The organism is Thiobacillus thiophilus, assembly GCF_055378705.1.
In genome coordinates, this window is sequence record NZ_AP042404.1 from 2,262,506 (window position 1) to 2,316,468 (window position 53,963).

General features: G+C 63.3%; 58 protein-coding genes and 1 tRNA gene (2 of these 59 running past the window's edge). 22 read left to right on the forward strand and 37 right to left on the reverse strand.

Annotated elements, in window-relative coordinates; genetic code table 11:
* The 3 genes from xth to ACZ41T_RS11105 form a co-directional block, all read right to left on the reverse strand.
* Positions 1-555, reverse strand: the 5' portion of a protein-coding gene (gene xth / locus ACZ41T_RS11095) for an exodeoxyribonuclease III (RefSeq protein WP_464921455.1). 222 nt of this gene lie to the left of the window's left edge; only the first 555 of its 777 coding nucleotides appear in the window; its start codon is at positions 553-555; its stop codon lies off the left edge, out of view.
* Between the two features lie 99 nt (positions 556-654).
* Complete coding sequence (locus tag ACZ41T_RS11100; protein WP_464921456.1) at positions 655-1,179, reverse strand: glutaredoxin family protein; 525 nt, start codon at positions 1,177-1,179, stop codon at positions 655-657.
* A gap of 219 nt (positions 1,180-1,398) precedes the next feature.
* The gene (locus ACZ41T_RS11105) at positions 1,399-3,456 is read right to left on the reverse strand and encodes a M3 family metallopeptidase (protein ID WP_464921457.1); all 2,058 of its coding nucleotides are present in this window, start codon (positions 3,454-3,456) and stop codon (positions 1,399-1,401) included.
* 105 nt (positions 3,457-3,561) lie between these two features.
* On the opposite strand from ACZ41T_RS11105, the gene ACZ41T_RS11110 reads away from it, so the two are divergent.
* From ACZ41T_RS11110 to ACZ41T_RS11130, 5 genes are read left to right on the forward strand one after another with little or no spacing between them, the layout of a single operon-like run.
* Positions 3,562-4,098 carry a gamma carbonic anhydrase family protein gene (locus tag ACZ41T_RS11110; protein ID WP_464921458.1) on the forward strand — a complete coding sequence of 179 codons (537 nt, stop codon included), beginning with the start codon at positions 3,562-3,564 and terminating at the stop codon, positions 4,096-4,098.
* A 28-nt stretch (positions 4,099-4,126) separates the two neighbouring features.
* Entirely contained in the window at positions 4,127-4,621 is a 495-nt protein-coding gene (locus ACZ41T_RS11115) for a peroxiredoxin family protein (RefSeq protein ID WP_464921459.1), read from the forward strand.
* Complete coding sequence (locus ACZ41T_RS11120) at positions 4,618-4,848, forward strand: hypothetical protein (protein WP_464921460.1); 231 nt, start codon at positions 4,618-4,620, stop codon at positions 4,846-4,848. The genes ACZ41T_RS11115 and ACZ41T_RS11120 overlap by 4 nt, the downstream gene beginning before the upstream one ends.
* A 22-nt stretch (positions 4,849-4,870) precedes the next feature.
* Positions 4,871-6,535, forward strand: coding sequence for an energy-dependent translational throttle protein EttA (ettA, locus tag ACZ41T_RS11125; RefSeq protein WP_464921461.1), 1,665 nt, complete (start codon positions 4,871-4,873; stop codon positions 6,533-6,535).
* Between the two features lie 16 nt (positions 6,536-6,551).
* Entirely contained in the window at positions 6,552-6,998 is a 447-nt protein-coding gene (locus tag ACZ41T_RS11130) for a NanQ anomerase/TabA/YiaL family protein (RefSeq protein WP_464921462.1), read from the forward strand.
* 4 nt (positions 6,999-7,002) lie between these two features.
* Here ACZ41T_RS11130 and ACZ41T_RS11135 read toward each other — a convergent pair whose 3' ends face one another.
* Together ACZ41T_RS11135 and ACZ41T_RS11140 are read right to left on the reverse strand one after the other, a co-directional pair.
* Positions 7,003-7,206 (reverse strand): SlyX family protein, encoded by a 204-nt coding sequence (locus ACZ41T_RS11135; protein ID WP_464921463.1) that lies wholly within the window; start codon positions 7,204-7,206, stop codon positions 7,003-7,005.
* Complete coding sequence (locus ACZ41T_RS11140) at positions 7,203-7,733, reverse strand: TlpA family protein disulfide reductase (RefSeq protein WP_464921464.1); 531 nt, start codon at positions 7,731-7,733, stop codon at positions 7,203-7,205. Before ACZ41T_RS11140 ends, ACZ41T_RS11135 begins: the two co-directional genes overlap by 4 nt.
* Here ACZ41T_RS11140 and ACZ41T_RS11145 point away from each other — a divergent pair.
* On the forward strand, positions 7,732-8,145 hold the full coding sequence (locus ACZ41T_RS11145) for a CopD family protein (RefSeq protein ID WP_464921465.1): 414 nt from the start codon (positions 7,732-7,734) through the stop codon (positions 8,143-8,145). The two genes, ACZ41T_RS11140 and ACZ41T_RS11145, sit on opposite strands and share 2 nt — an antisense overlap.
* Before the next feature lie 118 nt (positions 8,146-8,263).
* A complete protein-coding gene (locus ACZ41T_RS11150) occupies positions 8,264-9,493 on the forward strand; it encodes a THUMP domain-containing class I SAM-dependent RNA methyltransferase (protein ID WP_464921466.1) in 1,230 nt (409 codons plus the stop codon).
* A gap of 62 nt (positions 9,494-9,555) precedes the next feature.
* On the opposite strand, the gene ACZ41T_RS11155 is transcribed toward ACZ41T_RS11150, so the two are convergent.
* Positions 9,556-10,683 carry a PilT/PilU family type 4a pilus ATPase gene (locus ACZ41T_RS11155; RefSeq protein ID WP_464921467.1) on the reverse strand — a complete coding sequence of 376 codons (1,128 nt, stop codon included), beginning with the start codon at positions 10,681-10,683 and terminating at the stop codon, positions 9,556-9,558.
* Between the two features lie 10 nt (positions 10,684-10,693).
* Entirely contained in the window at positions 10,694-11,737 is a 1,044-nt protein-coding gene (locus ACZ41T_RS11160) for a type IV pilus twitching motility protein PilT (RefSeq protein ID WP_464921468.1), read from the reverse strand.
* A gap of 192 nt (positions 11,738-11,929) precedes the next feature.
* Here ACZ41T_RS11160 and ACZ41T_RS11165 point away from each other — a divergent pair, with 192 nt between their 5' ends.
* From ACZ41T_RS11165 to ACZ41T_RS11185, 5 genes are read left to right on the forward strand one after another with little or no spacing between them, the layout of a single operon-like run.
* A complete protein-coding gene (locus ACZ41T_RS11165) occupies positions 11,930-12,661 on the forward strand; it encodes a YggS family pyridoxal phosphate-dependent enzyme (protein WP_464923963.1) in 732 nt (243 codons plus the stop codon).
* 8 nt (positions 12,662-12,669) lie between these two features.
* Positions 12,670-13,485: a pyrroline-5-carboxylate reductase gene (proC, locus tag ACZ41T_RS11170; protein ID WP_464921469.1), complete on the forward strand. Its 816-nt coding sequence runs from the start codon at positions 12,670-12,672 to the stop codon at positions 13,483-13,485.
* Positions 13,482-14,057: a YggT family protein gene (locus ACZ41T_RS11175; RefSeq protein ID WP_464921470.1), complete on the forward strand. Its 576-nt coding sequence runs from the start codon at positions 13,482-13,484 to the stop codon at positions 14,055-14,057. Before proC ends, ACZ41T_RS11175 begins: the two co-directional genes overlap by 4 nt.
* Positions 14,058-14,059: 2 nt before the next feature.
* Positions 14,060-14,368, forward strand: coding sequence for a DUF167 domain-containing protein (locus ACZ41T_RS11180; RefSeq protein ID WP_464921471.1), 309 nt, complete (start codon positions 14,060-14,062; stop codon positions 14,366-14,368).
* Positions 14,365-16,269, forward strand: coding sequence for a dynamin family protein (locus ACZ41T_RS11185; protein ID WP_464921472.1), 1,905 nt, complete (start codon positions 14,365-14,367; stop codon positions 16,267-16,269). The genes ACZ41T_RS11180 and ACZ41T_RS11185 overlap by 4 nt, the downstream gene beginning before the upstream one ends.
* On the opposite strand, the gene ptsP is transcribed toward ACZ41T_RS11185, so the two are convergent.
* From ptsP to gshA, 6 genes are all read right to left on the reverse strand, one after another.
* Positions 16,266-17,990, reverse strand: a complete 1,725-nt coding sequence (ptsP, locus tag ACZ41T_RS11190; RefSeq protein WP_464921473.1) for a phosphoenolpyruvate--protein phosphotransferase — start codon at positions 17,988-17,990, stop codon at positions 16,266-16,268. The genes ACZ41T_RS11185 and ptsP overlap by 4 nt on opposite strands.
* 229 nt (positions 17,991-18,219) lie before the next feature.
* Positions 18,220-18,492, reverse strand: a complete 273-nt coding sequence (locus ACZ41T_RS11195; RefSeq protein ID WP_464921474.1) for an HPr family phosphocarrier protein — start codon at positions 18,490-18,492, stop codon at positions 18,220-18,222.
* On the reverse strand, positions 18,473-18,889 hold the full coding sequence (locus tag ACZ41T_RS11200; RefSeq protein WP_464921475.1) for a PTS sugar transporter subunit IIA: 417 nt from the start codon (positions 18,887-18,889) through the stop codon (positions 18,473-18,475). Before ACZ41T_RS11200 ends, ACZ41T_RS11195 begins: the two co-directional genes overlap by 20 nt.
* A gap of 114 nt (positions 18,890-19,003) precedes the next feature.
* Complete coding sequence (locus tag ACZ41T_RS11205) at positions 19,004-20,002, reverse strand: FAD:protein FMN transferase (RefSeq protein WP_464921476.1); 999 nt, start codon at positions 20,000-20,002, stop codon at positions 19,004-19,006.
* Positions 19,999-20,952 carry a glutathione synthase gene (gshB, locus tag ACZ41T_RS11210; protein ID WP_464921477.1) on the reverse strand — a complete coding sequence of 318 codons (954 nt, stop codon included), beginning with the start codon at positions 20,950-20,952 and terminating at the stop codon, positions 19,999-20,001. Before gshB ends, ACZ41T_RS11205 begins: the two co-directional genes overlap by 4 nt.
* Positions 20,949-22,244 (reverse strand): glutamate--cysteine ligase, encoded by a 1,296-nt coding sequence (gene gshA, locus ACZ41T_RS11215; RefSeq protein ID WP_464921478.1) that lies wholly within the window; start codon positions 22,242-22,244, stop codon positions 20,949-20,951. Before gshA ends, gshB begins: the two co-directional genes overlap by 4 nt.
* A 45-nt stretch (positions 22,245-22,289) precedes the next feature.
* Between gshA and ACZ41T_RS11220 the strand changes: the two genes are divergently transcribed.
* Entirely contained in the window at positions 22,290-22,754 is a 465-nt protein-coding gene (locus tag ACZ41T_RS11220) for a tRNA (cytidine(34)-2'-O)-methyltransferase (RefSeq protein WP_464921479.1), read from the forward strand.
* Between the two features lie 174 nt (positions 22,755-22,928).
* Here ACZ41T_RS11220 and ACZ41T_RS11225 read toward each other — a convergent pair whose 3' ends face one another.
* The 14 genes from ACZ41T_RS11225 to ACZ41T_RS11290 all read right to left on the reverse strand — a co-directional run bounded on the left by ACZ41T_RS11225 (position 22,929) and on the right by ACZ41T_RS11290 (position 36,740).
* Positions 22,929-23,579 (reverse strand): DsbA family protein, encoded by a 651-nt coding sequence (locus ACZ41T_RS11225; RefSeq protein ID WP_464921480.1) that lies wholly within the window; start codon positions 23,577-23,579, stop codon positions 22,929-22,931.
* Positions 23,576-24,013: a disulfide bond formation protein B gene (locus ACZ41T_RS11230; RefSeq protein WP_464921481.1), complete on the reverse strand. Its 438-nt coding sequence runs from the start codon at positions 24,011-24,013 to the stop codon at positions 23,576-23,578. Before ACZ41T_RS11230 ends, ACZ41T_RS11225 begins: the two co-directional genes overlap by 4 nt.
* 82 nt (positions 24,014-24,095) lie before the next feature.
* Positions 24,096-26,396: a glucosylglycerol-phosphate synthase gene (gene ggpS / locus ACZ41T_RS11235; RefSeq protein ID WP_464921482.1), complete on the reverse strand. Its 2,301-nt coding sequence runs from the start codon at positions 26,394-26,396 to the stop codon at positions 24,096-24,098.
* A 565-nt stretch (positions 26,397-26,961) separates the two neighbouring features.
* Positions 26,962-27,948, reverse strand: coding sequence for an NAD(P)H-dependent glycerol-3-phosphate dehydrogenase (locus ACZ41T_RS11240; RefSeq protein WP_464921483.1), 987 nt, complete (start codon positions 27,946-27,948; stop codon positions 26,962-26,964).
* Positions 27,945-28,385, reverse strand: coding sequence for an SH3 domain-containing protein (locus ACZ41T_RS11245; RefSeq protein WP_464921484.1), 441 nt, complete (start codon positions 28,383-28,385; stop codon positions 27,945-27,947). The genes ACZ41T_RS11240 and ACZ41T_RS11245 overlap by 4 nt, the downstream gene beginning before the upstream one ends.
* Positions 28,386-28,426: 41 nt before the next feature.
* Complete coding sequence (gene secB / locus ACZ41T_RS11250) at positions 28,427-28,885, reverse strand: protein-export chaperone SecB (protein WP_464921485.1); 459 nt, start codon at positions 28,883-28,885, stop codon at positions 28,427-28,429.
* Between the two features lie 65 nt (positions 28,886-28,950).
* Complete coding sequence (trxC, locus tag ACZ41T_RS11255; RefSeq protein WP_464921486.1) at positions 28,951-29,379, reverse strand: thioredoxin TrxC; 429 nt, start codon at positions 29,377-29,379, stop codon at positions 28,951-28,953.
* A gap of 57 nt (positions 29,380-29,436) precedes the next feature.
* Positions 29,437-29,700 (reverse strand): glutaredoxin 3, encoded by a 264-nt coding sequence (grxC, locus tag ACZ41T_RS11260; protein ID WP_464921487.1) that lies wholly within the window; start codon positions 29,698-29,700, stop codon positions 29,437-29,439.
* An 11-nt stretch (positions 29,701-29,711) separates the two neighbouring features.
* A complete protein-coding gene (locus tag ACZ41T_RS11265) occupies positions 29,712-30,128 on the reverse strand; it encodes a rhodanese-like domain-containing protein (RefSeq protein ID WP_464921488.1) in 417 nt (138 codons plus the stop codon).
* Between the two features lie 12 nt (positions 30,129-30,140).
* Entirely contained in the window at positions 30,141-30,359 is a 219-nt protein-coding gene (locus tag ACZ41T_RS11270; RefSeq protein ID WP_464921489.1) for a YgaP family membrane protein, read from the reverse strand.
* A gap of 50 nt (positions 30,360-30,409) precedes the next feature.
* Complete coding sequence (locus ACZ41T_RS11275) at positions 30,410-33,694, reverse strand: efflux RND transporter permease subunit (RefSeq protein ID WP_464921490.1); 3,285 nt, start codon at positions 33,692-33,694, stop codon at positions 30,410-30,412.
* The gene (locus tag ACZ41T_RS11280; RefSeq protein ID WP_464921491.1) at positions 33,687-34,781 is read right to left on the reverse strand and encodes an efflux RND transporter periplasmic adaptor subunit; all 1,095 of its coding nucleotides are present in this window, start codon (positions 34,779-34,781) and stop codon (positions 33,687-33,689) included. The genes ACZ41T_RS11275 and ACZ41T_RS11280 overlap by 8 nt, the downstream gene beginning before the upstream one ends.
* Positions 34,782-34,800: 19 nt before the next feature.
* Positions 34,801-36,195 carry a TolC family protein gene (locus ACZ41T_RS11285; RefSeq protein ID WP_464921492.1) on the reverse strand — a complete coding sequence of 465 codons (1,395 nt, stop codon included), beginning with the start codon at positions 36,193-36,195 and terminating at the stop codon, positions 34,801-34,803.
* 221 nt (positions 36,196-36,416) lie between these two features.
* Positions 36,417-36,740 carry an ArsR/SmtB family transcription factor gene (locus ACZ41T_RS11290; protein WP_464921493.1) on the reverse strand — a complete coding sequence of 108 codons (324 nt, stop codon included), beginning with the start codon at positions 36,738-36,740 and terminating at the stop codon, positions 36,417-36,419.
* Between the two features lie 171 nt (positions 36,741-36,911).
* Between ACZ41T_RS11290 and gpmI the strand changes: the two genes are divergently transcribed.
* From gpmI to ACZ41T_RS11315, 5 genes are all read left to right on the forward strand, one after another.
* On the forward strand, positions 36,912-38,453 hold the full coding sequence (gene gpmI / locus ACZ41T_RS11295) for a 2,3-bisphosphoglycerate-independent phosphoglycerate mutase (RefSeq protein WP_464921494.1): 1,542 nt from the start codon (positions 36,912-36,914) through the stop codon (positions 38,451-38,453).
* A gap of 31 nt (positions 38,454-38,484) precedes the next feature.
* Complete coding sequence (locus ACZ41T_RS11300; protein ID WP_464921495.1) at positions 38,485-39,723, forward strand: murein hydrolase activator EnvC family protein; 1,239 nt, start codon at positions 38,485-38,487, stop codon at positions 39,721-39,723.
* A gap of 1 nt (position 39,724) precedes the next feature.
* Positions 39,725-41,140 carry a S41 family peptidase gene (locus tag ACZ41T_RS11305; protein WP_464921496.1) on the forward strand — a complete coding sequence of 472 codons (1,416 nt, stop codon included), beginning with the start codon at positions 39,725-39,727 and terminating at the stop codon, positions 41,138-41,140.
* Positions 41,141-41,229: 89 nt separating this feature from the next.
* Positions 41,230-41,625, forward strand: a complete 396-nt coding sequence (locus tag ACZ41T_RS11310; RefSeq protein ID WP_464921497.1) for a hypothetical protein — start codon at positions 41,230-41,232, stop codon at positions 41,623-41,625.
* Between the two features lie 207 nt (positions 41,626-41,832).
* Positions 41,833-42,603, forward strand: coding sequence for a HesA/MoeB/ThiF family protein (locus ACZ41T_RS11315; protein WP_464921498.1), 771 nt, complete (start codon positions 41,833-41,835; stop codon positions 42,601-42,603).
* Here the strand turns inward: ACZ41T_RS11315 and slmA are convergent.
* From slmA to rpsU, 6 genes are all read right to left on the reverse strand, one after another.
* Positions 42,591-43,175: a nucleoid occlusion factor SlmA gene (gene slmA / locus ACZ41T_RS11320; RefSeq protein ID WP_464921499.1), complete on the reverse strand. Its 585-nt coding sequence runs from the start codon at positions 43,173-43,175 to the stop codon at positions 42,591-42,593. The genes ACZ41T_RS11315 and slmA overlap by 13 nt on opposite strands.
* 52 nt (positions 43,176-43,227) lie before the next feature.
* Positions 43,228-43,304, reverse strand: a tRNA-Ile gene (locus ACZ41T_RS11325).
* Positions 43,305-43,342: 38 nt separating this feature from the next.
* Positions 43,343-45,238, reverse strand: a complete 1,896-nt coding sequence (rpoD, locus tag ACZ41T_RS11330; protein WP_464923964.1) for an RNA polymerase sigma factor RpoD — start codon at positions 45,236-45,238, stop codon at positions 43,343-43,345.
* Positions 45,239-45,402: 164 nt separating this feature from the next.
* Positions 45,403-47,100: a DNA primase gene (dnaG, locus tag ACZ41T_RS11335; protein WP_464921500.1), complete on the reverse strand. Its 1,698-nt coding sequence runs from the start codon at positions 47,098-47,100 to the stop codon at positions 45,403-45,405.
* Between the two features lie 39 nt (positions 47,101-47,139).
* Complete coding sequence (locus tag ACZ41T_RS11340) at positions 47,140-47,586, reverse strand: GatB/YqeY domain-containing protein (protein ID WP_464921501.1); 447 nt, start codon at positions 47,584-47,586, stop codon at positions 47,140-47,142.
* 30 nt (positions 47,587-47,616) lie between these two features.
* The gene (gene rpsU, locus ACZ41T_RS11345) at positions 47,617-47,829 is read right to left on the reverse strand and encodes a 30S ribosomal protein S21 (RefSeq protein ID WP_059752194.1); all 213 of its coding nucleotides are present in this window, start codon (positions 47,827-47,829) and stop codon (positions 47,617-47,619) included.
* A 79-nt stretch (positions 47,830-47,908) separates the two neighbouring features.
* On the opposite strand from rpsU, the gene tsaD reads away from it, so the two are divergent.
* The gene (gene tsaD / locus ACZ41T_RS11350) at positions 47,909-48,931 is read left to right on the forward strand and encodes a tRNA (adenosine(37)-N6)-threonylcarbamoyltransferase complex transferase subunit TsaD (protein WP_464921502.1); all 1,023 of its coding nucleotides are present in this window, start codon (positions 47,909-47,911) and stop codon (positions 48,929-48,931) included.
* 22 nt (positions 48,932-48,953) lie between these two features.
* On the opposite strand, the gene ACZ41T_RS11355 is transcribed toward tsaD, so the two are convergent.
* Positions 48,954-49,754, reverse strand: a complete 801-nt coding sequence (locus ACZ41T_RS11355; RefSeq protein WP_464921503.1) for a hypothetical protein — start codon at positions 49,752-49,754, stop codon at positions 48,954-48,956.
* Between the two features lie 15 nt (positions 49,755-49,769).
* Complete coding sequence (plsY, locus tag ACZ41T_RS11360) at positions 49,770-50,372, reverse strand: glycerol-3-phosphate 1-O-acyltransferase PlsY (RefSeq protein WP_464921504.1); 603 nt, start codon at positions 50,370-50,372, stop codon at positions 49,770-49,772.
* A gap of 65 nt (positions 50,373-50,437) precedes the next feature.
* Here plsY and ACZ41T_RS11365 point away from each other — a divergent pair, with 65 nt between their 5' ends.
* From ACZ41T_RS11365 to ACZ41T_RS11375, 3 genes are read left to right on the forward strand one after another with little or no spacing between them, the layout of a single operon-like run.
* Positions 50,438-50,800 carry a dihydroneopterin aldolase gene (locus ACZ41T_RS11365; protein WP_464921505.1) on the forward strand — a complete coding sequence of 121 codons (363 nt, stop codon included), beginning with the start codon at positions 50,438-50,440 and terminating at the stop codon, positions 50,798-50,800.
* A complete protein-coding gene (locus tag ACZ41T_RS11370; RefSeq protein WP_464921506.1) occupies positions 50,797-51,534 on the forward strand; it encodes a sulfite exporter TauE/SafE family protein in 738 nt (245 codons plus the stop codon). The genes ACZ41T_RS11365 and ACZ41T_RS11370 overlap by 4 nt, the downstream gene beginning before the upstream one ends.
* Entirely contained in the window at positions 51,531-52,487 is a 957-nt protein-coding gene (locus ACZ41T_RS11375) for a M14 family metallopeptidase (protein ID WP_464921507.1), read from the forward strand. Before ACZ41T_RS11370 ends, ACZ41T_RS11375 begins: the two co-directional genes overlap by 4 nt.
* A 181-nt stretch (positions 52,488-52,668) precedes the next feature.
* Here the strand turns inward: ACZ41T_RS11375 and xerD are convergent, their stop codons facing one another.
* Together xerD and ACZ41T_RS11385 are read right to left on the reverse strand one after the other, a co-directional pair.
* Positions 52,669-53,559 carry a site-specific tyrosine recombinase XerD gene (gene xerD / locus ACZ41T_RS11380; RefSeq protein ID WP_464921508.1) on the reverse strand — a complete coding sequence of 297 codons (891 nt, stop codon included), beginning with the start codon at positions 53,557-53,559 and terminating at the stop codon, positions 52,669-52,671.
* On the reverse strand, positions 53,540-53,963 hold the 3' portion of the coding sequence (locus ACZ41T_RS11385) for a methylated-DNA--[protein]-cysteine S-methyltransferase (protein WP_464921509.1). Its footprint extends 47 nt past the window's final position; 424 of the gene's 471 nt are visible here — the last part of the coding sequence; its start codon lies off the right edge, out of view — the gene reads right to left on this strand; the stop codon is at positions 53,540-53,542. The genes xerD and ACZ41T_RS11385 overlap by 20 nt, the downstream gene beginning before the upstream one ends.

Below are 53,963 nucleotides of genomic sequence, written 5' to 3' on the forward strand. Positions count from 1 at the left end.
GTCTTTCAGGCCCAGCGCCAACACGTTGCGGAAGCGCTCGCGTTCGGGTTCCGACACCAGCACGCTGCCCTTCCACGCCTCGGGATCGTGCACGTCGCGGTCTTCCGGGGCGACGTTGTAGTCGCCGAGCACGGCGAGCTTGGGGTGGCGTGCCAGTTCGTCCTTCAGCCAGGCGGCGAGGGCGTCGAACCAGGCGAGCTTGTAGGGGTACTTGTCGGAATCGAGGCTCTGGCCGTTGGGGCAATACACGCACACCAGCCGCACGCCGTCGACGGTGGCGGCGATGACCCGCTTTTGCTCGTCCTCCAGCCCCGGGATGCCGACCTGCACGTCGAGCAGTTCGCTGCGGCTGACGATGGCGACGCCGTTATAGGTTTTCTGGCCGGCGAAGGCGACGCGGTAGCCGGCCGCTTCCAGCTCGGCGACCGGGAAGTTTTCATCGGTAAGTTTGGTTTCCTGCAGGCACACCGCGTCGGGCTGGCGGGTGGCGAGAAAATCCAGCAGCTGGGGCAGGCGGACCTTGAGGGAGTTGACGTTCCAGGCGGCGATTTTCATGCTGCCGAGTGTAGCGCATACGATTCCACATGGGCTTTAGCCCATAGTGGATCGGAGTTCTTTAGAGCAATAGGGCAGCGGCGTTGGGCGGCGCGATCTTCAGGGGGCGGCTGGCGCCGGGGCCACGGCGGTTTGCGGCGCCGGCTTGCGGCCGGGCGGGGCGGATTTGGGATAACCGGCGCGATCCAGCATGGCTTGCCACTGGCCGGTTTCAAAGCCGTCGATCTTGTCGCTGCCGACCACCAGCACCGGTACGCTCGAACGCCCGGTGAGCTTTTGCAGTTCGGCCTGGGCGCTGGGATTGGCTTGCGGGTCCTTGTTGCTGAAGGGCACGCCGCGCTCGGTGAGAAGTTGCCGCGCCTGGTCGCAGGGCGCGCCGCACGCGCTGGCGTAGAGGGTGATGGGGAATTTCTCGCGTGCGGTTTTGAGTGCGTAGGAATCGCCGATCTCGATGACGTTGCCCTTGAACGATTTTTGCTGGGCGTTGTGGATGCTGGGCGGCGGCGGCTGGTCGCTGTATACCGTGCGGCCCTGCGCATCCTTCCACTGGTACAGCTGGGCGGCGGCAAGCGACGCGCTTGCTATCGTCAGGCAGACTGCCATCAAGAGGGTTCCTGCTTTCATGCCATGCTCCCGAAAAACGTGATCCCTCTTTTAACGGCCACCGTGGGGTGAAGCTTTACCCGCAAGGGACAGGCCGTGGTTGTACCCGCAAGGGGTAGGCCGAAGTTGTAAAGACGACAGGTCGTCAACAACTTCGCACTAAAGCCGCTGAAGCCCCAAAGGACTCCGATCCACTATGGGCTGAAGCCCATGTGGAATCGTATGCGGCAACAACCACGCTCATGCCATGCCGTTGTGTCGCAACAGGGCGTCGATGGTCGGTTCGCGGCCGCGGAAGGCCTTGAACGATTCGAGTGCCGGGCGCGCGCCGCCCTGGGCGAGGATTTCGCTCCAGAAGTGGCGGCCGACTTCGGGGTTGAGCACGCCGCCGTAGCCTTCGGCCTCGTCCTCGAACAGCGCGTAGGCGTCGGCGGACAGCACTTCCGCCCACTTGTAGCTGTAGTAGCCAGCCGCGTAGCCGCCGGCGAAGATGTGCGAGAAGTTGTTGGGGAAGCGGCTCCAGGCCGGCGGAATGATGACCGCGACTTTCTTCCGGATGTCGTCGATCAGGTCCTGCGCGGTGCGGGGGCCGTTGGGGTCGAAGTCATCGTGCAGGTGCATGTCGAAGCTGGCGAACTCGATCTGGCGCAGCGTCTGCAGGCCGGCCTGGAAGTTCTTCGCCGCCAGCATCTTGTCGAACAGCGCGCGCGGCAGCGGCTCGCCGGTGTCGACGTGCGCGGTCATGTGCTTCAGCACGTCCCATTCCCAGCAGAAGTTTTCCATGAACTGGCTCGGCAGTTCGACCGCGTCCCACTCGACGCCGTTGATGCCGGAGACACCGAGCTCCTCGATTTGGGTGAGCAGGTGGTGCAGGCCGTGGCCGGCCTCGTGAAACAGGGTGATGACCTCGTCGTGGGTGAAGAGGGCAGGCTTGCCGCCCACCGGCCCGGAGAAGTTGCAGTTGAGATAGGCCACCGGCGTCTGGATGCCGTCGCTCGTTTTGCGGCGGGTGATGACGTCGTCCATCCAGGCGCCGCCGCGCTTGGAGGCGCGCGCGTAGAGGTCGAGGTAGAACTGGCCGATGCGCTGGCCGGTGTGGTCGGAAAGCGTGTAGAACCTGACGTCGGAGTGCCACACCGGCGCGCTGTCCTCGCGCACGTGCAGGCCGTAGAGCGTCTCGATCAGTTTGAACAGGCCCGCCAGCACGCGCGGCTCGGGGAAGTACTGCTTCACTTCCTGATCGGAAAAGCTGTAGCGGGCGATGCTGAGCTTTTCCGCCGCGTAGGGGGTGTCCCACGCCTGCAGGTCGCTCAACCCGATCTCGTCGCGGGCGAAGGCCTTCAGCTCGGCATAGTCCTTTTCGGCGTAGGGGCGCGCGCGGGCGCCGAGTTCGTCGAGGAACTTCAGCACCTCGGCCGGGGTGTCGGCCATCTTGGCTGCCAGCGAAACCTCGGCGTAGCTTTTGAAATCGAGCAGCTCGGCCGCCTCGCGCCGCAGTTTGAGAATGCTGCCGATCAGCGGCGTGTTGTCGAGCTCGGGCTTGCCGAATTCGGAAGCGCGGGTGACGTAGGCGCGGTAGGCCGTTTCGCGCAGTTCGCGGTTGTCGGCGTACTGCATCACCGGCAGGTAGGACGGCATGTGCAGGGTGATCTTGAAGCCGGTCTTGCCGTCGGCCTCGGCGGCGGCTTGCATCATCGCCCGCACGTCGTCCGGCACGCCGGCCAGCTCGCCCGCATCGTCTATATAGAGTGCGAAGTCGTTGGTGGCGTCGAGGATGTTCTCCTCGAACTTGGCGGAGAGCTGCGCCAGCGCTTCCTGCACCTGCATGAAGCGCGCCTTCTTGTCGGCCGGCAGTTCGGCGCCGCCGAGGCGGAAGTCGCGCAGCTCGTTCTCCACGATCTTCTTGCGCGGCGCGGACAGCGCGGCGTAGCCAGGGCTCGCCTTCAAGGCCTTGAACTTGGCGAACAGTGCCTCGTTCTGCCCCAGTTCGGCGTAGTAGACAGTGATTTTCGGCAGGTTTTCATTGTAGACCTCGCGCAGCTCGGGCGAATCCATCACCGAATGCAGGTGCGACACCTGGCCCCAGGCGCGGCCCAGCTTTTCGTTGGCATCTTCGAGCGGGGCGACGAAGGCGTCCCACTCGGCCGGGGTGTCGGCGGCTTCGGCGCGTGTCACGGCAGCGCGGGCGTCGGCCAGCAGCTGGTCGATGGCGGGGGTGACGTATTCGGGCTTGAATTCGGCGAAACGCGGCAGACCGGAAAAGTCGAGCAGGGGATTGATTCCCATCGGGGTATTCATGGCAAATCTTTCAAAAGAGGACGCGGAAAATGCGGAGGAAAAGCGACAACGCTCAACGATTATAATTTGAGCCCGGCTTTGCTGCGTTTCAACCACAAGATAACCATGGCTATAGACCCCATCGCCCCCTACCGGGGTGTCCATCCGCAACTTGCCGCCGGCGCCTGGGTGCATCCGCGTGCCACGGTCATCGGCGAGGTCAGCTTCGGTCGCGACGCCTCGGTGTGGCCGGGCGCGGTGATCCGCGGCGACGTCAACGCGGTTGCCATCGGCGAAGCGAGCAACATCCAGGACAACAGCGTGCTGCACGTGTCGCACAAGACGCCGGCCAACCCAAAGGGCGGGCCGCTCGTCATCGGCGCGCGCGTCACCGTCGGCCATAGCGTCATCCTGCATGCCTGCACCATCGAGGACGAATGCCTGATCGGAATGGGCTCGATCATTCTCGACCGTGCGGTGATCCAAAAACATGTCTTGCTGGGCGCCGGCTCGTTGGTGCCGGAAGGCAGGACCCTCGAATCCGGCCATCTGTATCTGGGCCGTCCCGCCAAGCTGGTGCGTGCGTTGACCGAGGAAGAAATCGCCTACTTCAATTATTCTGCCGAGCATTATGTCGCGCTGGCGCGGTCGTACGCATCGTAGACACAAGATCCAAGGTGCGAGGAAAACCGTGAAAATCACTAAATCGCTGCTCATTGCCGTGGCCATACTCGCCCTTGTGGGCGCGCTGGCCTACGCTCTGACGGACAAGCCCGGTGCGCCGGCGGCCACCTTCACCACGCTGGAAGGCAAGCCCATCGCCCTCGATGAACTGCGCGGCAACGTGGTGCTGGTCAATTTCTGGGCGACCTCCTGCCCCGGTTGCATCAAGGAAATGCCGGGCATGGTGGAAACCTACAACCAATACAAGGACCGTGGCTTTGAGATCGTTGCGGTGGCGATGCACTACGATCCACCCAATTACGTGGCCAATTTCGTGCGGACGCGACAGCTGCCGTTTCCGGTTGCGCTCGATGTCGACGGCGAACACGCGCGCGCCTTCGGCAACGTGCAGCTCACCCCCACCAGCTTCATCATCGGCAAGGACGGCCGCATCCTCGAACAAAAGCTGGGCGAGCTCGATTTCGTCAAACTGAAGGCGCTGCTGGACAAGGAATTGTCTTGATCAAGGTTTTTTCCGTGGCCGCCTTGCTGCTGGTGCTGGGCGCCTGTGGCACGTCCCTGCCTGTCGCCGGTAAGCTCGCGCCGGCCGGACCGCCCCCGCCACCGATGTCCGGCGATACCATCGTCTGTCCGGCCGACGTCAAACAGTGTCCCGACGGCAGCTACGTCAGCCGCAATCCGGGCAACGGCTGCATATTCGACCCGTGCCCCGGCGCACGTATTCAATAAACTTTTTTCTGGGTTTTTATTCATGGCGCAATACGTTTACTCCCTCAACCGTGTCGGCAAGATCGTGCCGCCCAAGCGGCAGATCCTGAAGGACATTTCGCTCAGCTTTTTCCCCGGCGCCAAGATCGGTCTTCTGGGTCAGAACGGCTCCGGCAAGTCCTCGCTGATCCGCATCATGGCGGGGGTGGACCGTGACTTCGAGGGTGAGGCGATCCCGATGTCGGGTATCCGCATCGGGTATCTGGAACAGGAGCCGCAGCTCGACCCGGCGCACACGGTACGGCAGGCGGTCGAAGCGGGGCTGGGCGAGATCGTCGGGGCCAAGGCCCGGCTCGATGAAATCTACGCCGCCTACGCCGAGCCCGATGCCGACTTCGACGCCCTGGCCGAGGAGCAGGCCAAGTGCGAGGCGATCCTCGCCACCGCCGGCGCCGACCTCGACACGCAGATGGAAATCGCCGCCGATGCGCTGCGCCTGCCGCCGTGGGATGCGGTGGTCGGCAACCTGTCGGGCGGCGAGAAGCGTCGCGTCGCGCTGTGCCAGCTCTTGCTGTCCAACCCCGACATGCTGTTACTGGACGAGCCGACCAACCACCTCGACGCCGAGTCGGTCGACTGGCTGGAGCAGTTCCTGGTGCGCTACCCCGGCACCGTGGTGGCGGTGACGCACGACCGCTACTTCCTCGACAACGCCGCCGAGTGGATTCTCGAACTCGACCGCGGCCACGGCATCCCGTGGAAGGGCAACTACACCAGCTGGCTGGAACAGAAGGAAGCGCGGCTGGAGACCGAATCCAAGCAGGAGCTTGGCCGCATCAAGACGATGAAGCAGGAGCTCGAATGGGTGCGGCAGAACCCCAAGGCGCGCCAGGCCAAATCGAAGGCGCGCCTGGCGCGCTTCGAGGAACTCAACTCGGTCGAATACCAGAAGCGCAACGAGACACAGGAGATCTTCATCCCGGTCGGCGAGCGGCTGGGCGACAAGGTGATCGACTTCCATCACGTGACGAAATCCTTTGGCGACCGCCTGCTGATCGATGACCTGAGTTTTTCGGTGCCGCCCGGCGCCATCGTTGGCATCATCGGCCCCAACGGCGCCGGCAAGTCGACCTTCTTCAAGATGATCACCGGCCAGGAAAAACCGGACAGCGGCGAAGTCGAGATCGGCCAGACAGTGAAGCTTGCCTACGTCGACCAGAGCCGCGATGCGCTGTCAGCCGACAAGACCGTATTCGACGAAGTCGCCGAAGGCCGCGACATTCTCACCGTCGGCCGCTACGAAACGCCGTCGCGCGCCTACCTCGGCCGCTTCAACTTCAAGGGCGGCGACCAGCAGAAGCGCGTCGGCAACCTCTCCGGCGGCGAGCGCGGGCGACTGCACATGGCGAAGACCTTGCTCGCCGGTGGCAACGTGCTGTTGCTCGACGAGCCGTCGAACGACCTCGACGTGGAAACCCTGCGTGCGCTGGAAGACGCGCTGCTGGAATTCGCCGGCTGCGTGCTGGTGATCTCGCACGACCGCTGGTTCCTCGACCGCATCGCTACCCACATCCTCGCCTTCGAGGGTGACTCGCAGGTGGTGTTCTTCCCCGGCAACTATCAGGAATACGAGGCCGACAAGAAAAAGCGTCTCGGCGAGGAAGGCGCCAAGCCGAAGCGCATCCGCTACAAGCCGATCAGCCGGTAATGGAAGTGTTGTCGCGATGATCCTGGCAAGCCTTGCCGAGGCCGACCGCTACGTCGCCTTGCATCCCTTGTTCGCGCGCGCCTTCGCGTTCCTGCGCGGCACCGATTTGAAAACGCTGGAGCCGGGCAAGCACGCGATCCAGGGCGACCAGCTGTTCGCCATCGTCGAGGTCTGCCCGGGCCGCGCGCGGGCGGAGGCGAAACTGGAATGCCACCGCCGCCACATCGACATCCAGCTGGTGCTCGAAGGCGTCGACGAAATGGGATGGAAGCCGCTCGCCGAATGCTTGGACCCGGCGACGGATTACGATGCGGCGCGCGACATCCGGTTTTTCAACGATGCGCCGGCCAGCTGGATTGCTACTCCGCCGGGGTCGTTCTGCCTGTTTTTCCCCGACGACGCGCACGCGCCGCTGGTGAGCGCGGGTACGATCCGCAAGGTGGTGGTGAAGATCGCGGTGTGACAGGTCAATAGTGCGGCGGGATCTCGTCGCGCGGGGTGCGCGCCTCGTCCGGCAGCCCGTCCTGCAGCCGCTGATGCAGCAGGCGCAACTGCTGCTGCAATGAGTCAATTTGTCCCTGCTGGCGGACCACGGTCTGGTTGAGCGTGTCGATCAGGTCTTCGGCAAAGGCCATCTTGGCTTCGAGTTCGTTGAGGCGCGTTTCCATCATTGTGCAGACGCGCGTAACAGCGGCGCCACCAGTTTCTCCAGCCGGGCGTAATGCACCTGTCCGGCGATTTTATGGCGGACGTGTCCCTCGGTATCGACGATGAACGAAGTGGGCACGCTCGCGATGTTGCCAAACGCGGCGGTCACCGACGCGTTGGTCGGCGCGGCCATGAAAGCGTAGTCCTTATCCTGCATCCAGGCGGCGATCTTTTCCGGCGGGTCGTCGACGCTGATCGAGATAACCTCGAACCCCCTGTCGCGGTAGTCCTGCCAGAAGGCGTCGATCGCCGGCTTTTCCTTGCGGCAATACGGGCACCAGGTCGCCCAGAAATTCACCAGCACGACTTTTCCCTTGAGCGAATCGCTGCTCAGCGCCCGGCCGTCGGGCAGGGTCACGGCCCAGGCGGACACGGGGCGATTCTCTTCGCTGACGTCGGCCGGCGGGCGAAACCACAGCCAGGCGATCAAACCCAGTAAAATCAGCGTCAGCGGGCTTGGCGTCCATTTCTTCAAGGTTTGTTTATCCATGCTGTGGCTGAAGTCTTTTCATATCGTGATGGTGGTGAGCTGGTTCGCCGGGCTGTTCTACCTGCCGCGTCTCTTCGTCAACCTGGCGATGGAAACCAACGATGCGGCGTATGACCGCCTGCTGCTGATGGCGAGCAAATTGTACCGCTTCGTTTCACCCATCATGTGGCTGACGCTGATTACCGGAACCTGGCTGTGGCTGGCGTATTTCCCGCTTTCCATGAACTGGATGTGGGCGAAGCTCGCGCTGGTCGCAGGGCTGGTCGGCTACCACTATGTCTGTAAAAGCCTGCTGCACGCGTTCGAAGCCAGGCAGAATACAAAATCGCATGTTTGGTTCCGCTGGTTCAATGAAATTCCGGTGATCGTGCTGCTGGTCGTGGTGCTGCTGGTGGTGGTGAAGCCGTTTTAACTTCTTTTTTTCATCCGCGAAGGACGCGAAGGGTCGCGAAGGAAACCTCAAGAAATATTGGTTTTTTATTTCGCGATTCTTCGCGTCCTTCGCGGATAAATGTTTTTGAAAGCCCAGTTTGAAACCCGAATCCCGCCGCACCAAACCGCAGCACCCCGTCCGCCCTGAGCGCGAGGCACTGCCGCCTGCCAGCCATTTCGCCACCTGCCCGCGCGGGCTGGAGGCGCTGCTCGAAACCGAGCTTACGGCCGCCGGCGCGCAGGTGGTGCGCCAGGTGCCTGCCGGCGTGCTGTTCATGGCCGATGCCGCAGCCGAGATGCGCGTCAACCTGACTTCGCGCATCGCCACCCGCATCCTGCGCAAGGTCGGATTCAGCCGCTATCGCAAGGAAGAGCATATCTACCGCGCCGCACTCGACCTGCCGTGGCCGGACTGGTTCGACGTGAAGAAAACCATCGCGGTGAAAGTCGGCGCGCAGAATGCACCGCTGAAAAGCCTCAACTTCATCACGCTGAAAATCAAGGATGCGATCTGCGACCGTTTCCGTGAGGAAACGCATGAACGCCCGAGCGTCGACACCGAAGCGCCCGACGTGCCGGTGTATGCGTTCTTCACACCCGACGCGGTGACCTTCTATCTCGACACCAGTGGCGAGCCGCTGTTCAAGCGCGGCTTCAAGCGCGAGGCAAGCGCGGCGTCGATCAAGGAAAACCTCGCCGCCGGGCTGTTGCTGCTGTCCGGCTGGGAACCCGGCACGCCGCTGCTCGACCCGATGTGCGGCGCCGGCACCATCCTGCTCGAAGCGGCGGACATGGCGCTCAACCGCGCGCCGGGTCGTGGCAGGCATTTCGCCTTCGAGCACTACCGCGATTTTGACGCAAAGCTGTGGCAGCAAATTAAGGCCGAGACACAGGCGCAGGAAAAGCCACTGGCGCAACTGCCCATTTTTGGCGCCGACCAGGATCGTTGGGTGCTGGACAAGACGCGCAATAACCTCGAAGCCGCCGGGTATGCTGACGTCATCGACCTGAAGGTGTCCGACGTGCTGGATCTGAAGCCGCCGACGCCGGCCGGCACCATCGTCACCAACCCGCCTTACGGCGAACGGCTGGGCGAAGCCGAGGATCTGGCCGAGTGGTATCCGCGCTTGGGTGACTGGCTGAAGAAGAATTTTTCCGGCTGGGAGGCGTGGATCATTTCCGGTGATCCCCTGCTGCCGAAGCTGATGGGCCTCAAGGCCAGCCGGCGCATTCCGCTGTTCAACGGTCCGATCGAAACCCGCTTCCTGCAATACAAGCTGATTGCCGGGTCGATGCGGCCGAAAAAGACTTCCGACAGCATAGTCTGAGCATCACTCGGAAACACGAATGAAACGGGGTGCAGGCACCTCGTTTCATTGGGTGGATGGCATCAGACGATATCCAGGTGATCCAGCCCCGCCATCATGTCGCGGCCCTTGGCCTCCTGGCCGTGCAGCTTGATCTGCAGGCGCAGGTCGTTGAGGCTGTCGGCATTGCGCAGCGCATCCTCGTAGGAAATCATCCCTGCTTCGTAGAGGTCGAACAGCGCCTGATCGAAGGTCTGCATGCCCAGTTCGCGCGACTTCGCCATGAGTTCCTTGATCTCGTGGATGTGGCCCTTGAAGATGAGGTCGGCGATCAGTGGCGAGTTGAGCAGGATCTCGACCGCAGCGACGCGGCCGGTGGCGCCCTTGCGCGGGATCAGGCGCTGCGAGATGAAGGATTTGAGGTTGAGCGACAGGTCCATCAGCAACTGGTCGCGCTTTTCCTCGGGGAAGAAGTTGATGATGCGGTCGAGCGCCTGGTTGGCGCTGTTGGCGTGCAGCGTCGACAGACACAGGTGGCCGGTTTCGGCAAATGCGATCGCGTACTCCATGGTTTCGCGGTCGCGGATCTCGCCGATCAGGATGACGTCGGGCGCCTGCCGCAGGGTGTTCTTCAGCGCGGAGAACCAGTTGTCGGTGTCGATCCCGACCTCGCGCTGGGTGATGATGGATTTCTTGTGCTCGTGCACGTATTCGATCGGGTCTTCGACCGTGATGATATGGTCGCAGGCATTTTCGTTGCGAAAGCCCACCATCGCCGCCAGCGAGGTCGATTTGCCGGTGCCGGTGCCGCCGACGAAGATGACCAGCCCGCGCTTGATCATTGCGACGTCGCGCAGGATCGGCGGCAGGTTGAGGTCTTCCATCTTCGGAATCTTGGTGACGATGGTCCGCATCACGACGCCGACGCGCCCCTGCTGCACGAATACGTTGACACGGAAGCGGCCGATCTCGGGCGGGCTGATCGCGAAGTTGGATTCGTTACTCGCCTCGAAGTCCTTCCACTGCCGCTCGTTCATGATCGAACGCGCCAGCTCGCTGGTGTGTGTGGGCGTCAGCGTCTGGTTCGACACCGGGGTGATCTTGCCGTCGACCTTGATGGCGGGCGGAAAACCGGCGGTAAGGAAGAGGTCGGAGGCATTCTTCGCCAGCATCAGCCGCAGCAAATCGTGGACGGTTTTTTCAGCATTCATCGTTCGATCCTCAACCCAGAAATGCGTCTTTGTTCTGTGCCATGTTGCGCGCCACGCCCGAGGCCACCATGTTGCGTTTGACCAGATCCTGCAGGCACTGGTCGAGCGTCTGCATGCCCAGGTTGCCGCCCGTCTGGATCGACGAATACATCTGCGCCACCTTGCCTTCGCGGATCAGGTTGCGGATGGCCGGGGTGCCGATCATGATTTCATGCGCGGCGACGCGGCCCGTGCCGTCCTTGGTTTTCAGCAGCGTCTGCGAGATGACGGCGCGCAGCGATTCGGACAGCATCGAGCGCACCATTTCCTTTTCCGCTGCCGGGAAGACGTCGACCACGCGGTCGATGGTCTTGGCGGCGGACGAGGTGTGCAGGGTGCCGAACACCAGGTGGCCGGTTTCGGCGGCGGTGAGCGCGAGACGAATGGTTTCGAGGTCGCGCAATTCGCCGACCAGGATGACGTCGGGGTCTTCCCGCAGCGCCGAGCGCAGGGCGTTGGAAAACGACAGCGTGTGCGGGCCGACCTCACGCTGGTTGATCAGGCACTTCTTGCTCTGGTGCACGAATTCGATCGGGTCTTCGACCGTCAGAATGTGCGCGTACTCGTTTTCGTTGACGTAGTCCATCATCGCCGCCAGCGTGGTCGACTTGCCCGAGCCGGTCGGCCCGGTCACCAGCACGATGCCGCGCGGCTGATTGGAGATTTCCTTGAAGATCGGGGGGCAGTTGAGCTCTTCCAGCGACAGCACTTTCGACGGAATCGTCCGGAACACCGCGCCCGCGCCGTATTGCTGGTTGAAGGCGTTGACACGGAAACGCGCCAGCGACGGGATTTCGAACGAGAAGTCGAGTTCCAGCGTTTCCTCGTACACCTTGCGCTGGCTGTCGTTCATGATGTCGTACACCATGCGGTGCACGTCTTTGTGATTCATCGGTGGCAGGTTGATGCGGCGGATGTCGCCGTTGACCCGGATCATCGGCGGCAGGCTTGCCGACAGGTGCAGGTCGGAAGCCTTGTTCTTGACGGCAAAAGCCAGCAGTTCGGAAATGTCCACGCGTGCCTCGTTCTGTATTGGGTGGGGTTTTGACAAATATCGATCCGAAACGAAACAAATGAAACGGCCGGGGCTGGTGGCTTAACAAAAATGGTCCAAAGCCGCGCTGCGTTTCGGATCGATATCAATTAACCCCAGGCTGTTATTGAACAACAATTCAACTTGTCGAGTTTCTGTTCAATAATGAACGCAATGGATAACGGCCCGAATTCTCCTAAACTTGAGACCGGCGCGCACCCTTTTGCCGGCACGCCATGCGACCGTTTGCGTGCCGTGCGGGCACGGATTGCGCGCGCCGCCGCTGAGGCGGGGCGCGACGCGGCAACGGTGCGCCTGCTGGCGGTGAGCAAGACCTTCGCCGCCGCCGCGGTGCGCGCCATGGCGGCTTGCGGTCAGCATGAATTCGGCGAAAATTACCTGCAGGAAGCGCTGGAAAAGCAGATCGCGCTGAGTGACCTGCCACTGCAGTGGCATTTCATCGGGCCGATCCAGAGCAACAAGACGCGGGCGATCGCCGGGAACTTCAGCTGGGTGCACGGCGTGGATCGGCTGAAAATTGCCGATCGGCTGTCCGCGCAGCGCCCTGCCGGCTGGCCGCCGCTGCAGGTGTGCATCGAGGTCAATGTCAGTGGCGAGACCAGCAAGGGCGGCATGACCGTGGCTGAGTTGCCCGCGCTGGCGGAGGCCGTTTCGAAACTGCCGGGCCTGCGGTTGCGCGGGCTGATGGCGATTCCTGCTCCGGCGACCGGTATGGCCGCGCAGCGCGCCGCCTTCCGGCGGGTGCGCGAGGCGTACGATGCGCTGATTGCATGCGGCCATGCGCTCGATACCCTGTCGATGGGCATGTCGGCCGATCTGGAAGCGGCGGTTCTGGAAGGCGCGACCATCGTGCGGATCGGTACCGCATTATTTGGTGAAAGGTAGAAAGAAACATGCATAAAGTGAGCTTCATCGGCGGCGGCAACATGGCGGCCGCCATCATCGGCGGCCTGATTGCCAGCGGCACCCCGCCCACCGATATCGAGGTGGTGGAAATCAATGCCGACGCACGCGGGCAACTGGCTGCGCGCTTTGGCGTGGTGACGCATACGGATCTGTCGCAGGCGCGGCTGCATGGCCTGATCGTGCTGGCGGTGAAGCCGCAAAGCCTGCCCGAGGTGGCGGCCGCGCTGGCGCCGCGTCTTGCCGGCCATCTGGTGGTGTCGATTGCCGCCGGGGTGCGGGTGGCCGACCTTGCGCGCTGGTTGGGCGGGCACACGCGGATCGTGCGTGCCATGCCCAACACCCCGGCGCTGGTACAGGCCGGGATTGCCGGGCTGTTTGCGCCCCTTGACGTCGGCCAGGACGCGCGCTCGCAGGCCGAGACGGTGTTGCGCGCCGTCGGCGGCGTGGTGTGGGTAGAGGACGAGCCCCAGCTGGACGCGGTTACCGCAGTGTCGGGCAGCGGCCCGGCCTATGTGTTTTATTTCCTCGAATCGCTGGAAGCCGCGGCGGTGGCGCAGGGCCTGTCGTCCGCCATCGCGCGCCAGCTGGCGCTGCAGACTTTCTTTGGCGCGGCCAAGCTGGCGCTGGAGTCGGGCGAGGAACCGGCCATGCTGCGTCAGCGGGTCACGTCCAAGGGCGGCACCACCGAACGTGGCATTGCCGCGCTGGAATCCGCCGCAGTCAGGCTCGCCATCGGCCAGGCGGTGGAGGCGGCCAGCCGCCGCAGCGCCGAACTCGGCGACGAGCTGGGGCGATTGGCATGATCGCAGGGGCGCTGAAGTTCCTCATCCAGACGCTGGGCAACCTGTTCGTGATCGCGGTGCTGCTGCGCTTCATGATGCAACTGTTCCGGGTGCCGTTTCGCAATTCTTTCGCCCAGTTCATTGTCACCCTCACCGACTTTGCGGTGAAGCCGCTGCGCCGGGTGGTGCCGGGCCTGCTGGGCCTCGACTGGGCGTGCCTGGTGCTCGCCTGGCTGGTCGAGCTGGCGGTGGTGACGGCCGGCTACTGGCTGGATGGCTTTCCGTTCGGGCTGGCGGGTGGCAGGGTGTGGCCGGTGATGCTGGGTCTGGCGGCGGTGAAGCTGTTGAGCCTGGCGGTTTACCTGGTCATCGGCCTGACCCTGGTGCGCGCGGTGCTGTCGTGGGTCAATTCCAATACGCCGCTGATGCCGGTGGTGTATGCCTTGACCGAACCCTTCCTGCATCCGCTGCGGCGCATCGTCCCCATGATCGCCAATGTCGATCTGACGCCGCTGGTGCTGTTCATCCTGTGCCAGCTGGTGCTGATGGTGCCCCTGCTGGCGCTGGAGCGGGCGCTGCTTGCTTCCCTCTGAGCGTGAACAGGGCCCCCCCTGTCTGGGCGCGCCGTGACGGCGCCGGCTGGCTGCTCGAACTTCATGTGCAGCCGGGGGCGAAAGTCACTGCTGCGGTGGGCGAGCATGGTGGCCGGCTGAAATTAAAGATTGCCGCACCCGCGGTCGATAACAAGGCGAATGCGCATCTGCTGGCCTGGCTGGCGGCGCAACTGGGCGTGGTGAAGTCCGCGGTCCGCCTGGTTCGCGGCGACACCTCGCGGCAGAAAACCGTGGCGGTATCCGGGGTCGAAACCCCCTGGCTCGATATCGGGAAGAACAGCAAAACATGAGTGTCCACCTGGAACAGGAAGTCGCCGACTTCAGCGAGCGACGACTGCGGCTGGCAACCGCGATTACCGACTATGCCGACTGGCTCGACCGCCAGCACGGCATCGACGCCGAGCGCACCCTGCGGCTGGCCGACACCGCGTCGAGCCTGCGCCAGGACAAGCTGGTGGTGGCCTTTGTCGCCGAGTTCTCGCGCGGCAAGACCGAACTCATCAATGCCCTGTTTTTTGCCGACCACGGGCAGCGCCTGCTGCCTTCCGACGCCGGCCGCACCACCATGTGCCCGACCGAGCTGTTTGCCAGCGCAGACGAGGCGCCCAGCCTGTGCCTGTTGCCGATCGAAACACGTCGCCGCAGCGAATCGCTGGCGCGCCTCAAGCACATGTCGATCGAATGGTGTCGGGTGCTGCTCGACCCCACCGATCCGCGCCAGCTGCAGGAAAGCCTGAAGAAACTCACCGAAACCAAGTCCATGGCGGCGGCGGATGCCATCGAGCTCGGGCTGTGGGACAGCGAAGATCCCGGCGAGCGTCGCCAGCTGCGCGCCGATGGCACGGTGGAGGTGCCGGCCTGGCGCTATGCCATGGTCAACTATCCGCACCCGCTGTTGCAGGCCGGGTTGACGATCCTGGACACCCCTGGGCTCAACGCGCTGGGGGCCGAACCCGAGCTCACCCTGTCGGTCATCCCCAATGCGCATGCGGTGATGTATCTGCTGGCGACCGATACCGGGGTGACCCGCTCGGATCTGGAAATCTGGCAGAAGCATGTGCATCGCCACGCCAATTACCACGTGGCGGTGCTGAACAAGATCGACATGCTGTGGGATGAGCTGAAGAGCGATACCGAGGTGCAGGCCACCATCGAGCGCCAGGCCGAGGAAACTGCGCGCGTGCTGAAACTGCCGCGCAGCCGGGTGTTCGCCGTGTCGGCGCAGAAAGCGCTGGTGGCCACCATTCGCGGCGACGTCGCCCTGCGCGTGCGCTCCGGCATCGAGTCGCTGGAATACCTGCTGGCGCACCAGGTGATCCCGGCGCGGCGCGACATGCTCTACCATGCGGTCAGCCGCGAGGTGGTGTCGCTGCTCGACGAAAGCCGGGTGGACATGTCCGCACGGCTCAAGCGCAGCAGCGACGAACTGATCCAGCTCAGCCGGCTGTCAGGCAAGAATCGCGAGCTGATCGAACAGACGCGCGCCACCCTGCAGCAGGAAAAAGACAGTTACGACGCCACCGCCGAGCAGTTCAGGGTGACCCGCAAAATGGTGCAGAAGCAGGGCGACCACCTGCTGTCGCACTTGTCGGATGACACCCTGAGCGTCATTTGCAAGGCCGGACGTGAGATCATGGAGTCCAGTCTGACGACGCGCGGGCTGACCGGCGGCATCCGCCAGCTGAGCGAGCAGATGGTTGAGCGGCTACAGCACGCGACCCAGCTGGCCGACAATATCCTGGACGCGCTGGATCAGGCCTATACGCGGTTTTACCGCCAGCATAATCTGCCCAAAATGCAGGTACCGCGACTCGATCTGGGCGCCTACCGCAACCGGCTGCAAGCGCTGACGCGGGAGACCGAAACCTTCTGTAAGGATCCGGCCAATTTGATGCTGGAGAAGCGTTTCATGATCCGGCGCTTTTATGCCGGCCTGGCCGAAGAGTCGCGCAAGGCTTTCAGCCTGGCGCGGGTGGAAGCCGAGCGCTGGCTGCGCATCGCGCTCGACCCCATCATGACGCGCATCCGCGAGCACAAGCAATATCTCGACACCCGGCTGGCCAGTCTGCAGCACATTCTGGAGAACATGGGCACGCTGCACAATCGCATGGCGCAGATCAAGCAGGAGATCGGCGCACTGCGTAACGACAGGCTGGAACTGGGACGGATTGCCGCGCAGCTGGCCGTCTAGCCGTTTAGCCGGTTCAACAACAGCGCCGTCCTGTCCGGGTCGGTGTTTTTCAGCAGCCGTTGCGCCATCGGCGCCAATGCTTCCAGACTGGACTTCAGGACCTGCTGCTTGACCTGCAACAGGCTTGCCGGTTGCATCGAGAACGTCCGCAGCCCCAGTCCCAGCAGCAGCCGCGTCAACAGCGGATCGCCCGCCATTTCCCCACATACCGCGACCGGCTTGCCGGCCTTGGCGCCGGCGCGCAGCGTGTACTGGATCAGGTTGAGCACCGCCGGATGCAGCGGGTCGTACAGGTGCGCCACGCTGTCGTCGGCGCGGTCGATCGCCAGCGTGTACTGGATCAGGTCGTTGGTGCCGATCGACAGAAAATCGAGTTGCTCGGCAAAGAACCCGGCCGAAAGCGCGGCGGCGGGCACTTCGATCATGCCGCCTACCGGGATGCCTTCGTCGAATTTCAGGCCGTCTTTGCGCAGGGAGTCGCGGGCTTCGTCGATGCGTTGCAGCGTCTGCCGCAATTCCATGAAACTCACCAGCATGGGGATGAGGATACGTACCTGACCATGGACCGACGCCCGCAGGATCGCGCGCAGCTGGGTTTGGAACAGCCCCGGTTCGGCCAGGCACAGCCGGATCGCGCGCAGGCCGAGCGCCGGGTTGTCGGCCACGGTGTGACCCCATGGCGCCCGCTTGTCCGCGCCCAGATCCAGCGTGCGGATGGTGACCGGCTTGCCGTCCAGTGCCTCGGCCACCGCCTTGTAGGATTCGTACTGCTCGTCCTCGCTCGGCAGGTCGCTGCGGTTGAGGAACAGGAATTCGCTGCGGAACAGGCCGATGCCGTGCGCCCCCGAGGCCTTCACCGCATCGACGTCGGAGAGCAATTCGATGTTTGCCATCAGCTCGATCGGGGTGCCGTCGAGCGTGGCCGACTTGCTGGTTTTCAGGCGTTTCAGCTTGTCGGTGTCGATACGCCACTGGTTCTGCCGCAGCCGGTATTCGGCCAGCACCGATTCGTCCGGGTTGACGATCACCACGCCGTCGCGGCCGTCGACAATCAGCAGGTCGTGGTCGCGGATCAGGCCGCGTGCATTGTGTAGCGCCATCACTGACGGCATTCCCATGCTGCGCGCCAGGATCGCGGTGTGTGAGGTGGCGCCGCCCAGGTCGGTGATGAAGGCGGCGAAATGGACGTTCTTGAAGAGGACCATGTCGGCGGGCGACAACTCGTGCGCGACCAGGATGCGCTCGACGCCGAAGTCGACATCCAGCGGCAGATGGCTGGGCTGGCCGGTCAGCGCCTTCAACACGCGCTGCACCACCTGCACCACGTCCTCCTGGCGGCTCCTCAGGTAAGGGTCGTCGATTTCCTCGAAGCGCGCGACCAGCGCCTCCATCTGCTGTGCCAGCGCCCACTCGGCGTTGCACTGGGTTTCGTGGATCAGGCGCTTGGGCGCCTCGGCGATCATCGAATCGCCGAGGAACATCAGGTGCATGTCGAGAAACGCCGACAGTTCCGCCGGAGCGTTGGCCGGGATGTGGCGGCGCAGGGTTTCGAGCTCGGCGCGGGTGGCATGGATGGCTTCATCGAAGCGCGCCAGTTCCTCCTTGATGTACTTGCGGTCAAGCATGTACTGCGGCACTTCGATCCGTGCATTGGAGGTAAGGTGCGCATAGCCGATGGCGATACCGCCGGAGACGCCGATGCCGTGCATGGAGAAGCTCATGTCCTGGAAACCACAGTTGGGCGCGCCCGATGGTGCGTCTGGGTGCGTGGCTGTCGCGAAGCGAGGAGGCGGCAGGCCCGGGCCTGCAACGACGAGCGATAAAGGCAGGCGCGCGACCAGGCGTGCCAGCAGGTGCGTAGCGGACTTGCCCCGATGTTGGGTCTGATCGAAGGCAGAAGCCTGATATTCAAGTTGGATGTCATAGGTTTTGAGCGGTCAACTGTGGTTTTCAGGATATTTCCTCTCCGAAACCGCTGGAGATCAGATTTGCCAGGACGTCCATCGCTTCCGCCTCGTCCTCCCCTTCGGTTTCCAGGGTAACGGTGGTGCCCTTGGCGGCGGCCAGCATCATTACGCCCATGATGCTCTTGGCGTTGACGCGGCGACCATTGCGCGACATGAATACATTGCTCTTGAAGCCGGATGCCAACTGGGTCAGCCTGGCCGACGGGCGCGCGTGCAGCCCCAGTTTGTTGACGATTTCAACGTCCCGTTGCTGCATTGCACATGGTCTCGGAAATATGGTTGATGCTGTTGCGCCCGCCCTGGACGATGCGCTCGATGAGCTGCGGCAGTGCTAGTGTCTCGCGATAGTTCAGCGCCTTCAGCAGCATCGGCAGATTGACGCCGGAAACGCCTTCGATGTGCGCGGGTTCGAGCATGCGACACAGTGTATTGCTGGGGGTGGCGCCATACAGATCGGTCAGCACAAGAATGCCGTCGCCTTGGTCCAGCTCGGCAAGCCGGGCCTGCAAGGTCTTCTGGCGCTCGTCCGGATCAGCGTGGCCGATGAAATCGAGCGTGGCCAGGCTACGCGGACGCTGCCCCAGAACATGGGTTGCGCATTCGACCAGACTGTCGGCGAGCGATCCGTGGGCGACGATGAGGATACCTATCATTGAGGGGATGCCAGATCAAAACTGGCATTCTAACGCGCATACGCTGCGGGCAAGTCGCTGGCTATCCCGACCCTCGCTCAAGCGGGGAGAGGGCGAAGGCAATGCCCCGACCGGTTAACGAAGCCGGGCCTTCATCGCAGGGGATACATGTATCCGGCCGGCGGAATCCACCGCCAGATAGTAGGCAACGCCCAGACGCGACGCGTTGCCTGGCAGCCGCTCCGCGCCGTCGATGAACAGCGGTTTCGACAGCGCGTCCGAGCGCGTTCCCGCCTGTTCGCCCGCTACCAGGACCGTCAACGACTGCATGCCGGTTGTCGGAAAGCCGGTGCGGGGATCGATCAGATGGCTGTAGCGGCGCCCGTTTACCTCGAAATAGCGCTGGTAGTCCCCGGAGGTGCCGACCGCCTCGCCGTCGTTCAAGTCCAGTGTCGCCAGCGTCCCCGATTGGCGTGGGTGCTGGATGCCCACGCGCCACGGGCGGTCGCCATGCGCACCCAGCGCGATCACGTTGCCGCCGATGTTTACCAGCGCGTTCTCGATCCCGTGCGATTTCAGGATGGCCGCCGCGTCGTCGAGCGCGCGTCCCTTGGCGTAGCCGCCGAGATCGAGCTGCACCGCCGGGTTGCTGCTCCAGACGGTATTGTTTTCGATATGCAGGTCAGCCATGCGGGGCCGCCTGCCGACCCACGTCGAGATCGCGGCGGCATCCGGCACCCGCGCCTGCGGGGCGTCGGAATGAAAGCCCCATAGCGCAATCAGCCCACCGATGGCCGGATTGAAAAGATCGTCGGACTGAATCGAGTGCGTTTGCGCATCGCGCAGCATCGCCGCGAGTTCGGGCGTGACGGTGGTGCGTTCGCCCCGCGCCAGCGCGGCGTTGAGCCGCGACAGTTCGCTCGGTTGCCAGGCATGCAGCATGCGATGCAGTGCGTCGAAGCGCGCCAGTACCGCCGCGGCTGCCTGCTGGGCCTGCGGCTCCGGTGCGCCGCAAATGCTGACATCGACCAGGGTGCCGAAGACATAGGCTTGTTGCTGGTGCAAGGGCGGTGGACTGCACGCAAACAGTGCCCATAGCAGCAGCAACCACAGGCCGTGTCGCGTCGATCTCATGCGCGAACCGGGGCTGGACAGGCTCGCTCGACTGCGGCGATGAATTGTGCTGCCACGTCGTGCCCGGTCTGCGCCGTGATTTCCTGAAAGCCGGTGGGGCTGGTGACGTTGATTTCGGTGAGGCAGTCGCCGATGACGTCGAGGCCGGCGAGGAAGATGCCCTGATCTCGCGCCCATGGCGCGATGGCCTCGGCGATCTGGTGGTCGCGTGGGCTCAAAGGCTGCGCGCGCGCGGTACCGCCGGCGGCGAGATTGCCGCGCGTCTCGCCGGCCTGTGGAATGCGCGCCAGCGCCCAGGGCACGATTTCACCATCGATCAGCAGGATGCGCTTGTCGCCTTCGCTGATCGCCGGCAGATAGCGCTGAGCCATGATGGCGCGGCGGCCGCGCCGCGTCAGTGTTTCCAGGATGGCGTTACGGTTGGGGTCGGCAAGCGTCAGGCGGAAAATGCCGCTGCCCCCCATTTCGGTGAGCGGCTTGACGATGATGTCGCCGTGCGCGGCAAGGAAGCTGCCAATCTCCGTTGTAGCGGCCGTAATCAGGGTGGGTGCGACGAAAGCTGGAAAGTTGAGGATCGCCAGCTTCTCATTGAAGTCGCGCAAGGCGGCAGGGCGGTTCAGCACCCGTGCGCCGTTGGCTTCTGCGATGCCCAGAAGCTGGGTGGCGAGCAGGTAGTCGGTATTCACCGGCGGATCAGTGCGCATCAGCACGGCGTCAAAATCCTTCAGCACCCGAACGTCGGTGCGGCTGACCCGCACCCAGTCGTTGTCGGTGCGTACGTCGAGCGCATCGCAAGCGGCCCGGGCGATGCCGCCACTCACCTGCAACCGGCACGCCTCGGCAGCGTAAACGGCATGGCCGCGCGCCACCGCCGCGCGCATCATCGCCACCGAGCTGTCCTTGTGCGGCTTGAGACTCACCAGCGGATCGAGGATGAACAGCAGCTTCATGCGGCGGCCGCGTTTTCGATCTCGTGGAGCGTTTCGTCGAGCTCGATCGAGGCCGCCAGCATCGCCAGTCGCGCGATCACACCATAGGCATAGAAGCGGTTGGGACTGGCGTCTGGATTGGCGCTGCGGTCAGGCATCACACAGGTGTCGTCGAACGCCAACGGCACGAAGTGCATACCGGGGCTGTTGAGATTTTCGTCCGATCCGCGTCCGGTGTGCACGCGGTAAAAGCCACCGACAACGAAGTTGTCGAGCATGTAGACCACCGGCTCGGCAACCGCGCCGTTGATGCTCTCGAAAGTGTAGACGCCTTCCTGGATCAGCACCTCGCTGACCGCGACCCCTTCCTTGCCGACTGCCATCTTGTTGCGCTGCTTGCGGTTGAGCTCGCGCACGTCATCGGCCGACTTCACCGTCATGATACCCATGCCGTAGGTGCCGGCGTCGGCCTTGACGATGACGAAGGGCGGCTGGTCGATACCGTATTCGGCGTATTTGATGCGGATCTTTTCCAGCATTTCGCCGACTTTTTCGGCCAGGCAGACTTCGCCCTGGCGCGCCTGGAAGTCGATTTTGCCGCAGTGGTTGAAGTAGGGGTCGATCAGCCAGGGGTCGATGCCGATCAGTTGTGCGAATTCGTCGGCAACATGCTGATAGGCGGAAAAGTGGTGCGACTTACGGCGCGTCGCCCAGCCGGCGTGCAGCGGCGGCATGATATTCTGCTCGATCCCCTTGAGGATGTCCGGTACGCCGGCCGACAGGTCGTTGTTGAGCAGCACCGCGCAGGGGTCGAAGCCTTCCAGTCCGATGCGGTCCCCCTTGCGCACCAGCGGCTCCAGCGTGAGACGTCCGCCGGCGGGCAGCTCCAGCGTGGTCGGCCCGGTGATCTCGGGAATCAGCGTGCCGATGCGCACGATCAGGCCGGTCTGGCGCAGGATATGGGCGAGCACCGCGACGTTCTGCAGATAGAAGGTGTTGCGGGTGTGGCTCTCGGGGATGAGCAATAAGCGTTGGGCGTAGGGGCAGATTTTTTCCACTGCGCCCATCGCCGCGTGGATCGATAGCGACATGAAGGCCGGGTTGAGGTTGTTGAAGCCGCCAGGGAACAGATTGGTGTCGACCGGCGCCAGCTTGAAGCCCGCATTGCGGATATCCACCGAGGTGTAGAACGGCGCCGACTGTTCCTTCCATTGCTGGCGAAACCAGTGCTCGATCATCGGCTGGGCGTCGAGCAGGCGCTTTTCCAGTTCCAGTAGCGGGCCGGTGAGTGCGGTGGTGAGGTAAGGGACCATGGAATAGGCGGATTCGAGGAATGTTTTTATTTTAGGCCAAGCCGGATGTTTGACATCGTTTTATATCAGCCCGAGATTCCACCCAACACCGGCAACCTCATCCGCCTGGCGGCCAATACCGGCTGCCGTCTGCATTTGGTCGAGCCGCTGGGATTCGATCTTTCCGACAAGCAGGTGGCGCGCGCCGGGCTGGATTACCACGACATGGCCTGTGTGGTCGTGCATAAGGACTGGGCGTCGGTGCGAGCGGCGCTGCCTGGCCGGCGCTGGTTTGCGCTCACCACCAAGGGCAGCCGCAACTACGCCGCGGTGCGTTTTCAGGCCGACGACGTACTGCTGTTCGGCCCCGAATCGCGCGGCCTGCCAGCCGAAGTGCTGGCACAATTCGACGCGGATCACCGTCTGCGCTTGCCGATGCTGCCCGGTTCGCGCAGCATGAACCTGTCCAACGCCGTCAGCGTCGTCACATTCGAGGCCTGGCGCCAAAACAATTTTGCGGGAGGCGGATAAATGAGTGGACTCGAATGGCTGCAAGCGCTGAGCGACCTCCTGCTCGAGCGCGCCTACGTGTTGCTGTATGAGAGGACGACACGAGCCGGCAGCAGGCACGGCTGGGGCAGTGTGGGTGGACTACATGACCGAATGGTGCCTGCGCGAAGATTTCCGCAACGCGCTGCCCCCCTGCTAGCGATATTCGCTTGCCAGCGTCTCGTCCACCAGCTTTTTCAGGGGCTCGTAGCCGAAGCTCGGCAGCGGCTTGCCGTTGACAAAAAATTCCGGTGTCTGGGTGACTTTCAGGGTATTCGCGTCTTCCAGGTCCTGCGCGATCAACCTGGCAATTTCCGGCGCATCCATGTCGCTCCGCAGCTGCGCCAGGTCCAGGCCGAGTCCTTCGACGTGCCGCCAGACCTGTTCCGGCTGTACGGCGTGATTCATCACCCAGTCGTCCTGCGCAGCCAGCAGGGTTTCCAGGGTTTCCCAGTACTTGCCCTGTTTTCCGGCCGCCTCGACCAGCGCCACCACATAGTCGGCGTTCTGGTGGAACGGGGCGTAGCGCAGCACCAGGCGAATCCGGTCCGGGTGGGCGGCCAGCATCTCCTTGACCAAGGGATAGAAGTGCCGGCAGGTCCCGCATGCCGGGTCGATGAACTCGACAATCTCCACCCGTGCGTCGGCGTGCCCGAGCGTCGGCGAGTGTTCGCGCACCAGCACCGACTGGTTTTTATCGACCCGTTGCCCGGCCTGTTCGGCTTTTTCAGCACCGAAGAAAATGGCGCCTCCGACAAAAGCCAGCAGCAGGATCACGGCGGCAGAGATAAACAGCGTTTTTTTCATTTTGATGCCTTGAAGTGGGTCATAAGCAGCAGCGCGATGATGGCGGAAAACGCCAGGACGGACAGCAGCGGAAGCGTGAGGAAGCCGAACCAGCCGATCTGTTCCACCGAGCACGGCACTCCCTGGCTGCATGGCGTGGCGCGCTCCGGCACCAGGCCGCTGGCCACCGCCCAATGAAAAACTGCCAGCAGCCAGCCGGCCAGCGCCAGCGGCAGCGCGTAGCGCACGACGCCGCGGTCGAATGGAAACAGTCCCGCCGCCAGGATCAGTACCAGCGGAAACATGCCGATCCGCTGGTACCAGCACAGGACGCAGGGCGTATAGCCCATGATCTCGCCGAGAAACAGGGCGCCCAGCGTCGATACGCTGGCGACCAGCCAGGCGATGAAAACGAACAGCCAGCTGCGATCTTGTGTAGCCTGAAAATCATTCATCGGCGTAATGATAGGACGGTTCGCGTCATGGCGTTAAGTGGCCGCCGTTTATTTTCAGGCCTCGTCGGGTTGCCGGCGACCGTTACCGCGCCTGGACGAGCGAGGGTTGCGGCGCTTCGCTGGGTGCTGCGCAACTTTCCTTGACCGCTTCGAGGAAATCCTGCCCCCAGCGATGGACGTCGTTGTGCTGGACGACGTCGAACAGCCCGCGCAGGCGTGCCTCGGCCTCGACCGGGCTCATCTCCAGCGCGTAGACGCACTTCTCGACCAGGTCGTGCGGATCGTGCGGATTGGTGAGTACCGCGCCATGCAGTTCGGCTGCGGCCCCGGCGAATTCCGAAAGCACCAGTACGCCGCTGCCGTTGGTCAGTCCCTGGACCGCGACGAATTCCTTGGCGACCAGGTTGAGGCCGTCGCGCAGCGGGGTGATCCACATCACGTCGGCCACCGCGTAATAGGCGACCAGCTCTTCGAACGGAATCGCCCGGAAGAAGAACTGCAGCGGGGTCCAGCCGGCCCTTGAGAAGCGCCCGTTGATGCGCCCGACCGCCTGCTCGATCTGGTTCTGCAGGGTGCGGTAGATCGTCATCTCCTTCGCGGCCGGCACGCACACGTTGATCAGCGAGACCGTGCCATGCAACTCCGGATGGGTCTCGAGCAGCTTCTCGAAGGCCACCAGTTTCTCGAGTGTGCCCTTGGTGTAGTCGAGCCGTTCGACCGACAGGATGACCCGCGTATCCGCGAACTCCTTGCGCAGCGCCGCTATCCGCCCGGTCGTATCCGGGTCGTCGAGCACCTGGCGCACGCGGTCGACGTCGAGCCCAACCGGATGCGCGCCCAGGCCGATGCGTCGGCCATGCACCTCGATCGCGGTGGTCACCTCGTCCAGCCCGACGGCACAGCCGTAAGTGAGGTAGCGCGGCGCACAGGCGCGTGTTTCGAGCACTTTGAGCGGTGCAACGCCGCGCGCGACGTCGACGAAATTTTCGACCTGGCGCGGGATATGAAAGCCGATATAGTCGCACTGCAGCAGGCTGCCGACGATGTCGCGGCGCCACGGCAGCACATTGAAAACGTCGGCCGAGGGAAAATAGGTGTGGTGGAAGAAGGCGATCTTCACGTCGGGACGCAGCTCGCGCAGGTAGGCCGGCACCATCCACAGGTTGTAGTCGTGCAGCCACACCACCGCGCCTTCGGCGGCCTCGGCCGCAGTGCGCTCGGCGAAGAGGCGGTTTACCTTGAGGAACACCTGCCAGTCCTCCTCGCGGAAACGGGCTCGTTCCCAGAAGGTGTGCAGGGTGGGCCAGAAGGCCTCTTTGGAAAAACGCTTGTAGAAGATGTCGACGTCGTTCTTGGCGAGCGGCACGCGTGCGGCCACCAGCCGGGGGTATTTCTTGGCGTCGACTTCGGTGTGGGTCACGAAGCCTGCTGCCTTTTTCGGGTCCTGAATCGCCCATGCGATCCAGGAGCCCTTCTTGCCGTCGCCGAAGAAGCTGAGCAGGGTCGGGATGATGCCGTTGGGTGAGGCGGGGCGACGGCGTACGAGGTGGCCGTCCTCGACGCTCTCCTCGTAGGGCAGGCGGTGATAGACCATTACCAGATCGGACTTGCCCGGGGTTTCCGTCGCACGCGGTCCGGCGTCGACGTCCTTGTGGTCGAGAAAGTTGAAATGCTCGAGCGCCTCGAGGATGCCGCCGCAACCGGGGTGGCGCGAATGCAGCACGCGAGCCCGCTTGGCGCGAGCGCGCTTGGCGGTGGCCTCGAGCAGAGCGGGCTCGGATTCGCCGACACACACCCCGATGAAGTCATGCTCGTACATCGCCAGATCGTTGAGCGTGTCGCCGGCGACGACCACCTCGTCGGGGTGAAGGCCCAGATGCCCGACCAGCGCCTTGAGCGTGCTGCCTTTGTTGACGCCGCGCGGCAGGATGTCCAGATAGCGCTCGGCCGAATAGAGCACCTCGCAGCCGAGCTCGGCCGCGGTCGCCTCGATGCCGGCGAGCGAATGGCGCACGTCGGCGGCGCTGCAGAAATAGGAGCAGCGCCGTTGCTGCGGGACATCCTGGCGCTCCAGCCGATCGAACTGCACCATTGCGTCGACCACCGTTCGCTCACCCGGCCAGCGGGCGTCGATCTCCGCCTGCAGCGGCTGCACCGGTTGCCGCGTGGCGCCCTCGACGACTGTTCCGCCGACGTCGCAGATAATGTAGTCGGGCACCGGAATAGTCGGATCCGAGAGCAGCGGGATCACGTTCTCGAGCCCGCGTCCGGTGACGAAGGCGAGCTTGATCTCGGGGTTGTCGGTGATGAGTTGGTAAAGGCGCTGGCGGGTTTCGGCGTTGCCGGCGAGAAAAGTGCCGTCTAGATCGGTTGCAAGCAGCATGTGTGGGGATTCTCCTGTCGAATGGGAAACTTGCCGACGTGGATGCCGACAGCGAAGGGGTCAGGTGCCGTTGCGCGTACCCGTGAGCCATTGTTCCGGCCTCTGCCTTCGAGGCATGCGGCAGCGGTATGAAGTGAGCTGATTTCTCTGCGAGGCGTCGCGGCGGAGCCGGACATCAGCTCGAAAAACAAGGCAGTAAGGCCGCGCTGCCCCATACGGCAGCAGCCTGGCGCAGTCCGCAAGAACTACTTTTTTGTTTATGGTGCAGGTGATTGATGGGTGTGCAGCGATGGCCGAGGGCGCGACGAACAACGCGGCACTGGCCTTTAAGTATATTCCGTCCTTGCCGCCACCGTCAACCCGACCCCCAGCCTATGCCGCTACCCGCCAGTGCATAGGCCAAGCACGGGAATTTAGCGCGTTGCGCCACGCGTATCGGGCCTGAAAACACCGATTTCCCGCATACCCTGAAGGAGATGGAAAGCCTGCCTGGGCCAGGCGCTGGAACCTGTCTGTCCCTGCCGGCCTGTCCAGCGTACTGAACGGCACCCCCCTCGCTCCTGCCTCAGAACTCGGTCTTGATATCCCGGTTCAGCAGGTCGTCGACCGCCTCGGCGGCGGGCAGGCCTTCGAACAGCATCTGGCAGACTTTGCGGGTGATCGGCATGTCGACGCCCAGGTCGCGGGCGAGTGCGGCGACTTCGGGTGCGGTGGAGACGCCTTCGGCGACGTGGCCGAGTTCGGCAAGAATGGTGTCGAGCGTCTGGCCGCGCGCCAGCCGCAGGCCGACCTGGCGGTTGCGCGAGAGGTCGCCGGTGGTGGTGAGGATGAGGTCGCCGAGGCCGGACAGGCCCATGAAGGTTTCGAAGCGGCCGCCGAGTTCGACGCCGAGACGGGTCATTTCGGCCAGCCCCCGGGTGATGAGCGCGGCGCGGGCGTTGTGGCCGAGCTTGAGACCGTCGCAGATGCCGGCGGCAATGGCCATGACGTTCTTCAGCGCGCCGCCCAGCTCGACCCCGATGACATCGTCGTGCGCGTAGATGCGCAGGCGCTGGGCGGACAGCGCCTCGGCGAGGTGCTGCGCCAGTTCGCTGTCGTGCGAGGCGAGGGTGAGCGCGGTGGGATAGCCCTGCGCCACTTCCTGGGCAAAGCTGGGGCCGGACAGCGCAGCCGTCTGGGTGCGTGAGGGCAGCAGTTCGGCAATGATCTGATGCGGCAGTTTGCGGCTGTCATGCTCGAAGCCTTTGCACACCCAGACCAGCGGCGGCAGTCGGGGGCGGGCGGCCAGCGCGACCAGGGTGGCGCGCAGGCCGCCCGTGGGAACGGCAATGACGATGAGATCGGCCGTATCGACAACGGTGTTGAAGTCCGGTTTGAACTGCAGGGCATCGGGTAGCGGGCAGCCGGGCAGGTAGCGGGTGTTGACACGGCTCGCGCGCATGGCATCGAGCTCGGCCGTGTTGCGTCCCCATAGGGTGACCTCATGATGGGGCGCCCAGCTGGCCGCCAGTGCGGTGCCCCAGGCGCCGGCGCCCAGTACCGATAGTTTCATCGTCCCCATACCTCGTTTGCAGGCAGCCAGCCGGACAGGCCGTCGGCATGCCTCACCGGCAGCCAGCCGTAGGGATCGGCTGCGCCGGCAACCTCGAGCAGGAGGCCGCGTTCGGCACTGAACACGACCTCGGCGTCGGCGCGCGGCTGTTGCCGGACGATGCTGGCGTCGGCCTTGACCATGACGGTTTTTATGCCGCCGAGGGCGGATTTCTCGATCCAGGCCAGGCGGCCGTCAGGGTCGCGCACCTTGACCCAGGCATCGGTGTCGACGACGACTTCAAGCGGCAGGCCGCTGCCCGCGATGGCGACCTTGCCGGCGGCTATCGAGGGCGCGTCGTACAACAGGGCAGCGCGCCCGGTGCTGCGGTATTCCAGCGCCCAGGCGGGGTGCGCCAGCGTGAGCAGTAGGCCGGCCGCGAGTAAAAAGCCGGCCATGTTCGGCAAGCTGCGCTGCCGCAATCTCGATGCGTCCGCTATCAATGCGTGTGCTCGGGTGCGGCCTGTTCCTGCTGCGCCTGCTGTTGCTGCAGAAATAGCGCTTCGAAGTTGACCGGGTTCAGCAACAGCGGCGGGAAGCCGGCGCGGATCACTACGTCGGACACCGCCTCGCGCAGATACGGGAAGACAATGTTGGGACAGCCGATGCCGAGCACCATCGGAATCTGGTCCTGCGGCACGTTCTGGATGCGGAAGACGCCGCCCTGGGTGCATTCGACCAGGAACATGGTCTTGTCGCCGATCTTGGCGGTAACGGTGACGGTGATGCCGGTGTAGTACATGTCCTCGCCCATCGCGCGGCTTTCGGTCGACATGTTGACATCGATCTGCGGCGCCTGGCGTTCCAGGTAAATGTCGGGGGCGTTGGGCACTTCCAGCGACAGGTCCTTGACGAAGAGTTTTTCGATATTGAATACGGGTTGTTGCGCGTCGGTCATGATGGTTTCCTGAACAAGAAAATCGGAGCTTGCGCTCCGGGGTCGGTGGGTATTTTACACTGGGCTTAGTGAATGCCCTGTGACGCCAGCCAGCGCTTGAGCGCATGCGCTTCCATCGCGCCCGAGGTGCGCGCCGCTTCAGCGCCGCCCTTGAACAGGATCAGGCTGGGGATGCCCTTGATGTGATGGCGCATCGACACCTGCGGGTGCGCTTCGGTATCGACCTTGGCAAAGCGCACGCGGGCGCCCATCTCGGCCGCCACCTGCTGGAAAATCGGTGCCATCATCTTGCAGGGGCCGCACCAGTCGGCCCAGAAGTCGACCAGCACCGGCAGGCCAGCCTTGGCAATAAAGCGGTCGAAGCTGTCGGCGCTGAGGTCGACCGGCTTGCCGGGCAGCAACGGCGCGCCGCATTTTCCGCACTTGGGCGCATCGACCAGCCGTTCGTCCGGCACGCGGTTGACGGCAAGGCAGTGGGGGCAGGCGAGTTCCATCGGAGATTCCTCGAGGCAAACGATCTTCGCTTCAAGCTGGGGCCGCGCGCCGGAAAATCAAGCGCGGGCCAGCAGCGGCATTAGTTCGCCGGCGGCATCCAGCGCCGAGGTATCGTCGAAACCGCCGACATGGGTGTCGCCGATGAACACCTGCGGCACGCTGCGGCGGCCGCTGGAGCGGGCGATCATTTCATCATGTTTCGCCGGATCGAGGTCGATGCGGATTTTTTCGATTTCGGTCACGCCGCGGCTTTTGAGCAGGCGCTCGGCAGCGACGCAATAGGGGCAGACTGCGGTGCAGTACATCACGACTTTGGCCATGGAAGGGCTCCTTATTTCTGGGTGACGGGCAGGTTGGCGCGTTCCCACGCGATGATGCCGCCCGCCTGGTTGTAAACGGTTTCGAAACCGGCTTTTTTCAGCATGCGGCAAGCGCTTGCCGAGCGTTGGCCGCTGCGGCAGGTGATCAGGACCGGCTTGCCCTTGAATTTGTCGAGCTCCTTGATGCGGCCGCCCAGCTGGCCGAGCGGAATGTGCTTCGCCTTGGGGATATGGCCGGCGGCAAATTCCTTGTCCTCGCGCACGTCGAGCACCAGGGCGTCGTCGTTATAGAGCCGGGTGGCTTTCAGGGTATCGGCCTGCTCCACGCCGGAGAGTCTGCCGCCGATGAAGGACCAGGCTAGCATGGCGCCCGAAAACATCGCCAGCGCCAGCAGCATCCAGTTGTCCTGCAGAAATTGCATGTCCATGAATATTCCCGCTTACAGGCCGCAGCCCGGCTTGATGCCGACCTTTTTCAGCATGATGTCCAGCGGGCAGAAACGGGTGAAGCCGGACTGGAACAGGTTGAAACCGACGAAGGCGGTGAACCACAGCCACGACAGCTGGGTCATGTCGGCGCTGCCGGAAAAGTGGGCCAGCGCCAGCGACAGCATGATGAAAAAACCGGCAATGATGCGGACAAGGCGTTCTACAGTCATGAGCAATTCCTTAAAATGAAGAGCGGATGATAAGGGCGTTCCGCTTTTTATCAAGCCGGCGCTGCGCTGCGCTTTTGCCAGATGTAGTACAGCAGCGGAATGACGATCAGGGTGAGTGCCGTGGAGGCGAAGGTGCCGAAGATCAGCGATACCGCCAGCCCGCCAAACACCGGGTCGGTGATCATGATCGCCGAGCCCAGGATGATGGCGAGCGCGGTCAGCAGGATCGGCCGCAGCCGCACCGCGCCGGCTTCGATCACCGCTTCCTGGAGACCGTAGCCCCGGGCGCGGTAATCGACGATGAAGTCGATCAGCAGCAACGAGTTGCGTACCACGATGCCGGCGAGCGCGATGACGCCGATCATCGACGTGGCGGTGAACGCCTGGTGGGTGGCCCAGTGGCCGGGGAAAACGCCTATCAGGGTCAGCGGAATGGCGCCCATCACGATCATCGGCATGATGAAGGACTTGTAGTAGCCCACCAGCAGCAGATAGATGAACACCAGGGCGATGATGAAGGCCGAGCCGAGATCGCGGAATACGTCCAGGGTCAGGCGCATTTCGCCGCCCCATAGCAGATGGTAGTCGGTGACGTTGTCCGCGGTCGCCTGGGTGAAGCCCAGGTTACCCGTCCTGAAGCGCACGCCGTTGGCCAGCAGGGTGCCGTCCAGCATCTTGTCCAGTGCCAGCACGGCATAGACCGGACTCGATGTGATCATTTCGCCTCCCACCATGACCATGGGGTGCTGGTCGCGGTCGTAGATGGGTTTGCCGAACGGTACGCGCTTCACACTGGCGATCGCGCTCAAAGGGATCTGTTGGCCCATCGTGTTCGTCAGGCGAATGGCCATCAGCGATTCAGGCGACTGGCGGTCCGCGCGCGGCAGGCGCACGACGATGTTGATGGGGTCGCGCGCGGAGTCCACATGGACCGATCCGATCGACAGTCCCGACACATAATCGCGCAGGAGCTTGCCCACCTGGCCGGCGACAATCCCTGATAAAGCCGCTTTTTCGTGATCCACCTGCACCGAGAAGGATTGAATGGTGGCGGTGACCGAGTCGTCGGTATTGATCATGCCGTAGACGGATTCGAATGCGCGACGCACCTCGGGTGAGGCGCTGCGCAGTTTGTCGTAGTCGGGGCCATACAGTTCGGCCAGCACCTGTGCCTGCACCGGGGGGCCGGGGGGCGTTTCGTAGAGCTTGATGCGGGCCTGCGGGAAGGTTTGGCGCAATGGTTGGAGGCTGTCGTTGAACGCCTGCACGATCTGGTGCGACGAGGTCGAGCGTTGATGTTTGTCGATCAGATTGACCCGGATCTGCGCCAGATTGTCGCCGCGCTTGATGAGGTCGCCGCGTACCAGGGCGGCGAAGTCGATGGGCGCGGTCATCCCGAGGAAGGTCTGGTAATCGGTGACGAAACGGTTCTGCGCCAGCACTTCGCCGACCGCACGCGCAGCGCGGTCGGTTTCTTCCAGCGTGGTGCCGGCCGGGGTGCCGATTTCCACCAGAAAGGTGTTGGTGTTGTCGTTGGGCAGCATTTTCAGTTCCACTCCCAGTGCCGACAGTGGCCCGTTCATGCCCGACGGTCGGATGAACTGCCAGGCCGGCATCAGCATGGCTAGCACCAGCAGGGCCAGTACCGCCAGGAACATCAGATTACGTTTGCCGCGATGCTCGATGAAAGGCGTGATGGTTTTGACGTAAGCGCGATGCAGCCGATCGGTCTTGCGCGCGCCGGCGTCCTCCAGGCTTGCCTTGCGGGCGAGTTCGCTCCGCGCGGCTTTTTTCCTGAGCCACAGATTGGTCGCCCACGGTACCACCATGTAGGCGATCAACAGCGAGGCGATCATCGCCACCGGCACGTTGAACGGGATGGGCAGCATGAAGGGCCCCATCATGCCGGTGACGAAGGCCATCGGGATGAAGGCCAGGATGACCGCGATGGTGGCGATATTGGTGGGATTGCCGATTTCGTTGGTGGCCTGGATGACCACGTCCTTGAAATCGCGGTCGCCGATACCATGATGCAGATGGCGGTGAATGTTCTCCACCACCACGATGGCGGCGTCCACCAGCAGGCCCAGTGAAAGAATCAGCGCGAACAGCGTGATGCGATTGATGGTCTGGCCGGCGAACAGACCGATCGTCAGCACCATGAACAGGATCAGCGGGACCGTCAGGGTCACGATGCCGGCTTCGCGCCAGCCGAGGAAAAGCACCATGATCACCACGATCGAACCAATCGCGATGCCGAGGTGCTCGACCAGCGTGTTGACGGCGTCGTCGGCGCGCGCGCCGTCGTCGCGGGTGACGGCCACCGTGATGTCGGCGGGAATGGCCTGACGCTTGAGCTGATCGAGCTTCTTCAGTACGGCATCCGCCACCACCACCGCGTTGGTGCCGGCTTTCTTGGCGATGGCCAGCGTGACAGCCGGCGCCTCGCCGCGCGCGGCGTCCTTGCCGGCCGCGGGGCCATAGGCAAAGCGGGTGCTCTGATCCGCCTCCTCGGGGCCATCCACGATGGTGGCCACGTCCTTCAGGAACACCGGCCGTCCGTTGGGCGCGCCGATGACGATATCTCCGATTTCGCGGGCGCTACCGAGGAAGCCCTGCACCCGCAGAGGCGAAACCGTGTTGTTGCCCACCAGGCTGCCGGCCGGGACGGAGACGTTCTGCCCCTGCAGCATCTTGTCGACCTGGTCGAGCGCGATACCCGCCGCCGCCAGTTTGGCAGGCGAAATCCAGACATTGACCGCACGCTGTGAGCCACCGATGAGCTGAGTGAATGATACCCCCGGTACATTACGCAGGTGCTCAAGAACGCGGGTTGCCACCTGGCGGGTCTGCAGATCGTCAAGCGTCGCGGATGACAGCGTCAGGGTCATGATCGGCACGTCGTCCACGTTGACCGGCTTGACTACGGGCTGCATGGCGCCCGGCGGCATGCGGTCGAGATTCTGCATCAACTGGTTGTAGAGCTTGACCAGGCTGCGCTCCTGGTCTTCCCCCACCTTGAATTGCACGGTCACCAGACCGTAATCCGGGGCGGCATAGCCGAATGTATGCTCGACGCCGGATTGCGCGTTCATGATGGCTTCCAGCGGCTTGACCACCAAGTTCTGGATTTCCTCAGCCGAGGCGCCCGGCTTGGCGACGATGATGTTGGCCGCCGGCACTACGATCTGCGGGTTGTATTCGCGCGGGGTGACGAACAGCGCCATCATGCCGGCCAGCGTCACTGCCAGCATGACCATGGCGGTGATCTTGGATTCGATGAAAATGCCGGCCAGCTTGCCGGCGATGTTGAGCGGGGCGGAACGCTCAGTCATGGGAAGCCCCGCTCACCTTGTCGCCGTTTTCCAGTTGCGCGACCTGGGAGACGACCACCCTGTCGCCCGCGTTGAGGCCGGACTGGATCTCCACCATGTCCTGCTCGGTCGCGCCGGTGCGTACCATGCGGTAGCGTGCGATGCCCTGGGCGTCGACCACGAAGACGCCGGTGATGCCGGCGCGCTCGGCCACGGCCGAGGCCGGCACGCGGATGCCATCGCGGCTGCCGACGGCGAAACCCACCCGTACAAAACTTCCGCTCGACAGACCGCTGCCCGCCGGCAGGTCGATTTTCACCAGATGAGAGTGGCTGGCCGGATCGGCCGCCGGCACCACCTGGGCGATCCGGCCTTCGATCGGTGCCTGCGTCGTCTCGCCATCCTGCACGATGCGGACTTTCTCGCCGGTCTTGATGCGGGCGTACACATCGCTGCTCACCTGGGTGCGTACCTGGAGTTTCTTCAGGCCTTCGATGACCAGCACGGGCCGGCCGGGTGCGGCAAGGTCGCCGGCATTGGCCATTTTTTGCGTGACGACGCCGTCGATCGGCGCCACCACCGAGGCATAACGCATCTGACTGGACGCGAGGTCAAATCCGGCGCGGGCGGACGCAACCTGCTGCTGGGCAACCTGATATTGCAGTCGGACCTTGTCCCACTGCATCTTCGGGATGGCTTCATCCTTGTACAGGGTACCAAAGCGTTCATGGTCGAGTTTGGCGTCGGCCAGTGCGGCTTCCGCCTGCGCGAGGCCAGCGCGGGCCTGGCTCATCTGTCCCTGGATATCGGTGGGATCGATCGCGAACAGCAATTGACCGGCCTTGACCGTTTGTCCCTCCTCGACCTTGATTTCGCGGATATACCCCATCAGTCGCGAGGCTACCTGGACCTGGTCCTCAGAAACCACCATGCCGGGTGTTTCCACACGCAGGCTCAGCGGTGCCTGCCGGACCGTCTGGATATCGGCCGACAGGGTACGGTTGACCGCGCTGGCCTGCGTGTCGGGGGATTCATGATCGCCGCAGCCGTATGTCACGCTAGTAGCCAGGCCAAGCAGGGCCATACGCAGAAGTTTGAGATTCGCCATTGGATTCATTTCGGATTGCTCACTGTAGGTCCGGCTGCAAACGGCCTGTCGCCAAGCGGGCGTTGGCACGCTGCACCTTGAGTTCATAATGGGCCGCCACCAGGTCTGCCCGGGTCTTGTCCAACTGGGCCTGCGTGGCCAGCAGTTCGGTGATGGTCGTGACGCCACCGGCGTAGCGTTTTTCCACGATGCGCTGTGCTTCCCCAGCCTGGCTGACCGCCAGTTCGCGCGCCAGGACTCGACGCTGCGCTTCGTCGGCGCGCCGCCATGCATCCTTCACCTGGTAGGCGATACCGTTTTCGGCCTTGTTCAGTCGGGCGGCGAGTTCATCGCGACTGGCCTCGGCACGGTGAATCGCCCCGTTGACGACGCCACCGTCGAACAGCTGCCACGATAGCTGGCCGCCCACGGTGTAGGAATGGGCGTCGAAGCCCAGATTGTTGTCGTTGGTGTCGAAGCGGGCCAGCAGGCCGGCTTTCGGGTATTTGTCGGCGCGCGCCACCTTCACGGCGGCCTGCGCCGCGTCCACCTGGTTGCGCAAAGCGGCGAGGCCGGGATTGGACTTGAGCGCCGCGTCCAGATAATCGGCCAGCTTGCCTTCCAGCGGACGCACCTCCACGCTGCCGGCCACTTCAAGCGGTACCGCCAGCGGCATGCCCAGCAACAGGTGGAGCTGGTCTAGCGCCTGTTGCACGGCATTCTCGGCCTGGGTCTGCTGTACCTTGACGTCCTCCAGGTGCACCTGGGCGGACAGCAGATCGCTCTTCACCACCACGCCGCCCTTGAACAGGCTGTTGATGGTTTTGACGTGGTTTTCGGCAGCCAGACGTCCCTGCTCGGCGACATCCCGGTAGGCGCGCGCGGTATACACGCCTTCGTAAGCGCGCAGCACATCGAAGATCACCTGTTGACGCGCCAGTACGTCGCCCTGGCGCGCGGCCCGCAAATGAGCCCGGGCCTGCTCGATGTAGCCTTCGATCATGCCGCCGGTGTAGAGCGGCAGTTGTGCCTCCAGGCGGGCGTTAAAGTTATTGACCGCGTCGGGGTAATTGAGGGTGTATGGCGCGACACTGAGCACATCTGGATTGGCAGGATTGAACTCACCCGCGCCAAAATCATTGAAGTTGGCGTTGCGCTGCGACAGCTTGAGACCGAAGGCATTGAGCGCATCATCGGTGCGGGTGGCATTGAGCGAGGCGGTGACTTTCGGCATCCGCGCGCCAGTGCTTTGCCTGACCGCAGCCTCCGCCTGTTCGATTTGCGTACCGGCGACGATGATGTCCGGGTTTTGCGCCAGCGCGCGCTGCACGGCCTGATTGAAATTCAGCGTTTCCGCCCGCGTGGTCGTGGCGAGGACCAGCAGGCACAGCAAAGCGGGCGTTCTCAGATGGGCTGATTTTTTTGTATGCCGCATCAATGCACCTCCATGTTGAATAGGCCCGTAAGCGGCGCGCGGGAAGTGAGTTTAATACTAGAATAATTTATCCTGCCTAAAGCATACCTGATGGCCCGGCGCGCTTGCCCGGGGCGCGCCGAATTAATCGACAGGCCGTTCATCCGGCCCCGTATCGCTGCCCGTAGCAACAAACAGGCCCGGCACGCCTGTGCGTGACCGGGCCTGTCGTCGGGAAGGAATTATTTGGTGAAGCCGCAGAACACGTCGCGCATCATGCTCAGCAGCTTGAGCGTGCGGGTGTCGCCAACGCGGTAGAATACGCGGTTGGCGACCTTGCGGGTGCGCAGCACGCCTTTGTCGCGCAGGATGGCCAGATGCTGCGAAATGTTGCTTTGCGAGGTGCCGACCTGGTCGACGATTTCCTGCACGCTGATTTCCTTGTCGCCCAGCACGCAGAGAATTTTCAGGCGCAGCGGATGCGACATGGCTTTCATCGCACGCGAGGCCTGCTCGATGTGCTCGTCCTTGTCCATGAGGTCCACTTCGTCCCAATCAGCTGCCATATTCATAACCTCGGTCCTGTTCGTGTAGTACCCTGATGCGACCGCGTTCCGGGTGGAAACGCAGGCCGCGCTGGCGTTATTGAAGCAACATTACGCCTTGCTTATAGATTAGCAATCACGCATATATTAAAATAGTTCCACAAAAACGAGTCAGGTTATACAAATTTCTTCATGAAGACCCTGCCGATTCTTCTCATCATACTTGACGGCTTTGGCTGCCGTGCGGAACGTGCCGACAATGCAATCGCCCAGGCCAGCAAGCCCAATTGGGACCGCTTGTGGAAGCATCATCCGCACACGCTCATTCATGCATCGGAATCCGAGGTGGGCCTGCCCAAGGGACAAATGGGCAACTCCGAGGTGGGGCATCTGAACATCGGCGCGGGGCGCGTGGTGTACCAGGAGTTCACCCGCATCGACCGCGCCATCGAGTCCGGTTATTTCTACACCAACCCAGCCCTGCTGAATGCGGTGCATCTGGCGCGCGACAACGGTAAGACCCTGCACGTGCTGGGCCTGCTGTCGGACGGCGGGGTGCACAGCCACGAATCGCACTTCCACGCCCTGCTCGACCTGGCGGCGCGCGAGGGCCTCAACAAGGTGTGCCTGCACGTGTTTCTGGACGGCCGCGATACGCCGCCGAAAAGCGCCGAACTGTATTTACGCCGCCTGAACGAAAAAATCGAACAGACCGGCATCGGCCACATCGCGTCGATGATCGGCCGCTACTATGCGATGGACCGCGACCGCCGCTGGCAGCGTGTCAAATCGGCCTACGACCTGCTGACCCAGGGGCACGCCGAATTCGGGGCCGATAATCCGCAGGCTGGTCTGGAGGCCGCTTACGCGCGCGGCGAGACCGACGAGTTCGTCAAGGCGACGGCGATCCTGCCACCGGACGGCAAGCCGGTGAAGATGGAAGACGGCGATTCGGTAATCTTCCTCAACTTCCGCTCCGACCGTGCGCGCCAGTTGTCGCGGCCGTTCATCGAGCGCGATTTCAGCGAATTCGAACGCGAAGTCACCCCGCGCCTGGCCACCTACTGCACGCTGACCGGCTACAGCGACGACTTTGCCGTGTCGGTGGCGTTCCCGCCCGAACGCATCAAGAACGGTCTAGGCGAACACATCGCCAAGCTCGGCCTGCGCCAGCTGCGCATCGCCGAGACCGAGAAATATCCGCATGTCACCTTCTTTTTCAACGGCGGCGAGGAAGTGTCTTTCCCCGGCGAGGACCGGGTGCTGGTGCCGTCGCCCGACGTCGCCACCTACGACATGAAGCCCGAAATGAGCGCTTTCGAAGTGACCGAAAAACTGGTTGCCGCGATCGACAGCAAGCAATACGACGTCATCGTCTGCAACTACGCCAATCCCGATATGGTGGGGCATACGGGTGACCTGCATGCGGCCATCAAGGCGATCGAAACGGTGGACGCCTGCCTCGGCCGGGTGGTAGAGGCCCAGCTGGCGCGCGGTGGCGAGGTGCTGGTGACCGCTGACCACGGCAATGCCGAACTGATGCGCGATATCGAAACCGGCCAGGCCCACACTGCGCATACCCTTAACCTGGTGCCACTGATTTACGTGGGGCGGCGCCCGGCCACGCTGGCGGAAACCGGGGCGCTCGAAGATATCAGCCCGACCCTGCTGAAAATGATGGGTTTGCCGTCACCTCCTGAAATGACCGGTGAAGCTCTGGTGCAATTCGAGTAGACCGGGTGCAAGTTCGGGTAAGCTCATCAGGGTGAACTTCAGACCCCTTATCATCCTGCTGGCATTGATCTGGTCGCTGTGCGCCAGCGCCAATCAGGCCGATCGCAAGCAATCCGAACTCGATGTCCTCAAGCAGCGCCTGCAAACCCTGCAGCGGGAATTTCGCAGTACCCAGGCGCACCGTCAGGAGGCGGCTGACGAGCTGGGCCAGTCCGAGCGCGCGATCAGCAGCGCGCTGCGTCAGTTGCGCCAGCTGGACGGCGAACGCCAGCGCGCCCAGACTGATTTGCAGGCGCTGACGCAACAGACTGACGCTACGACCGCACGCATCCGCGCGCAGCAGGCCCACCTCGCCCAGGTACTCAAGGCCGCCTACCAGCGCGGGCAGGGCGATGCGCTCAAACTCATGCTCAACGGTGCGGACCCCAACCAGGCCGCGCGCGATCTGCGTTACCTGGCGCACCTCTCGCGCGCCCGGCATGAGACGATCGAGGCGCTTCGCGCCGACCTGGCGAAACTGGCAGCGCTGCGGCAGCAGACCGAACAAAAGACGACCGAATTGACGCAGCTGCAGAAGGCCCGCGAAGCCGAGCAAAAGAAACTGCTGGCCGACAAGCGCGCCCGCGAGCGGATCCTGCAAAAGCTGTCGGTGCAAATCCAGCAGCAGCGGCGTGAAATTACCAGCCTCAAGCGCGACGAGCGCAGCCTGACGCAACTGGTGGAGCGCCTCAACCGGCTGATGGCGCAGCAGGCGGCGCGTGCACGTGCCGCCCAACAGGCGCAAAAAAATCAAAAAGGCGGGACGAACGCGGCCAGCCAGCCGCGTCGCGCCCTGGGCGTCAATACCGAAACACCGGTAGCGTTCCGCTCCGATAAGCCTTTTTCCGGCTTGAAAGGTTCACTGCGGCTGCCAGTCGCCGGGGAACTGATGAACCGCTTCGGCGCTCCGAGAGAGGGTGGGGGAGTGAGCTGGAAAGGCCTGTTCATTCGCGCGGCGGAAGGCGCCGCGGTGAAAGCGATCGCAGCTGGGCAGGTGGTGTTTGCCGAGTGGCTGCGCGGCTTTGGCAACCTCATCATTGTTGACCACGGAGAGGGCTATATGAGTCTGTACAGTAATAATGAAAGTCTGTATAAGCAGGTGGGCGAACGGGTCCAGCCCGGTGACGCCATCGCCGCGGTCGGCAACAGCGGCGGCCAGCCCGACCCCGGCCTGTATTTTGAAATGCGGCATCAAAGCCGTCCTGTTAATCCCCTCCTGTGGGTGAAGTGAGATGACACAAAAGACGAAATCCATACTCGTCGGTCTGGCCGGCTTGCTGGCCGGCGCCGCGCTGACGGTCAACCTGTCGGCGATCGCCGACAGGGATGCGGAGACGGCACTGCCGGTCGAGGAGCTGCGCGCCTTTACCGACGTGTTCGCTCGCATCAAGAACGACTACGTCGAGCCGGTCGAAGACAAGAAGCTCATTACCGAGGCGATCAATGGCATGCTGACCGGGCTGGATCCGCACTCCACCTATCTGGATGTCGAGGCGTTCAAGGATCTGCAGGTCGGCACCCAGGGCGAGTTTGGCGGCCTTGGCATCGAAGTCGGTATGGAAGACGGCTTCGTCAAGGTCATTTCGCCGATCGAGGATACGCCTGCCTTCAAGGCCGGGGTCAAGCCGGGCGACCTGATCGTCAAGCTCGACGACACGCCGGTGAAGGGCATGACGCTGAACGATGCGGTGAAGCGGATGCGCGGCAAGCCGGGGACGAGCATCAGGCTCACTATCGTACGCAAGAGCATGACCAAACCCCTTGTGCTGACCCTGACCCGCGCGGTCATCAAAATTCGCAGCGTCAAGTCCACGCTGGTCGACCCCGGCTATGGTTACGTGCGCGTGACGCAGTTTCAGGAACACACCGGCGAGTTGCTGGCCGAAGCATTGAACGACCTCTATAAGGACAACAAGGCGCCGCTGAAGGGCCTGATTCTTGATCTGCGCAACGATCCGGGCGGCCTGCTCAACGGCGCAGTCGCGGTGACGGCCGCCTTCGTCAAACCAGACAGCCTGGTGGTGTATACCGAGGGGCGCAGCGAAGACGCCAAAATGCGGCTGACCGCCAGCCGTGAACATTACCTGCGCCCGATGCAGTCCGATTACCTGAAAAACCTGCCGGAGGGTTTGAAGACCGTGCCGATGGTAGTGCTGGTCAACAGTGGCTCGGCCTCGGCGTCCGAAATCGTGGCGGGCGCGCTGCAGGATCATAAGCGCGCAGTCGTCATGGGCACCCGCACCTTCGGCAAGGGCTCGGTGCAGACCATCCTGCCGATCGGCAACGGCACGGCGATCAAGCTCACCACCGCGCGCTATTACACGCCGAACGGGCGTTCCATCCAGGCCAAGGGCATCGAGCCGGATATCGTGGTGGAAGACCCGGCAATGCCTGAATCGGAGAACGGTTTTGGCATCCGCGAGGCCGATCTCGACAAGCATCTGGTCAATCCTGTGGGCGAGGAGCCCACCCCGATGGTCAAGCCGGACGAAGTCATCAAGGCGCCGCCAGCAGACAAACCGGACAAGAATGGCGAGGACAAAAAGCCGATGACACTGGAACCGGGCGAGATCGTCTCGAAGAACGATTACCAGGTGAATCAGGCGCTGAACCTGCTGAAAGGCTTGCAGATCCTGCAGGGCCGTTGATTCAACTGATTCAATGTGCCGTGGCTGCAAACCGGCCACAGCACATATAGCAGCGCTATACTGGATAAATTCTGTCTGAGTGGTGTGCCATGCGCCCATGTGACCTCGAAAAAATCCGCGAAATTGTTTTCCATGACCTGCCGCCTGGCCAGGCAGAACATGCGCTGGTTTTGCTCTGCGGACTGGAGGGGCTGGTGGCGACGGTCGGCTCGGACGGCAGCCGACTGCTGGTGCGTTACCACATCTGCGAATACACCCTGGAAGGTCTGGAAACGGCGCTGGCGAGTCAGGGATTTCATCTCGATAACAGCCTCATGAGCAAGCTCAAGCGCGCGCTGGCTTATTTCAGCGAAAGTGTGCAGCGCAGCAATGTCGCGGCCGACGAACCGGATATCAAGTCCCAGCAGGCTTTCATGAAGGTCTACGAGCGCCACTTGCATGGCGACCGCGACGACACGCCGGAAGAGTGGCGCGACTATAAATAAGGCTCTTTCACCGTTATTTGTTGGTGTTGGCCAGCCTGGCGGGAGCGGCTTTAGCCGCGATGCGCCGCAAGGCGCATCGCGGCTAAAGCCGCTTCCACGGGGCCGCCTGCGAGATGCCGCAGGGTAAGGGCTTCATCGGAGGGAGCAAGATATAGCGTCAACAACCAACAGTGATATAGCCATAAATAATAACGACCCGATCCCCCAATGGAACTGACCGACGACCTGCTGCTGCGCTACAGCCGGCACATCCTGCTGCCGGAAATCGGTGTGGTCGGGCAGGCGCGCATCTGCGATGCGGCGGTGCTGATCGTCGGTGCCGGCGGGCTGGGGTGCCCGGTGGCGCTGTATCTGGGAGCGGCGGGGGTCGGGCGGTTGCTGCTGGCGGACGGCGATACGGTCGATCTCACCAATTTGCAGCGCCAGATCGGCCATGCCACGGCGGCGATCGGCGAGAACAAGGCCGCATCGCTGGCGCGCAGCGTGCGTGCCATCAACCCGGAAATCGACGTGCAGCCGATCGGCCAGACGCTGGCGAATGCCGCCTTGCTTGAGGCCGTCGCAGCGGTCGATCTGGTGATCGACGCGACGGACAATTTCGCCACCCGGCATGCCGTCAACCGTGCCTGCGTGACATTGGGCAAGCCGCTGGTGTCGGGCGCTGCGATCGGATTTTCGGGGCAACTGGCCGTCTTCGATTCGCGCCTCGACAGCTCTCCGTGTTATCACTGCCTGTTCCCCGACCATGCGGACGAGCCCGAATTACGCTGTGCCGAGGCGGGTGTGTTTTCGCCGCTGGTGGGTATCGTCGGCGCGATGCAGGCGATGGAGGCGCTGAAGTATTTGGCCCGGGTAGGCGAGCCTCTGATCGGCAGGCTGCTATTGTGGGACGGCCTGCGGGCCGATGCCCACGTGATGAAGGTGCCGCGCGACCCGGCCTGCCCGGTGTGCGGGCCGGCCGCGCTTCAGGCCGGCTGAGCGCCCAGCAGCCGCGACAGCAGCAATTGGATGTCGCCGCCGGGCGCGCGCGCGAACCCGCTCTTGGCAAACTGGTGCCAGCGTCCCACCACCACGCATTGCAGCAGATTGGCCAGCGGCGCGCTGAGCTCGGCTTGCCGGTCGCCGCAAAAGCGCAGGCATTGCCGCAACTGCGCCTCGATGCGATCATGCAGTTGATTGATGCGTTTTTGCAGGCGCTCGTTTTCGTTCACCAGCGCATCGCCGATCAGCACCCGTGTCATCCCCGGATTTTTTTCCGCAAAGTTCAGCAGCATGCCGAGAATGGCCTCGACCTGGGCGGCGGGTGACGGCGTGTCGGCCGTGATGCGCGCGATCAACCCGAGCAGCGTCTGTTCGATGAACTCGATCAGGCCTTCGTACATCTGCGCCTTGCTGGCAAAGTGACGGTACAGCGCCGCTTCCGACACGCCGACGCGTGCCGCCAGCGCTGCCGTGGTAATTTTTTCCGGTTTTGGTTCCTGCAGCATCGCGGCCAGCGTTTGCAAAATCTGCAAACGGCGCTCGCCGGGTTTCCTGGCTTCCCCTTCCATCAGACTCCCCCTTGTTCTTATGGGGGATGATTATCGCTGATGTTGGGTAAATTGGTGGGTCCGCACGGACTTGAACCGTGGACCAAGGGATTATGAGTCCCCTGCTCTAACCAGCTGAGCTACGGACCCGAAAACGTGGCAGCCCCGCCACTGGCCGGGCTGAGTGCTTACTGTTCGCCGCTGCCGACAAAGCTTTTCAGCTTTTCTGAACGGGTCGGGTGGCGCAACTTGCGCAGGGCCTTGGCCTCGATCTGGCGAATCCGCTCTCGCGTCACGTCGAACTGTTTGCCGACTTCTTCCAGGGTGTGGTCGGTGTTCATTTCGATGCCGAAGCGCATCCGCAACACCTTGGCTTCGCGCGAGGTGAGGCTGTCGAGCACATCGCGGGTGGCGTCGCGCAGGTTGGCGTAGATCGCGTAATCGTCGGGCGACAGCGTGCTGGAGTCTTCGATGAAATCGCCAAGGTGAGAGTCTTCGTCGTCGCCGATCGGCGTTTCCATGGAAATCGGCTCCTTGGCGATTTTCATGATCTTGCGGATCTTGTCTTCGGGCATTTCCATCTTCAGCGCCAGCGTCGTCGGGTCGGGCTCGATACCGGTTTCCTGCAGGATCTGGCGGCTGATGCGATTCATCTTGTTGATGGTTTCGATCATGTGCACCGGGATGCGGATGGTGCGCGCCTGATCGGCGATCGAACGCGTGATCGCCTGGCGAATCCACCAGGTGGCGTAGGTCGAGAACTTGTAGCCGCGACGGTATTCGAATTTCTCCACCGCCTTCATCAGACCGATGTTGCCTTCCTGGATCAGGTCGAGGAACTGCAGGCCGCGGTTGGTGTATTTCTTGGCGATCGAGATCACCAGGCGCAGGTTGGCCTCGATCATTTCACGCTTGGCACGGCGTGCCTTGGCTTCGCCGGTGGACATCTGCTTGTTGACGTCCTTCAGGTTCTTGATCGGCAAGCCGATGCGTTCCTGCATCGCGATGAGCGCTTCCTGATGCGCCTTGACTTCGTACTGCACTTTGGCGAGCGTCGAGCAATACGCCTTCTTGGCGGCGATTTCCTTGTCCACCCAGCCCAGGTTGGTTTCGTTGCCGGGGAAGGTCTTGATGAAATGCGCACGCGGCATGCCCGAGCGGGTGACGCAGAATGCCATGATCTTGCGCTCGTGCGAGCGTACTTCTTCCACCGCATTGCGGATCTGTTCGCACAGGCGGTCGACCTGGCGCACCGAGAAGCGGAATGCCATCAGCAGTTCGGTGACTTCGCCCTGGGCCTTCATGTGTTGTGGGCTGCCGAGGCCGTATTTGACGTGGGCGGCCTGCGCTTTTTTATAGGCCTTGCGGATGAGGTCGAGCTGCGCCAGCGCCTTGACTTTGAGTTGTGCCAGGTTGGCGGCAGCCATGGCCGCGCTGGCTTTTTCATCGTCTTCTTCTTCTTCGTCTTCTTCGGCGTCGTCTCCGTCGGCCGTGTCCTCTTCGTCGGCCGTGTCGGCGGCAGTCTCAGCGACTGGGGTTTCGGCTTCGACAAAGCCGTCGATCAGTTCGTCGATGCGCAGCTCGTCCTTTTCGACCTGCGTTGCCATGTCGAGGATTTGCTGGATGGTGAGCGGGCACGACGAAATGGCCTGCACCATGTGGCGCAGACCTTCCTCGATGCGCTTGGCGATTTCGATTTCGCCCTCGCGGGTGAGCAGGTCGACCGAGCCCATTTCGCGCATGTACATGCGCACCGGATCGGTGGTGCGGCCGAATTCCGAATCGACCGTGGTCAGCGCCTGCTCGGCTTCGGCCACCACGTCTTCGTCCGCGACGGCGGGCGCGGAGCCCTGCATCAACAGGGTTTCGGCATCCGGCGCCTCGTCGTAGACCTGGATGCCCATATCGTTGATCATGCCGATCACGCCTTCGATCTGGTCGGCGTCCAGCACCTCGTCGGGCAGGTGGTCGTTGATTTCGGCGTAGGTCAAAAAGCCGCGTTCCTTGCCCAGGATGATCAGGTTTTTCAGCTGGGTGCGACGCGCCTCGGCCTCAACCGGCGTCAACTCTTTCAGGGGGATCAGCGCTTCGGCTTTCTTGGTGCCGCCACCCGGTTTTCTTCCACGTACTGCCACAGGTCTTTCTCCGCTCAGGTTCTGCCCACGCAACCGGCCCGGGCAGAAAAAAATCTTTCAAAAACCGGTAATTGTACCGCAAACCGGGACTTTGTCTTGAGGCGTGTGACAAGCTAGAATCGTGCTAGTTCAGTCAATTCCTGGCGTTCGCCGGCGCTCAGGCTGTCCAGCGGCCGCGTCGCCAATTCCTGCCAGCGGCGGCGCTGCCAGTCGTCGCGCAGCTGCTTGACGGCGCCATCGAATTCCGCGTTCCAGTCCCAGCTATCATCTTTGTCGAGCAAATCCGTCATCAGTTCCTCGATCAGCGGTTCAAGCGTGCTGCCTTTGGCGGCTTCGGTGAGTGTTTGCGGCTTGAGCGGACCCACGTCGCGCAGCCAGCTCATCAGTTCGCTCATGTGCCCGCATAACGGGTCGTTCACGTTCAGCCAGCAGGGATCGACTTCGGCGACGCGCTGCGGGTTCATTAGCAGGGTGCGGGCCAGGCTGCGCACGCGCGATGGTGCCGGCCGCCGCTGCGGGCGCAAGAGGGGGCGCCGGACGACACCGGGCTTCGTCCCCAGGAGGCCGATCTCATCGGCCTGCAAGTGCGCAAGTTCTGCGATTTGCCGCTGGATCAGACGGGCCAGCAGCGGCGCACCAATTTTCTCCAGCAGGGGTTTCGCTTCCTTGATCAGCGTGGCGCGACCCTCCTGGCTGTCGAGGTTGCGGTCGCGCGACAGTTCGCGCACCAGAAAGGCCGAGAGCGGCAGGGTGTCGGTGTCCAGCAGTTTCAAAAAGGCAGCCTGTCCGTGGGCACGGATGGTGCTGTCGGGGTCTTCACCTTCGGGCAGGAACAGGAAGCTGACTTCCTTGCCGTCCTGCAGCGCTTCCAGTGAGTTTTCGAGTGCGCGCCAGGCGGCCTTGCGGCCGGCGTTGTCGCCGTCGAAAGCGTAGATCAGACGGTCGGTGTGGCGCAGCAGGGTGCGTACATGAATCGGTGTGGTGGCCGTCCCCAGTGCGGCGACGGCAAATTCCACGCCGTGCTGCGCCAGTGCGACTACGTCCATATAGCCTTCGACCACGATCGCGCGTCCTGCAGCCTTGATCGCGGCGCGTGCTTCGAACAGGCCGTAAAGCTCCGAGCCTTTGTGGAACAGCGGGGTTTCCGGCGAATTGAGGTATTTCGGCTCCCCCTTGTCGAGCACCCGGCCGCCGAAGCCGACAATCTGGCCCTTGATGTTCTTGATGGGGAACATGATGCGGTCGCGAAAGCGGTCGTAGCGTCGATTGTCGCCGTCGATGACCAGTCCCGATGCGGCGAGGGCATCCGCCGTGTAATCGGTGAAAACCTGCTTTAGCGGTGACCACCCTTCCGGCGCGTAGCCGATGCCGTAGCGGGCGGCGATGGCGCCGGTCAGCCCACGCTTTTTCAGATAGTCGATGGCGCACGGCGTCTGCTTGAGTTGTTTTTTATAGAACTGCGCGGCCTGTTCCAGCGCCTCCCATAGCGCGGGCGGCGGCTTGGGGCGGTCGGGTTCGCCGGATTCCGGCACTGGCAGGCCGGTATCCTGCGCCAGCGCCGCCACCGCGTCGGGAAAGCCCATGTGCTCATATTCCATCAGGAAGCCGAGCGCGCTACCGTGCGCGCCGCAGCCGAAGCAGTGATAGAACTGCTTGGTCGGGCTGACCGTAAAGGAGGGGGTTTTTTCGCTGTGGAAGGGGCAGCAGGCCTGGTAATTCTGCCCGGCTTTTTTCAGCGGCACGCGCCGGTCGATGACGTCGACGATGTCGACGCGGGCGAGCAGGGTGTCGATGAAATCGCGCGGGATCATGGTTGTTGCATGATAAACCCGGGGGCGCGCGGGTGGGACTCAGCCCGCGAGGCGGGCCTTGATCAGTGCGGAAGCCTGGCCCATGTCGGCACGGCCTGCGAGGCGGGGCTTCAATAGCCCCATCACCTTGCCCATGTCCTTGACGCTGGACGCGCCGGATTCGGCAATCGCCGCCGTGACCGCGGCTTCCACCTCGGCGGCGGAGAACTGCTCGGGCAGATAGGCCTGCAGCACGGCGAGCTCGGCCTGTTCCACCGCCACCAGATCGTCGCGACCGGCCGCCTGAAACTGGCTGATTGAGTCCTTGCGTTGCTTGATGAGTTTTTCGACGATGCTGCTGACCGCAGCGTCGTCCAGTTCGATGCGTTCGTCGATTTCTTTCTGCTTGATGGCAGCGAGAAGCAGGCGAATCGTACCGAGGCGCACCGTTTCCCTGGCGCGCATGGCTGTTTTCATGTCGTCAGTGACGCGTGCCTTGAGCGACATGGGGTGGCGCGATTCTGCGTGAACCCAGAATCAATACATCTTGGGAGGCAGTTGCTGGCCGCGCAGGCGCTTGCTCTGGCGCTTGACCGCGGCGGCGAGCTTGCGCTTGCGTTCGGCGGTGGGCTTCTCGTAAAACGTGCGGGCGCGCAGTTCGGTCAAGAGGCCGACTTTTTCGATGGAACGCTTGAAGCGGCGCAGGGCGACATCGAACGGCTCATTTTCTTTGACTTTGACGTGGGGCATGTGGGGATGGCTTCCTGGAAACTGGAAAAACGAGAATAATAGCAAGCCCTCAAGGATTTTTCCAGTCCCCCCGTTTCCTATGCTTGTGCTTGGCGTCGAATCCTCCTGCGATGAAACCGGTGTCGCGCTGTATGACAGCGCGCACGGCCTCTTGGCGCATGCGCTGTATTCGCAGATCGCCATGCACAACGCGTATGGCGGGGTGGTGCCGGAACTGGCGTCGCGCGACCATATCCGACGGGTATTGCCCCTGACCCGCGAGGTGTTGGCCGGAAGTGACCGCACACTTTCCGATATCGATGGCATTGCCTACACCGAGGGGCCGGGGCTCGCCGGCGCCTTGCTGGTGGGCGCCGGGATGGCGCGTGCGCTGGCTTATGCGCTGGCCATCCCCGCGGTCGGGGTGCACCACCTCGAAGGCCACATGCTGTCGCCGCTGATTTCCGATACGCCGCCGCAATTCCCGTTCGTCGCCCTGCTGGTGTCCGGCGGGCACACGCAGCTGATGCTGGTGTCCGGCGTCGGATGCTACACCCTGCTGGGCGAGACGCTGGACGACGCGGCGGGCGAGGCTTTCGACAAGACCGCCCAGCTGCTGGGGCTGGGCTATCCGGGCGGGCCGGCGCTGTCGGCGCTGGCGGCTACGGGCGATTCCGGCCGCTTCAGTTTGCCGCGTCCGATGTTGAATTCGGGCGATTTCGATTTCAGCTTCAGCGGGCTCAAAACCGCAGTGCTGACGCTGGTACGCAAGGTCGGGCTGGGCGAGGCGGCTGACATCGCTGCGGCGTTCCAGTCCGCGGCGGTGGAGGTGCTGGTGAAAAAAAGTCTGGCGGCCTGTGCGCACAGCGGCGCAACGCGGCTGGTGGTGGCGGGCGGCGTCGGCGCCAACGCGCACTTGCGCGAGCGGCTCACGCGCGACGCCGCGGCGCGCGGCATCGACGTGTTCTACCCGCGGCTGGAATTTTGCACCGACAACGGCGCGATGATCGCCTACGCCGGCGCGCAACGGCTGGTGTCGCGGCTGAAATTGCCATCGGCACAGCCGGATCTGACGTTCGCGGTCAAGCCGCGCTGGGAACTGGCGACGCTCGACGCCGCGTAACGGGTTGAAACATCGCGGCGATTTACTGCTTGAAGATCGGGTAGGCCTCGCGCAAGGCCTTGAGCCATTTTTCGCTGCCGGTCAGTTGTGCAATCTGCTCGGGAAACAGTAAAAATCCGACCAGCACCGCCATCAGACTTACCAGAACAACCGTGCCAAAAATACTTTCCGGCCGCAGCACGCCCCAGTAGCGGCTGACCAGAAACAGCGTGTCTTTCTTGTGTTCCGACATCAGCAGCCAGCGGCGCAGCAGCTTGACCGCGAGGTAGGCTGCATAGCCGCCCATCAGCGAGGCAAACACGATGCGGAAGATGGCGAATACGTCGATTCCGCCGCCGAGATACTGGTGGTACAGCCAGGACACGAAGCCCAGCGACAGCGACGCCAGAATGGCGATGGCGACGTTGATGAACAGCCGCCGCCGCTCGCGCGCGAGGTCGCGCTGCCGCTCGATGAAGAAGCCGTCGATCTCGCGCTTGAAGTATTCGACCTTTTCCTGCACCAGCGACGAGAGTTCCGACTTGGCATGGACGATGCGCGCGTCCATCACGGTGCCGAGTCTTTCTCCGGCGTAATCGACCAGTTCGCGCACATCGTCCTTGGTGAACTGGCGCTGGGCATGCAACTCGTCGGAAATCTTGTCGAGCTTGGTGTCGATTTCCTGGCTGGCGCGCCAGATGACGTCCTTCAGCTCGGTGCCGGCCTGCAGGACGCCGTCTTTCACCACATGCGACAGACGCTCGCCTGCGCGGTCGATCGCATCGCGCGACACCTCGGCAAGGCTGTCCTTTGCGTGGTCGATGGTTTTGTCGAACAGGGCCATATTCGTCGGGCCGGGTCAGGAGCGGACGCCGATGCGCCCCTCCTCGCCGTTGACCAGTTTGATGAGGTTGCTCTTGTGACGATAGACCAGCAGCAGTGCGATCGCCAGCACGGCAATCGCGGTGCTCCCCCAACCCAACAGCAGCCCGGTGTAGACCGGGGCGAGCACCGCGGTGGTCACTGCGGCGAGCGAGGAAATGCGGAATACCCCCGCCATCAACAGCCAGGTCAGCAAGCACGCCAGCCCGAGCCAGGGATTGAGGCCGACCAGCACACCGAGCGCGGTGGCGACGCCCTTGCCGCCCTTGAAGCCGAAAAATACCGGGAACAGATGGCCGATGAACACGGCCAGCGCGCACAGCAGCACGACACTGTCGTCGAGGTTGAATTGCAGCGCCAGTGCGCGCGCTGCCACCACCGCCACCCAGCCTTTCGACATGTCGCCGAGCAGTGTCAGCACGGCAGCCGCCTTGCGCCCGGAACGCAGCATGTTGGTCGCCCCCGGATTGCCCGATCCGTATTGGCGTGGGTCGGGCAGGTGCATGGCGCGGCTGACGATCACGGCAAACGAAATCGAGCCCAGCAGATAGGCGGCGGCAACAAACAGCAACGTGGTCATGGCGAAGTCAGTAAAATGGCAGGTTTGGTTGAGCCCTTGGGGCTGTGCCGTGGATGAAGAAGACTATGGATATTCTATTTTTGCGGGACTTTCGCCTCGAGCTGATTATCGGCATATACGAGTGGGAACGCAAAGTGCCTCAGCCGGTGCGGCTCGATCTCGAAATCGGCCTGCCGGACAGCAAGGCCGGCGGCACCGACAACGTCGCCGACACCATCGATTATGGTGCGGTGGCCAAGCGGGTGAAGGACTCCCTGCACAACGCGCCGCGGCCGATCACCCTGGTCGAGTCGGTCGCCGAGCATGTGGCCGCCATTGTGCGGGATGAATTCGGCGCGCCGTGGGTGAGGGTGTCGGTCACCAAGTTCGCCATCATCCCGGGCATCAAGGAATTGGGCATCACCATCGAGCGCGGCGCGCGTCTGTGAGCTTCGAGCACATGGCCGCCATGGCCGCCATCCTGCTGGCGGCGTATTTCATTCGCGGCATCACCGGCTTTGGCTCGGGGCTGATTTCGGTGCCCTTGCTGGCATTGTTCCTGCCGCTGAAATTCGTCGTGCCGCTGGTTCTGCTGCTGGATTTTACCGCGTCGATCGTGATCGGAGGCCTCCATTTCAAGCGCGTGAAATGGGACGAGATTGGCGTGCTGATTCCGTTCGGCGTTGTCGGGGTGGTGCTGGGCACCAGCCTGCTGATCAATCTGCCCCCCGGCCCCATGCTGATTGCCCTGGCCGGATTTGTCTTCATTTTCGCGCTGCGCAGCCTGTTCAATATCCACGGCGAGAAACCGGTCTCGCGCGGCTGGGCGGTGCCGGCGGCGCTCACCGGTGGCACCGTCGGGGCATTGTTCGGCACCGGCGGGCCGCCGTATGTGATTTATCTGAGCCATCGCATTCGCGACAAGAGCGATTTGCGCGCGACCTTTTCGGCGCTGTTTTTTACCGAAGGGTTGACGCGAATCGTCAGCTTTCTGGTGGCCGGGCTGCTGATGACGGCCAAGGTGTGGATCGCCTATTTCGTCGCGCTGCCGCTGGTGCTGGGCGCGCTCTACCTGGGCGGGCGGGCGCATGTCGGCCTGAGCCAGGCGCAGATGACGCGGCTGGTCGGTATATTGTTGCTGGTATCCAGCGTGTCGCTGTTGTTCAAGGCCATAAGCGTATGAGTGAGCTTGAATTGTTGCATTTTCAATCCGTGTCGTTCACCGGCCTGGCGCCGGGCACGCGCCTGATCGTGCTGGGCGCGGTACACGGTAACGAAACCTGCGGCACGCAGGCAATTCGCCGTGTGATCGCGGAGATCGAATCCGGCCAGGTGGGGATTGCCGCGGGCAGCGTCACCTTCGTTGCGGTCACCAATCCCCTGGCCTATGCCCGCCGCCAGCGCATGGGCGATCGCAATCTCAACCGCAATCTGGTGCCGACCGACACGCCGGTCGAGTTCGAGGACCGCATCGCCAACTGGCTGTGTCCGCTGCTGGCGCAGCATGATGCGCTGCTTGACCTGCATTCGTTTCATACCGCCGGTCAGCCCTTCGTCATGCTCGGACCGCAAGACAACGGCGGCACGCTGGAGCCGTTTGCACGCGCGGCCGAGGAAACCGCGCTGGCGCTGAGCCTGGGCGTGCACCGCTTCGTCGATGGCTGGCTCGACACCTATGCCGCCGGCGTCGCCCGCCGTCTGGCAGCCGGCGCGTCGTCGCGCGAGGCCGATGTGCATTATGGCGTTGGAACGACCGAGTACATGCGCGCGCAGGGCGGTATCGCGCTTACCCTGGAATGCGGTCAGCATGACGATCCGGCCGCGCCCGAGGTGGCCTGGCACGCCATCCGCAATGCGTTTGCGCATCTGCGGCTGAGCGACGCGCCCGTGCCGGCCCCAGTGGCGGATACCGAGGCGCTGCGCCTGTACCGGGTCGTCGACCGTGCCCATGCGGAAGATGCCTTTGTGCACGGCTGGTCCAGCTTCGACCGGGTGCGGATGGGGGAAGTCATCGGTACGCGCCACGACGGCAGGCCGGTATTGGCGGATAGCGATGGTTACATCGTCTTCCCCAATCCCAAAGCACTGCCGGGACAGGAGTGGTTTTACCTCGCCCGCCGCAGCACGCGGGTGTGATGGCTGAAAAAATGGATGGCCGGATATGATGCGCAGAACTGATCCTCAACTGGCGAGGTGACCGTCGCGCACGCTGTCGCTAGTTCACCGGCAACGTCGAGGCGGCACGGACAGGGCAGCGCCGGCTCGACGGTCAGCCGGGCTACAACCGCCTGATGGAGCGGATTGCTTACCCATAAATTCAGCCGCGCGGATGATGCTGCGCGTGGAGCTGTTTCATCCGTTCGCGCGCGACGTGCGTGTAGATCTGCGTGGTGGAAATATCGCTGTGGCCGAGCAGCATCTGTACCACCCGCAGGTCGGCGCCATGGTTCAGAAGGTGGGTGGCGAAGGCGTGGCGCAGGGTGTGCGGCGACAGCGGGCGGGTGATGCAGGCGGTGCGGGCATGCCGCTTGATGAGATACCAGAATGCCTGCCGCGTCATGCCGCCGCCGCGTGCGGTCACAAACACCGCATCGGAAAGCTGTCTTTCCAGCAGCAGCGGCCGCGACTCCGCCAGGTAGCGCCTGAGCCAATTCACCGCTTCCTCCCCCAGCGGCACCAGCCGGTCCTTGTTGCCCTTGCCGGTGACGCGCAGCACGCCGTCGTTGAGGTTCACCGCCGTCAGCTTCAGCCCCACCAGTTCCGATACCCGCAAGCCGGTGGCATACAGTGTCTCCAGCATCGCGCGGTCACGCAGCCCCAGCGGGGTGGCGGTATCGGCGCTGTCGAGCAGGTGTTCCACGTCGGTTTCGGTCAGTGTTTTCGGCAGCGAGCGCGGCAGCCTGGGGCTGTCGAGATTGAGCGTGGGGTCAAAGGCGATCAGGTTCTCGCGCAGCAGATAGCGATAAAAGCGCTTCAGCGCCGAGGTGTAGCGTGCCGCGCTGCGCGGTTGCGCGCGACCGACAAAGCGCCACGCCAGATAGGCTTCGATATCGCCCGTGGCGGCGGCATTTAGCGCATGGCTGCGTTCTTTTTCAAGCCAGGCGCCAAAGGTCTTCAGGTCGCGCCGGTAAGCCGCCAGCGTCAGGTTGGCCAGCCCGTCTTCCAGCCACAGGTGATCGCAGAACTGGTCAATCAGCGCGTTGTTCATGCGCCAGCAGCCAGGTTTTCACATCCAGCGGCGCGCCGCTGGAGGCATGCATGAAGCCGCCCAGACCGTTCGCCGCCACTACACGGTGACAGGGAATGAGGATGGGCAGGGGGTTCGAAGCACACGCCTGGCCGACCGCGCGCGCCGCAGTGCCGAGCCGTTTCGCCAGCGCGCCATAGGTCGCCGGCTGCCCGGCAGGAATGGCCATCAGCGCGTGCCACACCCGCAGTTGAAACGGCGTGCCGGCCGGTACGAAGAGCAGGTCGAAAGTGTGGGCGGGATTGTGCCAGTAGGCTTCCAGTTCGTCGGCGAGTTGGCGGACATGCCCGCTGGTATATCCGGTGGCGGGCGTGTCGAGGGGCAGAAGGTCCAGCCGTGTCAGGGCGTCGCCGGTAAAGATCGCG

Bases quoted from the DNA above. Each gene is read 5' to 3' on its own strand.
- ACZ41T_RS11100 (WP_464921456.1), bottom strand. From the start codon at position 1,179: ATGAAAGCAGGAACCCTCTTGATGGCAGTCTGCCTGACGATAGCAAGC.
- ACZ41T_RS11105 (WP_464921457.1), bottom strand. From the start codon at position 3,456: ATGAATACCCCGATGGGAATCAATCCCCTGCTCGACTTTTCCGGTCTG.
- ACZ41T_RS11110 (WP_464921458.1), top strand. From the start codon at position 3,562: ATGGCTATAGACCCCATCGCCCCCTACCGGGGTGTCCATCCGCAACTT.
- ettA (WP_464921461.1), top strand. From the start codon at position 4,871: ATGGCGCAATACGTTTACTCCCTCAACCGTGTCGGCAAGATCGTGCCG.
- ACZ41T_RS11130 (WP_464921462.1), top strand. From the start codon at position 6,552: ATGATCCTGGCAAGCCTTGCCGAGGCCGACCGCTACGTCGCCTTGCAT.
- ACZ41T_RS11135 (WP_464921463.1), bottom strand. From the start codon at position 7,206: ATGATGGAAACGCGCCTCAACGAACTCGAAGCCAAGATGGCCTTTGCC.
- ACZ41T_RS11145 (WP_464921465.1), top strand. From the start codon at position 7,732: ATGCTGTGGCTGAAGTCTTTTCATATCGTGATGGTGGTGAGCTGGTTC.
- ACZ41T_RS11140 (WP_464921464.1), bottom strand. From the start codon at position 7,733: ATGGATAAACAAACCTTGAAGAAATGGACGCCAAGCCCGCTGACGCTG.
- ACZ41T_RS11155 (WP_464921467.1), bottom strand. From the start codon at position 10,683: ATGAATGCTGAAAAAACCGTCCACGATTTGCTGCGGCTGATGCTGGCG.
- ACZ41T_RS11165 (WP_464923963.1), top strand. From the start codon at position 11,930: ATGGATAACGGCCCGAATTCTCCTAAACTTGAGACCGGCGCGCACCCT.
- proC (WP_464921469.1), top strand. From the start codon at position 12,670: ATGCATAAAGTGAGCTTCATCGGCGGCGGCAACATGGCGGCCGCCATC.
- ACZ41T_RS11175 (WP_464921470.1), top strand. From the start codon at position 13,482: ATGATCGCAGGGGCGCTGAAGTTCCTCATCCAGACGCTGGGCAACCTG.
- ACZ41T_RS11185 (WP_464921472.1), top strand. From the start codon at position 14,365: ATGAGTGTCCACCTGGAACAGGAAGTCGCCGACTTCAGCGAGCGACGA.
- ptsP (WP_464921473.1), bottom strand. From the start codon at position 17,990: ATGAGCTTCTCCATGCACGGCATCGGCGTCTCCGGCGGTATCGCCATC.
- ACZ41T_RS11195 (WP_464921474.1), bottom strand. From the start codon at position 18,492: ATGCAGCAACGGGACGTTGAAATCGTCAACAAACTGGGGCTGCACGCG.
- ACZ41T_RS11200 (WP_464921475.1), bottom strand. From the start codon at position 18,889: ATGATAGGTATCCTCATCGTCGCCCACGGATCGCTCGCCGACAGTCTG.
- ACZ41T_RS11205 (WP_464921476.1), bottom strand. From the start codon at position 20,002: ATGAGATCGACGCGACACGGCCTGTGGTTGCTGCTGCTATGGGCACTG.
- gshB (WP_464921477.1), bottom strand. From the start codon at position 20,952: ATGAAGCTGCTGTTCATCCTCGATCCGCTGGTGAGTCTCAAGCCGCAC.
- gshA (WP_464921478.1), bottom strand. From the start codon at position 22,244: ATGGTCCCTTACCTCACCACCGCACTCACCGGCCCGCTACTGGAACTG.
- ACZ41T_RS11220 (WP_464921479.1), top strand. From the start codon at position 22,290: ATGTTTGACATCGTTTTATATCAGCCCGAGATTCCACCCAACACCGGC.
- ACZ41T_RS11225 (WP_464921480.1), bottom strand. From the start codon at position 23,579: ATGAAAAAAACGCTGTTTATCTCTGCCGCCGTGATCCTGCTGCTGGCT.
- ACZ41T_RS11230 (WP_464921481.1), bottom strand. From the start codon at position 24,013: ATGAATGATTTTCAGGCTACACAAGATCGCAGCTGGCTGTTCGTTTTC.
- ggpS (WP_464921482.1), bottom strand. From the start codon at position 26,396: ATGCTGCTTGCAACCGATCTAGACGGCACTTTTCTCGCCGGCAACGCC.
- ACZ41T_RS11240 (WP_464921483.1), bottom strand. From the start codon at position 27,948: ATGAAACTATCGGTACTGGGCGCCGGCGCCTGGGGCACCGCACTGGCG.
- ACZ41T_RS11245 (WP_464921484.1), bottom strand. From the start codon at position 28,385: ATGGCCGGCTTTTTACTCGCGGCCGGCCTACTGCTCACGCTGGCGCAC.
- secB (WP_464921485.1), bottom strand. From the start codon at position 28,885: ATGACCGACGCGCAACAACCCGTATTCAATATCGAAAAACTCTTCGTC.
- trxC (WP_464921486.1), bottom strand. From the start codon at position 29,379: ATGGAACTCGCCTGCCCCCACTGCCTTGCCGTCAACCGCGTGCCGGAC.
- grxC (WP_464921487.1), bottom strand. From the start codon at position 29,700: ATGGCCAAAGTCGTGATGTACTGCACCGCAGTCTGCCCCTATTGCGTC.
- ACZ41T_RS11265 (WP_464921488.1), bottom strand. From the start codon at position 30,128: ATGGACATGCAATTTCTGCAGGACAACTGGATGCTGCTGGCGCTGGCG.
- ACZ41T_RS11270 (WP_464921489.1), bottom strand. From the start codon at position 30,359: ATGACTGTAGAACGCCTTGTCCGCATCATTGCCGGTTTTTTCATCATG.
- ACZ41T_RS11275 (WP_464921490.1), bottom strand. From the start codon at position 33,694: ATGACTGAGCGTTCCGCCCCGCTCAACATCGCCGGCAAGCTGGCCGGC.
- ACZ41T_RS11280 (WP_464921491.1), bottom strand. From the start codon at position 34,781: ATGGCGAATCTCAAACTTCTGCGTATGGCCCTGCTTGGCCTGGCTACT.
- ACZ41T_RS11285 (WP_464921492.1), bottom strand. From the start codon at position 36,195: ATGCGGCATACAAAAAAATCAGCCCATCTGAGAACGCCCGCTTTGCTG.
- ACZ41T_RS11290 (WP_464921493.1), bottom strand. From the start codon at position 36,740: ATGGCAGCTGATTGGGACGAAGTGGACCTCATGGACAAGGACGAGCAC.
- gpmI (WP_464921494.1), top strand. From the start codon at position 36,912: ATGAAGACCCTGCCGATTCTTCTCATCATACTTGACGGCTTTGGCTGC.
- ACZ41T_RS11305 (WP_464921496.1), top strand. From the start codon at position 39,725: ATGACACAAAAGACGAAATCCATACTCGTCGGTCTGGCCGGCTTGCTG.
- ACZ41T_RS11310 (WP_464921497.1), top strand. From the start codon at position 41,230: ATGCGCCCATGTGACCTCGAAAAAATCCGCGAAATTGTTTTCCATGAC.
- ACZ41T_RS11315 (WP_464921498.1), top strand. From the start codon at position 41,833: ATGGAACTGACCGACGACCTGCTGCTGCGCTACAGCCGGCACATCCTG.
- slmA (WP_464921499.1), bottom strand. From the start codon at position 43,175: ATGGAAGGGGAAGCCAGGAAACCCGGCGAGCGCCGTTTGCAGATTTTG.
- dnaG (WP_464921500.1), bottom strand. From the start codon at position 47,100: ATGATCCCGCGCGATTTCATCGACACCCTGCTCGCCCGCGTCGACATC.
- ACZ41T_RS11340 (WP_464921501.1), bottom strand. From the start codon at position 47,586: ATGTCGCTCAAGGCACGCGTCACTGACGACATGAAAACAGCCATGCGC.
- rpsU (WP_059752194.1), bottom strand. From the start codon at position 47,829: ATGCCCCACGTCAAAGTCAAAGAAAATGAGCCGTTCGATGTCGCCCTG.
- tsaD (WP_464921502.1), top strand. From the start codon at position 47,909: ATGCTTGTGCTTGGCGTCGAATCCTCCTGCGATGAAACCGGTGTCGCG.
- ACZ41T_RS11355 (WP_464921503.1), bottom strand. From the start codon at position 49,754: ATGGCCCTGTTCGACAAAACCATCGACCACGCAAAGGACAGCCTTGCC.
- plsY (WP_464921504.1), bottom strand. From the start codon at position 50,372: ATGACCACGTTGCTGTTTGTTGCCGCCGCCTATCTGCTGGGCTCGATT.
- ACZ41T_RS11365 (WP_464921505.1), top strand. From the start codon at position 50,438: ATGGATATTCTATTTTTGCGGGACTTTCGCCTCGAGCTGATTATCGGC.
- ACZ41T_RS11375 (WP_464921507.1), top strand. From the start codon at position 51,531: ATGAGTGAGCTTGAATTGTTGCATTTTCAATCCGTGTCGTTCACCGGC.
- xerD (WP_464921508.1), bottom strand. From the start codon at position 53,559: ATGAACAACGCGCTGATTGACCAGTTCTGCGATCACCTGTGGCTGGAA.